Raw genomic sequence first — 52,305 nt, forward strand, 5'->3', positions numbered from 1 at the left:
ACATCGCCGACTACATCGTCAGCTTCTACAACAGCGTGCGTCTGCACTCCACACTGGGCAACTTGCCTCCCAATGCCTTCGAGCAGCAATCGGCAATCACACAACCTGTCGGGCTGTGCGAAATAACTTGACCAGGACACATCGAACGTGAGCGATGCTATCGCAGATGATGAGGCGGCTGTGCTCGCAAGGTTTGCGGATCTCAACACATGCCGCCATGGTCGGTCGCGAGTTGATAACACGTTCTAACCCGACTTTCTGTTCCACCAGACCTCGGACCCCAGAAACGACAGTACCATCTTCGCCACCGGTTTTTAGCAATGGGAGGCCAGCGATGGGATTGCAATGCTGCACGGGCGCCCAGATGAGCTGCTCGATGGGCACCTCGCCCGCCAGTTTCAACGCCACGCCCCGGCCCTTGACCACGTCCGGCGTGCCGGTGGGCAACATCATGGACCATGTGCCGATGATGAACATCGCGCCCTTCGGCCTCTGCCAGAGCCCCGCCAACCCGATGGTGGCGGCGGCCACCGCAGCGGCCGCAGGCACCTTGACGCCCCAGCCCTGCATCCCTGCCACCGCCTCGCCTTGGTCGCCCGGCTCGCCGATGGTGTTGATTGGGGGCATGCCCGCGCTGAATAACAGCTCGACGCTGAGCTGCATGTGGTCAGGAACTGTCAGTTTTGCGGATGCAGGGCAGGCAGCGTTGACGGTGCCTTGAGCCCGCTCATTGCGGCAGGTCGATGGCACACAGCTCACCGCCTGCACTGCCGGTGAATGCCTGCTTGCTGTCCGGCGTGAAGCAGGCGGCTGTGACATGGCCCCGGTGCAGGCGCTGGCCAAAGCACTCGTCGCCGGAATGGGTGTCGAACACCGAGACAAAGCCGCTTGAGTTGCCGACCAGCGCATAGCACTCATCCTTGCTGATGGCGAAGGCGGTGACGGTCAAGCTGGCGTCGTTGAAGGGCGGTGGCGCTTTGATTGCGCTGCCGCTGAGGCTGTGGACGAACAAGCCGGCGCCGAATTTGCCCACTGACCAGGCGTTTGTGCGCGTCTTCAAGCCCGTCTCGATGCTGGCGACAGGCAGCCAGTCTGTCGGCGCAGTCGCCACCGCTGCCAGGGTTTGTGCATCCAGTTCGACCACGGCGGCATGCTTGCCTCGTGCAATTCGCGTGACCTTCAGCCGTTTTCCGTCTGCCGAGCAAACAATGCTTTGAATCTGCGTCACGAGGGCGGCGGTGCGGGTTGTCATGGCGGGAAGTCCTGGCCCTTTATTTTCTTGGCAGCGCGCAAGCTCATGTTGTAGTTGCTGGTGAAGGCAGGTCCGACCCAGAACTTGTCGGCGTAGTGACTGCCATCGGCACCCGCTTGGCGGTTGTAGAACGACAGCATGATCTTGAGGTTGCCCGCGCCGCCCGCATGGCTGTGGCGGGCGCCGTCGGCACTGTTGTAGCCCGTAGCGACCCAGTGCTGGGCCAGCGGTTGCGTGTGATCGACGTCGTAGCTTTGCCGCCCCACCAGCGCGCGGATGGCGGCATCGGTCATCAGGCGGTATTCGGCTGCCGTGCGGCTTGGGCCGTCGCCACCAACGAAGATTTGTCCGTCGCGCACCAAACGGGTGTAGGCGGCGTTGGAGGTCGTGCTCTTCAAGCTGATCAGTGCTGCCGAAATGTTGGCTGTGGCGCTGGCGCGCAGCGCGGCCGAGGCGCTGCCGTAGCCGCTGCCATTGATGTAGAGGTCGTTGCGCACGTCAAAGCCACCAGGCAGTTTGCGCTGCGCAGGCACGGGGCTGAAGAAGTCGGTGCTGTCGCTCAATCCGCGCAACACACCCGCCAGCGCGTTCGAGGCGGTGCGAATCTGCGCGGTGCGGGCGGCATCGGTCAGGCTCGTGTCCCGCTTGAGCCGTGCAATCGTGCGGGTGTGGCCGCGTGCGACCTCAACCTGCGGGCGCTGCGTTGGGTTGGCTGCCGCCACGGCAGTCAAAAATTCCAGCACGGGCCGAGGCCGCGAGGCCACGGTCAGCTCGTTGTCGCCGCTGGGCGCGAAGTAGATCGAATGCGACGCACCTGCTGCGTCCTGGAAACCCACCCGCAGCCCCAGCCAGCCCCGCACGGCTGACACGGCATTGCCAGCACTGTCGGCAATGAACTGCCCCAGCCGCCTCGCCATATTGACGATCCACGCAATCACGCTGTCCAGCGCCCGATCAATCGGCGCGCGAATACGGGCGATCACGCCGCGTACCTGGTCGGCCACCCGGCCCAGGCCTGCGAAGCCGGCGAGGAAGTTGACGGCCAGGGTCAGCAGGCCGGCCAGGGTGGTCTCCACCCGCGTGGCGGCGGCCTCGATATTGCCGGCGGCGATGGCCATCATCGAGTCAAGGAAGCTGGTGATGACTTGTGCGATGCGGCTCAACTGGGCGATGAAGGTCGTCACCGTGCCGTAGATCGACATGATGGCGGTGATGAAGCCCGCACCGGGGATGAACATGGCGATCAGACGCGGCACGGCGCGCGTCAGCACCAGGTTGACCACCATGTCGATGATGCCGTCGATGGCCATCTGCTTGAGGTTGGCCAACTGCTCCTGCATCTGTGCCCAGGCGGCGGCGGGGCCGTCGCGCACCAGGGTGACGACGAGGTCGAAGCCGCTCTCCATCGCCCGCACGGCAGGCTCGCCCACGGCCGTCGCCAGCTTCTGGCGGATGTTGGCCCAGCTCAGGCCCAGCACCGACAGCACGAACTTCAGGATCTCCGGCAGGCTTAAGGCCTGCGGGATGTAGATGCCCGGCAGCGAGCCGGTCAGCCAACTGACGATGCTGGTCTGCATATGGCGCAGGATGTTGCGGCCGAAGCGCTGGAAACCCGCCTTGGCCGCATTCACCAGATTCATCACGAAGCCGATGGGGTTGCGGAAGATGCCCTGGATCGCCCCGCCCGCCCGCCGCAGATAGCCCATCGCGCCGGGGGCCACGACCGAGAAGATGATCTCCAGCAGCTTGATGACGGTGCCCAGGCCCCAACTGAGGAACTGGCCGGCGATGCTGCCGAACACGCCGATGATCCTGGCGAAAGCGCGCGGCACGATGATGATGTCCACCAGTTGCAGCGACTGGAAGGCAGCCAGGAAGGTGCCTGGGATGGCGGTGACGATGCCCATCAGCCCGGACAGCGCGCCCTCGAACCACGCATAAGCTTGGCCGATGGCATTGCCGCGCTGGATGTTCTGCCAGATCTCGTCCTGGCCAATCAGGGTCATGAAGCCGCCGAGCAAGCTGGCTGGGGTGCGCGGCACGGCCGCCCCGGTGACGGGATCAAAACCGAGGATGGCTTTGAGCAACGGGTAGCCGCGCGTGGGCTCGATCAGGGCCGCGATGGGCCTCAGGATCGCGTCCTTGATGAAGGTGATGATGCCGCTGATCAGGCCAGTGCCGAAGGCGATGATGCGGTCGATGGGGCCGGTGACGATGCGCTTGGCGCGGTTCCAGACGCCGTCCAGATCGAAGATGTCCGTCCAGCTCAGGCTGTCGAGAAAGTCGTCGATGGATTGGCGGATGGCGCTGCCGATATCGCCCAGCGCACTGAGCTGGCCTTCGGCCCAGTTGGCCACCTTGTCCACGATGCCGTGGTTGTCCAGCGCCTGGGTGATCAGCGGCCCGCCGGGGATCAGTTGGATCATCGCCCGCAGCAGATTGGCCGCGGTGCGCGGCACGGCGCGCAAGCTCACCGGGTTGAAACCCAGCAGCAGGGCCAGCATGCTGAAGCCGGGGATCCAGGCCGCCTTGTCTGCGAAAAAATCGAGCGCGTCCTGGATGCCCAGGCGGTGGACGGTTTGCGGCTGCGCGCGTTCACGCACTGAGGTGTCCACGCTGCGGTGCACCGTCTGCGTGGCTGCACCCTGCTGGATCGTGTGCGTCAGCTCGTGGGCGATCAGTTCGCGGCCAGCCGGGGCGTCGGGCTGGAAGCGGCCTCGGCCAAAAAACACATCGCGCCCGCTGGTGAAGGCCGCTGCGTTGAGCCGTCGGCTGGCGCGCGCCGCTTCGTCACCGGTGTGAACACGGACATTGGAAAAATCGGCTTGAAAGCGCGGCTCCATGTCGCGCCGCAGGCGGCGTGGCAGGGGCTGGCCGGCGGAGCTGCCAACGCCGAGGGCTGCGGGGATATGGGTCGTGGCGGGCACCGCGCTGGCGAAGCGCCGCGATTGCGGTGCCACGGCTGCCGATGGCATGGCGATGATGCGGCGCGAGACCCGTTCGGCCTCGCGCTCGGCCGGGTCGCTGGTGCGCGAGACAGGCACGGCGGCAGCGGCTTGGGCGGCGCGCACGGCGGGAGCGGGCACGCGGATCGAGACGGGGCTTTTGGCCTCCGGCGCGCGCAAGACCATCCGGGCTGTTTGTGCAGCGGCGCTCACACGGTCCGCCCTTCCTTCAATAACTCACGGCGCACGCCTTCTTGCGTGTCCTCAGCCCGCAGCACCGCATCACCCCGCGCCATCGCCCGCAGGCAGGCATAACGCAGGACATTGAGGATGGTGCCGCCGCTCAGCTCAACCTGCTGCGCCAGCCGCTCCAAGTCCAGCGACGGTTCAAGCGTGACCTCGGCCGGGATCGCCTCGCGCCACAACCGCAGGCGCTCGGCCGCCTTGGGCAGGGGAAAGTGGATGACCGACTGAAAGCGGCGCAGAAACGCATCGTCGATGTTCTGCTTCATGTTCGAGGCCAGCACCACCACGCCGCTGAAGGCTTCGATGCGTTGCAGCAGGTAGCTGACCTCTTGGTTGGCATAGCGGTCGTGCGAATCGCCAACGCCGGTGCGCTTGCCGAACAGGGCATCGGCCTCGTCGAAGAACAGGATGTGACCTTCCCGCTCGGCCGCGTCGAACAGGCGCGACAAATTCTTCTCGGTCTCGCCGATGTATTTGGACGCCACCAGGGACAGATCGACCCGGTGCACCTCGCGCCCGCAGCGCTCGCCCAGCAGGCAGGCGCTGAGCGTCTTGCCTGTGCCCGGCGGGCCGTGGAACAGGCTCACATGGCCCGCGCTGATGCGGCGGCCCAGGCCCCAATCGTTCAGCAGCCGGTGGCCGTGGGTGAGCCACAGGCCGATGTCGTCCAACTGGGCCAAGGTCGTGGCGGGCAGCACCAGGTCATCCCAACGGAGGCCGGTCGTCACGCGGGTGGCCAGGGCGCTGCGGTCGACAAACTGCGGCAGCGCCGGGCCGGGCAGGGCCAGTGCCAGGAAGGCGGGGGACGGTTGCAGCAGGCCGTGGAGCAAAGAGCCGCTGGCTGCCGCCTCACCTGGCGGTGGTGTGACCTGGATCAGGTCATGCTGTGCCAGCCGCTGCAGGGTGCGCAGGCGGGCGGCAAGGTTGTCGCCCGCGAGCACAAAGCAGGCGGTTTCGACGGTTGGCAACAGTGCGCCGCCGGGGCCGATCAGCGCGCCGAATTCGGTGAATGGCCGCTGCGTGCCGGGGTTGGGCGTGGCCAGCACGTCGAGCAGTTGCGGGCGCAGATGCGGGGCCAGGGCCAGGGCCATCAGCAGGCGCTCGGTGGGGTCGAGCCGGTGGTGCTGAATTGCCGCCGCGTAGCTGCCGGTGCTGGTCAGGGCGGGTGGCGGGGCAAGTGCACCGGGCAGCTCGGGCGAGCTGGGGGTGGTGGCATGGAAGTAGTGCGCCAGCCGTTGCTCGATCACCTGGGCCAGCCACTCCAGTTCAGCCTCCAGGGTGGCGGCATCGATGGGTGACGGCTCGGTGCGCTTCATGGCGCGCGCCACTCGACCATCAGCGGCAGCGGCATCCAGGGCAGCTTGACCAGGCTGATCGACCACGGCAGCAGATCGAGCAGCAGATCGAATCCCTCGGTCTGCATATGCATCTGCCAGGTGCCCTCGGCCTTGCGCAACAGACCGCGCCGCTGCAGGAAGGACAGGCGCAGACCCTCGACGCTGGTGTTGCCAAGTGCCTTCCAGTGGCTGCGCACGGCGACGAGCAGGCTGTCGATTTCCTCCCCATCAGCAGCCGTGGGGCGGGGCAGCGCTGCGGTCAACGCGTCGTCGGGTGCGCGGCCCAGTAGCAGCTTGATGAGGGGCAGTTGATGCTCGGCCGCCTCCCCGTCGCCGCAGGCCAGGGCGTGCAGCAAGGCGCAGGCGCGGGGCAGGGCAGCATCGGCAATCGCACGGCCCGTGTCATCGACAAGCCCGCAGCCTTTGAGCAAGCGGGGCAGGTAGGGGTGGAGCAGCACCAAGCCGGCCAAGGGGACGAGTTGGGTGTCGGGGGCGGCTGCAATGGGTCTGACCTGGGCGAGGCCTTGGCGGGCAGGCGGTGCTGAGGCGGGCAAGCCCTTGGCCGGTGCGTCGCCCAGGGCATGGCGCAGGGCGGCGGCCAAGTGGATATCGGGCACGGTGGGTGACGGTATTCGGAGGGGGGCGATGTCGGCGGGCAAGTCGGCAATCCACCGCACCACGGCGAGGGCATCCAGCGAGCCGGTGACCGTGTCGCCCGTCGAGAATGAGGCACGCAGACCTTGGAACGTCGGCCACACCAGCCACAGAGCCACCCATTCGAGGGCGGTGCTGGAGCTGGCCAGCAGGGTGAACCAGGCATCGGCCAGGGCCGGGGCGATGCCTGCCGGGCGCGGGCTGTTTGCCAGCCAGCACTGCCGCTGCGCGGGGCTCAGCAGGGGTAGCCAGCGCAGCAAGGCACCGATGCGGGCGGGCAGGGGCGTGGCCGTTCCCGTGCCCAAGAGGTCATCCAGCACAGCCGCGGTGTGGTCCTGCTGCGCCAGCAATGCCTCCAAAGCCCCCTGCGCCGCGCCTTGCAGCACTTGTCGTTGCGCCTCGGCACCCAGGCCCGCCAGTGCCCAGGGCAGGCTGGCGGTGGTGAGGTAGTGGCGCAAGGCGGCGTGGGCGGACTCGGCGGTCGTGGAGATGGTGGGTTGCGTGAGGTCGGCGGCCTGCTCCGCCGAGTGTGTGGTGACATCGACGCGGCGCACGGCATCGGCAGGCCACGCACGCTCCAGCGCCACTTGCAAAGCGTCGGCCACCAGGGTGGGCAAATCGGCGTCCATCTGCGCCAAGCTGCTGGCATCCAGGTGCAGGGTCAGCAAGGGCAGATGCCAGACCTCGTCGCCCAAGGCGATGCTGGCAAAGGCCTGTTCCAAGGCCGCGCCGACGTCCTCGCTGCTGCGGTGCAACAGGCGTTGCAAGGCAAATGCGTCCGCCGCGTTCGGCGCACGCGCCTGCCAGCGCAGGCGGCGCACGCGGTGGATGCCTGAATCAGCCATGACCGTCAACCACGGCCGATGCCGCCAATCACCCGCAGCTTGCCGATCAACACCGACTGGCCCACGCCCGCGCCGGACGAGATACCGGTCAGCCGGGTGTCGAGCACGGCCTTGGCCGCAGAGTCCTGGATCATCGAGACGCTGCGGCCCAGTTGGGCCGTCAACTCCACCCCGGCGTCGCTGGCCACGTCGATATTGCCGGTCACCACGCGCTCGGTCACGGTGGCAACGGCGGTGGCCAAGTCGGTTTGCGCGGTGGCCAGATCACGCTCGAACAACACGCGGCTGTCGTCAGGCAGGGCGGGCTGGGTCAGCATGTCTTTCAACTCCTGGACCCGGGTGAGCTTGCCGGTCATGTCGCGGGCGTTGAATTCCAGATAGCTGTCGCCCTTGAGCCCATCGAGTCCGGCCAGGCCCGCCACCAAGGTGCGCTTGGGCACGACCGCGTTATTGGGAACAAACACGCCCTGCACCAGGCCTTGGATGTTGGCGGTCTGCTTTTCGAGATCGCTCTTGAAGCTCTGCCGCTCGACCAAGACCCGGTCGCTGACCTTCAGATCAATCGGCCGCAGCACACGCAGGCCGCCGGTGACGACAAAAGGCGGGCGGTACGGCGGCAAGGTCAGCGGCGGCTCCACCGGCTCGGGCGTCACCACCTCGGCCGCCGGGTAGGGCAGGGTGAAGTCGCCCACCACCCGTCCGCCGTCGTCATACACCAGCACCAGGGTGCCGCCGCGCCAGGCGCCGCCCAGGTGGTCGAGGCCGGGGTGGTCTTGCACGAACTGGGCGAACATGAGCTTGTCGTCGGCGCGGTCGTCATGGGCCTGGATCAGGTTGTCGAGCCAGTCGATCCAATGCGGCTGGTTGGTGTGGAACAGCGAGTCATAGGGCGAGACAAAATCGGTGCGCGAGACATGGCCCAGGCTGGCGCGGGAGTTGCCCACCGTCTCCAGGCCGGTGGCGTAGCTGGCGCGCCAGCCCGCGCCATTGCCCGCAATCTGGGCCTTGTAGCCGCTGTGGCTGGTTTGCGAGAGCACCGGCCGGGCGGCGGCCTGCACATTGCTGATGGCCGCCATCGCGCTGCTCGCCACGGTGATGACGGAAGCCCCGCTGTCGGTGATGGCAGGCACCTGGGCGCTGGCCACGGCCGTCGTCATGTCGGCCAGATGGCGGCTGCCAAAGCTGAGGCTTTCGTCCAGCCGCAGGCTCACGTCCTGGCGCACCAGATAGTGCAGGCTGTGCAGCGGCGTGTAGCGGATCAGCGGCCGGCGCTTGATGAGTTTGCGGTCGTTGTGCAGCAGCACTTCCTGCACATGGATAGGCAGGTTGCGGTCGGCAATCACCCGGCGCAGCTCGTCGCCCACGGCCTCCACCTGGTGGCCCAAATGCCCTTCGACGCGGAAGAAATCAAAGCCGCCGATGGCAAAGCCCAGTGGATCGCGGGCCTGGGCGCTGCTGGCCCAGTTGGTGCTGCGGTAGCCGAGGTTCTGGCCCTCGCGGTGGCTGGCCGAGAGGCGGAAGTTCCAGGCGACGTGGATGGGAGGGCCTTCGGTGGTGTCGTTGTTGCCACGGTAGTGCCAGGGGATGGCGCGCTCTTCCAGCGTGCGGGCATCGCTGTGGCTGGGGGTGATGACGGTCGCCACATCGGTGGGCAGGGCAAAGGCGCGGATCAGCGCATCAAGCTTCCAGGCCAGGAAGCGGCCGTGGGCGGCGCTCTGGCGGGCCGAGGCATCGAGCGGCGACGGGTAGAGCCCCGTGCGCTGTGCGCGCGGGTCGGCCAGCGCGCCGAGCAAGAGGTGCTTGGGGAAGGCGGCCACGTCGGGCAGCATCACGCCGTCGTCGTTCAGCAGCGCCTCGCGCAGCTCGCTCCACTGCGTGATCAGGTCTTTGATGAAGCTGTACCAGACCTGGCATTCGCCGCTGGCGGTCGAGTTGACGAGGCGGTTGACGCTGCCTTCCAGGGCCGCTTGCCAGCGCCCGGTCGGGTCGCCACCAAACATGTCGCTGAGCACCTCGGGGCATTGCCGCGCCAGCACCGGCAGGGCACGCAGCAGGTCGCGCAGGCTGAGGTTGGCGGTGTCGCGGTAGCGGGCGGCCAGCACGCCGACGCTGGTGATGTCGCGCGCCAGGGCCGGGCGGCGCATGGCCAGTGCGGGCAGGGCCTGGGCGCGGGTGCTGACGGGCAGCAGCGGCCGGGCATCGAGCAGGGCTTGCGCATCGGCGCGTGAAATCAGCAAGAAGCGCAGCCGGTGCAGGGCGTCGCGGCCCAGGTTGTCGCAACCGGTGCCGCTGCACAGGTCGGGGTCGTTGACCACCGTTTCCATCAGCATAAAGACCGCTTTGTCCGACAGGCCGCCGGTCAGGCTCGCCAGGGGCATGGCCAGCACGTCGCTTTCGCCGACCGGCACCAGCTCTTGCAGATCGAGCATCGTCTCGCCCGCATGCAGCGGCGGATAGACAGCGGCGGTGGCGTCATAGGGGCGGAAGCGGTCGTACACGGTGTCCGCGCCCAGCCGCATCAAATCGCCGTCGGTGCTGACGCCAAAGCCCGCGCTGATTACCACGGTGGGCTGCACGCTGCCACTGCCCTGCAGCGACACATGCAGGCCGGCGACCAGACCCACGCCGTCGAGCAGCACGCGGCCCAGGCGCAACTGGTCGTCGAGGTAGTCGGACACGCTGTTGAGCTGGCCGTGCGTGAGCACCTGGTCGGGCTCGAAGATGGCGTAGTGGTCGGCCAGTGTGTCGAGGCTGCGGATGACTTGAAGCGGATCGGCCATGGTGCTTGCTCCTGATTTGTTTAAGCGGCGGTTGGCGGCTCACTGCCCAGCGAAGCCTTGCCCAGGATGAAGGGAGGCTTGGTGTCATCGCCCGTGCAGTCAAACAGCGCGCGTACCGGGTAGACGTTTTTTACCGCCATCAGCGCCTGCAGCAGGGCCTTCAATTTTCCCGCCCGGGCGGTCGTGCTGAAGCCACCCGCCAGCATCAGCCAGTCGCGCCACGCCGCCTGGAACTGCGACATGTGGTCGGGGCTGACCCAGCAGACGGTGGGCAGGATGTGGGCCGGCACCTCGCGGCGGACCGTGTGTTCGACGAACTGGCGGAAGCCGTGGTCCTGGAAGCGCCCGGCGTAGGCCGGCAGGATGATTTGCAGGCGGTAGCTGTAGGGGTCGACGTCCAGGCAGTCGTCGCAGCTGGGGTCGGCGCAGATCGTGAACAGCGGGTCACTGTCCTGAAGCGGGCGCAGCAGCAGGTGCTCGACGACGTACAGCCCTTCGCCGCCGTAGTGGCCGCGCAGATAGGTCATCAGCTTGGCAATCGCGGCCTCCATCTCCGCGCTGTTGGCGAAGTAGCGGATGCGGCGGGCCAGCACCTCGCCCTCGGCGTTGATGATGTTGAAGTAGGGACGGCCCTTGCTGTCGATCAGGCGCTGGTAGCCCTCGGGCTGTTGGCCACGCTCGATCGCCAGGATCATCTCGGCGCGTGCGGCCTCGGGCGTTGGGTAGCGGGTGCTGGACGACAGCAGGATGTTGTGCGTGACGTTGTGGCGCACGCGGAAGCGGTACTCGGTGACCGAGTCCGGCACATGGTCGATCTCGTTGTAGGTGTCGTAGCTCACCAGCCCCAGGTCGCGGCGGCTGAAATCGGCGATGCCCAGCAGGGCGGCCAGACGGCGCTCCAGGCCGCTGACGTTGTCGGTGTTCCAGATCTCGTCTGCCGTGGCGGGGCGTTGGCGCATCGCCCCGGCGCGGTTCATCGTGACCTCGGCTGCGTCGGCCAAGAAGCGGGCCTTGTCGCCGATCAAGCGGCCGGTCAGCGTGTGGAAGGCCGAGGCCATCGCGCCCGAGTAGTCCGAAAAATCCTCCGCGATGCGGGCCAGCAGGTGATCGAGCAGGCGGTGCTGGCGGGTGGCCGCGTCGGCAGGCGATTCCATCGCGTCCAGCAGCGTTTGTTGCAGCGTTTGCGGTGTTGCGCCAGCGGGGTAGAGCTTGGCGACATCGACGACGCTGTCAACGATTTGCGAGGCCAGTACATGCGGCGCAACCGGGGCCCCGAGGCCGAAGCGCAGGGCCACTTCCTGCAGCGCCGTATCGGCGACCGACAGACGCAACCGCGCCTGCGACAACAGCGCCAGTTGGTCGGCCATCAACTGGTCGAACAGCAGCAAGAATCCCTTGAATTGCAGCACCTGGGCCAGCCGCTGCGGCGTCGCCCGTTGGCTCAGGCCCGCCTCGCCAATGCCGTACAGCGCCGGGAAGTCGCGCTGCACCGAGTCCCAGGCCGCCAGCGGGCGGCTGTGGCCCAGGTGCGGTACCGGTGTGGTCGTGCCCATCGGGGTCTCGACCGCCAGCCTCGCCGCTTCGCGCAGCGCCGCCAGCCGCGTGGCCACGGGGCCGGGCATGTCGGCGATGTTCCACCCCTGCACCGCCAGGCCGTGCTTGCTGAACACCAGACGGCCCTGGTTCAGCGACAAGCGCGGCAACCGCCCACGCAGCACCTCGATCCGCCAGGCATTGGACACTGGCACAGGGTCGGCCACCACCTCGGTGGGGTCGGCGTCGGCGGCGTTCTCATCGCCCTCATCGGTGCGCTTGAGCGGGTTGATCGTCAGGCTGCGCACCGAGCGCAGGCCGGGCACGTCCATCGCCACGCCGATCACATCGGACAGGTGAATTTCAGCCGGCAGGGCGCTGGCCATCAGGTCGGCATCGTCCATGAAGCCGTTCTCCAGCAGCGGGCCATCGAAGGCTTCGGCCAGGGTCAGGCCGCGCGCCATCAAGGTCGCCAAATCGTGATTCGGCACCGGCGGGGCAAGCACTTGGCCGATGTCGAACAGCAGTTGGGCGGCGACCTCGGTCACGTCGGCATCGGGGGTCAATTCCAGCTCGGCGCAGACGGAGAAATACTCGGCGCGCACGGCCCGCACTTCAATGAAGTCTTCGCACAGATTGCGGGCGGATTCGAGCGCGCGGCGCACGGCGGCCAGCACGCTGTTGCGCTCGACCTGCGTGTTGACTGAATCCATGAACTCGACCCGCACGCGGTAGAGGCCCGCCAGCGGCACTTCCTGATATTGCGGGTGGTTCGGCTTTGTTTGGCGCAGCGCCTTGCGGCGCAGATCGGCATACAGCAGCACGTCGGTGACGTTTTCGATCCAGGCATTCTTCACGCCCGGCAGGTCGATCAGCCACTTGCGCCAATCCAGCTCGGTCAGTGCCCGGTTGGGCAGGACGGCGCGCGGGGCAAAGAATTGCGCGCTGCCGTCGGTGTCCCCTGCCAGCCGGTCTTCGATCGGCAGGCTGTGGCGGTAGGCCAGCTCGGTCAGCGCGTAGCAGAGCAGTTCGAGCGTGGTGATGCCGGGGTCGTGCGTGTTGTGGTCGGTCCACAGGCCGCTGGACAAGCGCCGCACCTCGGCCAGGCTCTCGTCGAACAACGCCCGGGCGTCGAAGGCCGGGTTGGTGTCGGGCAGCGCGGAGATGGGCGGGAGGCGTTCGAGGGTTGTCATCTCAAAGCTCCTCAATGCGGTGCCGCGCGGCTGAGACGAGAATCACATCAGGCGCATCCGGCACGATCTCGGCCACGTCCTCGCGCGAACCTTCCAGGCTCAGGCGGAAGTCGGTGACGAAGTCGACATCGGGCAGGTCTTCAACGAAATCGAGCAAGGCGGAGCGCAAGACTCGGCCACCGAAGCCCAAGGTCGTCGTTCCATCAAACGCCCACGGCGACAGTGCCTGCCGCAAGGCCAAGTCAATCTGCGGCTGCAAGAAGTTGAAGCCCAGGCCGTTCTCTGCCCGCAACCGCACCTTGAAATCGACCTGCACCGCCCGGTAGCCGGGGTTGCGCACATGGACCTGCGTCTGCGGGCCGACGCGGGCCAGGAGGTGCTCGCGGATGCGGGTCAGGGTGTCCAGATCCACACGGGGCCGCAGTGGATCGATGGCATTCATATGGCGCAGATCGGGCACGACCACCACCATGAAATGCCCGGCCGCCAGCCACGAGGTTCCGCTTGCCGTGCTGTTGGCGTGCGGGATGCACTTGGCGCGGTAGACGGCCGGAAAGGCTTGCAGCACCAGGCGCTCGATGTCCCAGGGCGTGATGGCCCGGTCGCGGTGGCGCAGGCGCTCCGACGCGCGACGGGCCAGGGCGGCATCGCTTTCGATCAGCGCGCCACCGAAGGACGCAAAGGGCTGGGCGATGGACTTGATGGCGGGCAGCGGAGTCTTGAGCCTGGTGATGCGGGCGGCGGGTAGCGGAGATTTCAGGCGTTGCGGGTCGTTGCTCTGATCGATGAACTGCACCTCCAGCGCGTTGGCAAAAACGCCGATCACATCGCAGGCCGCTTTTGCGTTGCCTTTGGGCTCGGCCGGGGTGCTGGCGCGCAGCCAGACCAGGCCGGTCGGCGCGCGGCTGTTGGTGGTGGTCGTCTCCTTGGGCAGGACGCAGGCGACGAGGCCGCTGCGGCGCAGATCGCTGGTGGTGTCCAACGCCAGCTCGCCGGGCACGAGGGCGCGCCAGGCGTTGTCGGCCAGCACGGCCCATTGCAGCTTTTGCGTGACGGCCAGCGGGTCGGCACTGCCCTCGGCCAGTTGCAGCAACAGGCTGACCGAGTCGCCCGCGTTGACGCTGCTGAGGCCGATCATCAGCTCGGCCGCCGCCGGGTGCGCGGGCAGAAGGTTGACGGCGGCCTGCGGTGCCCAGGGGCGGCTGAGCGTCAGCCAGGCCTGCTCGCGTGCCAAGCCCAGGGCATCGATCTGAAAGAACTGTACATCGGTGTCGGTCAGCGCCGAAAGCGCCGGGTCGGCGATGCGGCTGGCGTCGCTTTGCGCCGCGTAGTCGAGCGTGATCTCCTGGATCTTGGGCGTGTAGGGCTCGTTGAGCAGGGTCGGCACAAAGGTCTTGCGGGCCTCAATGTCGGCCGGAGGCAGGGCGGCTTCCAGCGCCTCGCGGCGGAAGTCGCTGTGCAGCAGGCTTTCGACCAGGCTCAGGGTGACGAAACCAGCGCGTGCGGTGGCCGCAGCCGTGTCCGAAAAAGCGGGGGTGCCGCCGAAGCGGCTGTGCTCGCCCAAAGCGCTGGCTTTGGAGCGGCGGTGCACCGGCTGCGCCCGTTCGCGGAACTCGGCGCGCTGATGCGCTTTGGCACTGCCGCTGGCGTGCAGCGCCAGGTTTTGCGTGGCGGGCGTGGGTGTGCTGTTGATCGCCCCGCTGGCGTTGATCGTGATCTGCGTCAGGGGCACGGCCAGGCGCGGCAGCAGGGTGACGGTGCTGGACGTGTGCGAGGCACCGGCCACATCGCGCCAGGTGGCCGTGGCCCCGATGCCGTTGCGCATCTGCGCGACCTTGCTGTAGTGGGCGTAGTGGGCGGACAGGTCGGCAGGCGCGCCCTGCCAATTGATGTTGAGCGTCATCGACGTCAGCGGTTTGCCCAGCGCCTCGGCGCAGCCGACATAAAATCGCGAACCCACCACCGGCTGCGGGCCGAAGGGCAAAAACGCCTTCTTGGGGCTGAGCGTGGCCTCGTCGCTCTCCAGCAGCAGGCCGCGCAGGCCGGTGACGGCAACGGCAACTTGCGCGTTGGCCAGGGTGATGGAGGCCAGCGCGCCATAGCCCAGCGCGGCATCGGGTTTGAGCAGGCACTGGATGACCGGCAGGCTGGCCGGGAAGTCGTGCAGGTGGACGGCAGGGTCGTGATCGACGATGGCCGCCACGCCGGAGGTGATCGGGATGGTCAAGGTCAGCAGATCGGCCGCCAGGCTGGCCGTCATCGACAGCGGCCCGAGCCAGCCTGCGGGGCCACTCAGATGCGCCTCGAAGCTGGTAGCGAAGGCGGCGGCGGTGAGTCCGGTGGGCCAGCCGCCGACGCGCAATTTCAAGCTGATGCTGCGCTCGCCCTCGGCCAGCCGCAGGACCGATGACGCGAGGGCAAAGCCGATCGGCGCCGGCGGCAGGCTGCTGCGGCCGAAGGGCGGCCAGCGCGGCGCGGTCTTGTCCAGCGGTGCGCCCAGGCCATCGGCGGAATTGGCGACCGGCGCGAACAACAAGCGCGGGCCATCGCGTACCACGCTCGCCAACCGCACGACCTGTGCATGGCCCACCACCGTGCTGCGCCGTGGCGCGAACAACTGCTCGACCTTCAGCGCGTCCTTGCCCGCCGTGAAGCGTTCGGCCGGGGTGATGGCCAGCGGAGCGGCGCCCTTCTTCAGCTCCAAAATCACGTGCGCGCGATCCGGCCGCGGCGGCAGCGGCTTGAAGCCCAGCACCTGCTGCATCTGGAACTGCAAATGCTCGGCCGTGAACTGGTTCAGCAGGGCCTGCGGGCGGGCGAGCTGACGCAAAAAGGCCAGGATCAGCGCGTGGTGCGGGGCGACGCCACCGGCAGCGTTGTTGGCCGTCCCTTGGGCCAGGGCATCCAGCGCAGCGATGCTACCGGCCGGCAGATAGGGCAGCCAGTTTCCGGTCGCCGTGGCGGGGTTGCTGGCGTAGAAACGGATCAGCGGAGCCAAGGCGCGCAGGCTGTTCAGCAGGCCGTCGGCATCGCGGTCGTCCAGCGGCGCGCTGGCGGGGTCGCGGGCGGCGGCGTCGCGCTCGGGCTGGGCGCAGCCCAGCTCGGCGATCAGGGCCGTGGTGATGGGGTCAGGGCTTGCCATCATCAGGCTCCCGGCAGCACGCGGTCGCGCAGCTCGTTGGCGTCGCCCAGGTAGTAGGGGTAGACGAGGTTGAAGCGGCTGTTGGTGCTGCGCACGCTGTAGTCGAGCCGGATTTGCAGCAGGCCTTGCAGGGCCTCGCTGTCGTCCACCACCAGCTCGATCACGCGGATGCGCGGCTCGTGGACCAGCAGGGTGGTGGTGATGCGGTCGATCAGCAGGGTGCGCAAGGTGGTGGTCAGCGGCTCGAACAGCAGGGGCGTCATGTCGAGCCCGAACTGCGGCTGCAAGACGCGCTCGCCGGGCAGGGTGCCGAAGAGGATTTGCAGGCTTTGATGGATGTCCACCTCGTCTTCGACCATCGCCACCTGCCCGCCCGCAAAGCTGGGCGGAAAGGCAAAGCCGCGGCCGAGAAAATTGGGGTGGTCGTCGAACGTGGCCATGGTGTTGTTTGCTCCGTGGTCTACCCGAGCTGGATGGCCGAGCCGGCCACCTTGACCACGCCGCCGCTCTTGATGTCGTTGCTGGCCGTGCCCTCGCAAGTCAGCGCCGTGCCGGCCTTCACGTCCATCAAGGTGCCAGCCTCGAACTTGCCCTCGGTGCCCGACTTCAGGCTCAGCGCCTTGCTGCTCTCGATGACGATGCCGTCGCTGCCCAGCACGATCTTGTTGCCGTTCTGGTCCTTGATGGTGATGCCCTTGGCGGCGTCGTCGAGCACCAGGCTGTTGCCACCGGGCGTGAGCAGGGTGACGATTTTTTTCTCGTCGTCGAACAGCAACTGGATGCCGCTGCGGCTCTTGTAGCCTTTTTGCGGGTTGTCATTGCTGGGCGACAGCGGCGCGGCCATGGCGCTGCTGTGCAGCATGCCCAGGATCACCGGCTGACGCGGGTCGTCATCCAGAAAACCGACCAGCACCTCGTCGCCAACCTCGGGGCGGAAGAAAAAGCCGCGATCCGATCCCGCATCGACGGCCGCCACGCGCGCCCATACGCCGTCATCGCCGTCCACCACCAGGGGCAGCATCACGCGCACGCGGAACTCGCCCTCGGGGTCTTCGTTGTCGGTCACCACACCCGCTTGCAGGCCCGCCACAGGTGCCAGCAGGGCGGCGGTGCGGTGGCTTTGCAGGCGCTCGCGCAGGGCGGGGTCGGGCGCAGTACCGCCGAATTGCAGATGCGTTTTCCAGCCGCCGGTGGTGTCGAACTCGTGGCGCACGCCGCTGATGAGCACGTCGCCCGAAAAGCGCTCGCCGACGCCGCTGAGCTTGACGGTGTCGCCGGGCAGGAGGGTGGCGATGCCCGCGCACTTCACGCGCCCGCTGACCAGATCAAGCCGCGTGGTCTGCCAGGCGGCGGCGGCCAGCGCCGTGGCTTCGGCATCGTCGAGCGCGGCGTGGCGCAGCAAGAGTGCGTCGGCACCTGCGCCGTTGGCGACGGTGTCGGGGTCGAAGTTGCCGGGGGGCTTGAAGGCGAGGGGCTCGCCATCGGTCGTGGTCACCGCCTGGTCGGCCGCGTGCCAGGTCAGCACCTTCACGGCGGTGGCTTGCGCGCGGCCATCGACCTCGGCGTCGATCTCCAGCAAGGTCGCACCGAAGCGCAACTCGGCGGCGGCACCGGCGATCTCGGGTTTCTTGATGGCTAGATCGGCCCCGCGGGTCAGCACCAGGAGCCCGTTGGCCGCCGCGCGGGCGTTGATGAAATCCCAGTCGCTGCAATCGTGCTGCACCAACTGCTTGTGCGTGACGCTGGTGCTGTCCACGTCGCCGCTGACACCGGCCGCGCCGAGCAGGGACTCCATCGCATCGCCATCGGTCTTGTCGAAGAAGTTGGCGCTGCGGCGCACCAGGGTCAAGCGGCTCGCGGCGTGGCGGCATTCGACGACCAGGGTGCTTGGCGAGGCCTCGCGCACTTTCAGCCGGATGCCGGTGACGATGCCTTTGAACACGATGGCTTGGTTCGACCCGGCCCCGGCCGAAATCTCCACCGCCGCGCCGGGCGCGAACAGCGGTTTGTTGCTCAAGGGAAAGTCACCCTGGCCCGCCGCGCCGTCCACGTACGTCAACCGTGCCGAGCCGATGCGGTTGGCGGCGGCCGTGACGCTGAGCGCCTGCAGGGCATGCTCGCGCGGCACGGCCTCGCCGTCCACCTTGACGGTGAACTCGCGGTGCTCGGCGGCGATGGGTAGGGTGCGTTCGGCGGGCATGGCGGCTTACTTTTGCAAGGGCGGGAAGCGCACGCGCGTGCCTGCCGGCAGATGGCGAAGTCCGTTCAACTTGTTGGCGCGCGCCACCTTCAGATACAGGCCCGGGTCGCCATAGATTTGCTCGCACAGCCCGGCCAAGGTTTCGCCGGCGCGCAGCACGCGCACATGGGTCAGATCGGGCGACTGATCCTGTGCCAGCGCCACCCGGGTCTGGTCGGCCACGGCGTCCACAAAGACGGCACTGATGGTGGCGCGCAGCGGCGTGCCATCGGGCTTGAACAGCTTGTAGGCGATGGACGCGCTCTTGAGCACGCAACGCTTGATCTGGACCGTGCCCCAGGCGATCTTGAGGTAGTTGGGGCGGTGGATGTCGCCGTTGTAGCCGGTGATGGTCTGGAACTTTTCGACCTGCTCCTGCACATTGATCTTGACGCCATTGGCCCCCGTCCCGTCGAGGAAGAAGGCCAGCGACATGTCGCCCGGCTTGACCTTCTTGAAATCCATCCGGCTGCCAGTCGTGCCCGAGCCCTGGGCCGCGTCGTACTCCATCTCGTAGGCGATGGTGATCTCGTTCGGGTTCACATAGGCCGTGAAGGTGCCGACCAGATTGGCCTCGGCATAGTCGGGCGTCGAGTACGCCCGCACCAGCAGTTTGTTGAGCTGACCGGTGGCCACGACTCAGGCCTCTTTCTGCTGGCGCAGGATGTCCAGCACGCGCTCGACACATTCGGCCACCAGCGCCTGCTTGTCGGTGCCAGGCGCAGGCGGGGTGGACGTGCCGCCACCGGCCACATTGCTGACCTCGACCTGGATCACGATTTCGTCAATCAGGATGGGCATGGCGGTCAACTTTCATTGCGACGGAAGTAGCGGTACGAAAGGGTCAGCGTCTCGACCACAAAGGCGTTGGCCGTGGCGTTCAAATCCGAGATCGACCACTTGACTGGGAAGGCCCCGACCAGATGCCAGGTCATCAGCGGCTCGTGCTTCTCGTTCAGCAGGGTGACGTTGACATCGTGCGGGTCGATGTCGAGATCCTCAATGCTTTTTTGCGCCCACTTCCACACCTCGCTGCCCTTGAGCAGCCCGCGCTTGAGCACCAGATCGCCGTACTTGGCGCGGCCGGGGTAGCGCTGGACAAAGCGGTTCTCGCCGCCCTCGGCCAACTCCTCGGTCGTGACCTCGATGGCGAGACCCCCGACCTCGACAAAGCGCAGGTCGTCGGCGACAGGCGTGAGTCCCAGCACTTCCACCTTGAAGTGGAAGCCAACGGGTGGCGTGAACATGGTGGCGAGGCGCTAGCGCAGCGTCATTCGTTTTGCAGTTCCAAGCCCTCGTGCGCGATCTCGATCGACTCGATCGCCACCTCGTTGCCGCTGGCCTTCAGCCCTGGCCCTTCCACCTTGACCGGGAAGGCGTTGTGGATCTTCCAGGTCATCACCGGCGTGTGTTCTTCGTTGAGCAGGCTGATCACCACATCGCGCCGCTCGACCTGGTTGAGCTTGATGGTGGACAGCCATTTGAAGAAGTCGTTGTCGGCCTTGACGATGCCGCGTTTCATGGTGACGTTGCTGAACTTGCGCAGGCCGGGCATCTTGATCGACGAGTATTCCGGGAAGGAGCCGTCGCGGTACTCGATGGCCTGGTTTTCCTGCGTCAGGCCACTCACTTCCGAAAAGCCGATGCGGTTGCCACCCCACTGCACGGTGAAGTGGAAGACGGGGACGGGATATTGCTGGGGCATGGTCGTTTCTCCGTTGAATCAACAGGGCGGCAGTTCGTTTTCAGCTGGTTTGCAGCTTGTGCGAGAACTTCAGGATGATGAATTCAGCGGGGCGGACGACCGCCATGCCGATCTCGACATGCATGCGGCCTTCCAGGATGTCTTGCGCGTTCATCGTCGTGCCCAGGCCGCAGCGGACGAAGAAGGCGTCCTTGGTGGTGGCTCCGGCCAGCGCGCCTTCGCGCCACTTCTGCGTCAGGTAGTTTTCGATCATGCCGCGCACCTTGACCCAGGTGTTCGCGTCATTGGGCTCGAAGACGGCCCAGTAGCTGCTCTTCTTGACCGACTCCTCGACCATATTGAAGAAGCGCCGCACCGGCACATAACGCCATTCGTTGTCGTTGCCCGCCAGCGTGCGCGCACCCCAGACCAAGGTGCCCTTGCCCGCGAAGGCACGCAGGGCGTTGATCGATTTGCCGGTGGTGGGATCGACGTTCAGCTCGTCCTGGTGGGCGTTGTCCAGCCTCACCATCGGCTCCACCACATCCGCCACGCCGACATTGGCAGGGGCTTTCCAGACGCCGCGCGAGGAATCGACGGCGGCATAGACCCCGGCCACCGCGCCGCTGGGCGGCACGACGATGAAGTGGTCGAGCAGCAGGGTCTTGATGAGGTTGTAGAGGCTGGTGTCCCAGGCCACGCTGGTGGGGTCACCGATGGCTTGCAGGGGCACGGCGGCACCAGCGTCCAGGGTGACCAGCACATTGCTTTCGTCGGGTTTGAGGTAGTGGTTGAAGCTGGTTTTCAGGTCGGGGTAGTAGAGCGCGCCGTACTTGAGGTTGTTGTTGCCGACGCGGGCGCGGTTGACCAGCAAGGCCGCGTTGTCTTGGGCGACGCTGCCGGCGAACAGGTCGAGGATGGCGAAGCGATCCTTCAGCGAGCCGCATTGGACGAGCATGTTCTGCGCCATCGTGTTGTAGCCGGTGCCGCCCAGCTTGAGGGCATCGGGGCAGACCAGCATCGTCGGTTCGTCTTCGAGCGCCACCGCCCCCAGCCCGGCCGTCAGTTCGGCAATGTCCATCGCGCCGACATAGTCGCCGACCGAGGTGATGTAGCACTTGCCCCCGCCGTTGTCGAAGAACATCTTGACGGCGTAGTACAGCAGGTGATCGACCGCAGGCGGCACGACCGTCGTGGTGATAACGCCGGGCGACACCGTCGTGCGGGTGATGGCAATGGCGGGCGCGTCGGGCGCACCGAAATACTGCTGGTATTCGGCAAAGCTGTAGATTTTGGTCGGCTTGCCTTGCAAGTCAGTCGCCAAGATCTTCTGCGCTTTTTCGGTGTACCCGATGAAGGCGGGGATGGCGGTCTCGACCTCGGCCACCGAGGGCGGGAAGGTCGAAATCTCTTCGACATAAACGTCAGGCGTGCGGTAGGTCGGCATGAGCGGTGCTCCTGAGGGATTAGCTGAGGCTGAGGTGAACGACGAATTGCGCGTCGTGGCGCTCGGCACCCGGTTGCGGCAGATTGCCGATCAGCACGTCACCGTTGCGTTGCAATTCCAAGCCCGCCGGGCCACGCGCACGGCGGGCCACGGTGGCCTGGGCTTCAAACAGGGCGATGCGGGCGCTGCCACTGGGGTCGAGCAGGGCGGGGGCCAGATGGCTGGCGTCGAAGGCGGCGGGCGCGATGCGGTTGAACACCAGCGCAGGCCGTGCCTCGGCGGCAAAGCCCGCGTCTTGCACGCTGAGGCTGTCGAACTCGACTTGGCCGAAGCGCTGGGCGACGACGTAATAGCGCAGGGTGTCGCTGCGTGCGGTGAAGCTCAAGGTGAAGGCCTGTCCAGCGGGGAGATGGCTCGCATCGAAGCCCAGTGCCAGCACGCCCCAAGCGTTGACCAACCCAGGCTCGACCCACAGCGCCCAACTGGCGGCTGGACCTGCGCCCTGTTCTTCAACCCGCCATTCGCCGTGGGTGTAGCGGCCCGGCAAGGTCCAGGCTTCGTCGCCAACGTTCAAGACGGTTTGCGCCTGCAGGGTGTTCGCGGCGTCGAACAGGCGCAGGGTCAGAGGGCGCTCGCTGGTGCGTGGCTCAATCCGCAGTTGTTCGCCGCTGATGCGCACTGCACGCGGGCCGCCCAGGGCGTTGACGTTGGCCGTGTTGTCCCATACCGCCACATCGCCACGCGGTAAACCCAGCGGTGTGGTGATGAGGTCGAACGAGGCTTCGTGCGGCTTCAGGGCGATCAGCAGGCGCAGACCGCTCAAGTCGGACAGCGGGTCGTTGGCGTCGTCCACTTCGACCAGCACATGCAGCGCACCGTCCAACACCCGCAGCAGGGCGTGTGCCCCGGCCAAGGCCCGCTCGGTGGCAGGTGGAAGGGCAAAGCCCAGGGCGTCGCAGGCGCCGCCAAAAAAGCCGTGCTGCACCGTGACGGTCCAGAGCGGGCGGAAGGTGATGCGGGCCATTTCACTTGCCTGCAAGCGTTGTTTCGATCACCGTGATCGGCGCGCCGGTGCCGGTCGGCTCCAGGTCTTGCAGCACGACCATGCGCAGCCGGTAGACGACCGAGGGCAGGTGCTTGGCGCCGAGGCAGGCCCACATCTGGTTCATCTGTTCCGGCCCATAGCTGAGCAGATCCATCGCGACGCGCTCTACGCCCTCGGGCAGGGCCGGGCTGCTGGCGGGCGTGAACAGCGGCCGCGCTTGGAAGAAGGCGAGGATCAGGGACAGCGTGCGCAGCGCCTGGTCGTACTGCTGGAACCGCCCCGCGAACAGCAGCACGAGGTTGAGCTTGAGCGGTGGCGGCAGCACGACTTCACGCCCACCGATGAGGGTGCGCTCTGGCAGTTGCTCGCGGGTGCTGCGTTCCTCGTCGATCTGGAAGAGGGTCAGCCGGGTCGTGTCCACCGCTTGCGTCCACAGCCCGCGGTCGTCGCACAGCGCACCCACGCTGACGGCACCCAAGTCCGTGCCTGCGCGCTTGCGCAGATGGGCGTTGACCTCGTCGGCCAGGAAGGAGAGGGTGGTGTCGATCACAATTTCGGCTTGTAGGCAGGTATGCGGAACAACACAAACCCTAGTTTCTAGGGGGCTCAGTCGCAGCAAGGATGTTCGGTCGCAGCAAAGACCCCCTCGCCTGCCTATTCGGTAGCGAAACTGTCGAAGTAAGCGGCTTCAGTGAAGTTCTTTACTGGATCCGCTTATAGAATTCGGCACTTCCGTAGCAGGTCTGCGCCAGAAGAAAGTGCGCGATGCGAAGACGCGAATCGATCCAGTAGATTTGTAGCGTGGCAGTGAGAACCTTACCAACCACGTTGGTGATGGCACTTTGTCGCTCGGCCAGATGGTCGATGAACCGTGGAGTTACTTTGCGCATGGTATTCGCATCGATTTTGATCATGAAGGCCCCCCTGAGAAAGTGACTGGAGACGTGACGCATCGGGGCGCGGAACACTTGCAGCGTAGCTTGGATCCCTTGCATCGCAAAGAGCCCAGAAAGCAGTGGCATCCACAATTTTAGGGACGCTTTTGCCGATGCAGACCTCGGCTCAATCCTGGCTCATCGCGGCCACGGCCGAGTAGTCTGCGCAATCCACCGTCTCGCCAAAATACAGGTCAAAAGGGCACTTCTCGAAACCACCCTGACCGCCCTACGAGCATGGCGCTGAGGGTACTGCCAACTTGTTGATGCACGGCCGAGAGAAGGCCGCCCTGTCCTCGCTCCAGATCCAGACACGAAAGTGCAGGCAAGGTCACTGCGCCCTGGCACCGGACTCGGTCAGGGCGACGGCGAGACCGAACTTGCCCACGCAGCAGGAGCCCTCGCCCCGCCCTTCGGAACGGGCCTGCAGTCCGATGGGCAGCTTGCGGCGGGGCAGTGCGACGGCGGCGGCGGTGCTCATGGCCAGCAGTGTAGTTGCGGGTCTGGGCAGCGGGCCACCGCCGACATGGCTTGGCTGTTCAACATTCATCCTCGACAGTGGCCAGGCTGGTTGTGCGCAGCCATTCTTGAATTCCGAATTCTGGGCCGCCCCCTTACCCCCTCCATTCCCGGGGCGGTTCAGTCGTGAGCCTGGTTGGCGGGCGGGCGCGCCGCAGGGCCGCACCACGGATCAGATCACCTTGCACGCCGCCAGCGCCGCTCCCTCCTCGAAGATGAACTGCCGGAAGGCCGCGTTCACGCCTGTGAGCACCGTGTCCCGGCGCTGCAGGAAACACCAGTCGATGTGCTTGGGCATGTCCTTCACGTCGAGCACGACCATCAGCCCGGCGTTCAGCTCGACCTGAAAGGCGTGCGCCGACAGGAAGCTGATGCCCATGCCGCACATCACCGCCTGCTTGATCGTCTCGTTGCCGGCCAGCTCCATCCCCAGCTTCACCTGGATGGACTGCGACTGCAGCAGGTGCTCCAGGAACTGTCGCGTGGCCGAGCCGCTCTCGCGGAAGATGAAGTGCTCGTCGCGCAGGTCGGCCCAGTCCAGCCCGCGGCGGAGGGCCAGCGGGTGGTCCGGGTGCGCCACGATGCAGTGCGGGTGGCGGGCGAAGCTGGCGGCTTCCAGGTCGGCCTCGGACGGCGGGTAGCCGGTGATGGCGATGTCCAGCCGGTGCTCCTGCAGCATCGCCAGCACCTCGCTGCGCTTGGCCACCGTGAGCTTGAGCCGGACCTCGGGGTGGCGGCGGTGGAACTCGTTGAGCAGGCGCGGCGCGAAATAGTGCGCCGTGGACACGACCCCCAGGTGCAGCAGCCCGCGCGCGCCACGCTGGTCGGGCTGGCCGGTCGCCGTCTCGTAAGCGCCCATCGCCTCTTCGGCGGCCCGCGCCTGCGCCAGCAGCACGCGGGCGTGTTGCAACAACTCCTGCCCGGCGTCGGTCAGCCGCTGGCGTTGCGGGCGCTCGAACAGCACGGTGCCGAGGTCGGTTTCGAGCTGACGCAACTGCATCGACACCGCCGGCTGGCTCATGTCGAGCTGCTCGGCGGCCCGCGAGAAGCTGCCGCAACTGGCAATGGTCTCGAAGATGCGGAGGTGGCGCAGATTCAGGTGCTTCATGGTGGTCCGGCGTCGTTCGGCGTATCGGGGACTTTCCCGCAGACAGGACGGCGCTGCCCGCCTCCCCGCGGGGCAGCAGCACTGCGGTGGCGGGGTGTTCATCAGAACATACAGTTTTCCTGATGGCCTGCATCAGACTTCATCAATTGCCCCTGAAGGTGATGCTGCCTACGCTTGCGCTCCATGAACACCACCACTCCCTTCCCGCGCTGGGACGACAGCCGTGCCGCCACACTCGATGCGTCGGGCCTGCTGCTCTACCGCTCGAACCTGCTCGGCTCCGACCTGCGCATCACCAACTACGGCGGCGGCAACACCTCGGCCAAGCTCTGGCAGACCGATCCGCTCACCGGCGAGTCCGTCGAAGTGCTGTGGGTCAAGGGCTCGGGCGGCGACGTCGGCTCGATGAAGCTCGACGGCTTCTCCACCCTCTACATGGACAAGCTGCGGGCGCTGAAGGGCCTGTACCGGGGCCTGGAACACGAGGACGAGATGGTCGGCTACCTGCCGCACTGCACCTTCAACCTCAACAGCCGCGCCGCCTCGATCGACACGCCGTTGCACTCGTCGCTGCCGTATTCGCATGTCGATCACATGCACCCGGACGCCGTGATCGCCATCGCCGCGATGGCGAATTCCGACGCCATCACGCGCCAGGTCTTCGAGGGCACGGTCAGCTGGATGCCCTGGCTGCGGCCGGGCTACGAGCTGGGCCAGCAACTCGCCGCCTGCGACGCGGCGCATCCAGGCCTGCGCGGCATCGTGCTCGGCGGCCACGGCCTGTTCAGTTGGGGTGACACGGCCCAGTCCTGCTACGAGAACACGGTGGACCTGATCGAGCGTGCGCAAAGCTGGCTGGCGCAGGAGCGTGTGGCCCGCAACGTGCAAGTCTTCGGCGGCACCCGCTTCGAGACACTGGCCGCAGACGACCAGCAGGCGACGCTGGCCCGCGTGCTGCCGGTGCTGCGCGGCCTGTCCGGTGAAGGCGCGCCGAAGCTGCTGCACCTGAACACCTCGCCCGAGGTGCTGGAGTTCGTCAACTCGGCCGATCTGGAGCCGCTGGCCGCGCTCGGGACTTCGTGCCCGGACCACTTCCTGCGCACCAAGATCCGCCCGCTGATCGTGCCGGAGGCCGTCTACCGACTCGGCGGCGTGGCGCTCAAGACGGCGCTGCAAAACCTGCTCGCCGGCTACCGCAGCGACTACAGTGCGTATTACGAGCGTTGCAAGCGCCCGACCAGCCCGGCGCTGCGCGACCCGAACCCGGTGGTGATCCTGCTGCCGCGCATCGGCATGGTGACGATCGCCAAGGACAAGGCCACGGCACGCATCGCGGGCGAGTTCTATGTCAACGCGATCAACGTGATGCGCGAGGCCAACGCGGTCGATCAGTACGTTGGCCTGCCCGAGCAGGAAGCCTTCTACATCGAATACTGGCTGCTCGAAGAGGCCAAGCTGCAGCGAAGCCCCAAGCCGAAGCCGCTGGTCGGCAAGGTCGCACTCGTCACGGGTGGCGCGGGCGGCATCGGTCAGGCCATCGCCAAGCGGCTGCTCGGTGAAGGCGCCTGCGTCGTGCTGGCCGACATCGACCAGGAAGCGCTCGACTCGGTCGGCGCCGGGCTGGCCAAGGCGCATGGCAAGGACCATGTGCGCGGCGTGCGCTGCGACGTGACGAGCGAGGCCAGCGTGATCGCCGCGTTCGACCGGGCAGCGGTCGAGTTCGGCGGCGTGGACATCCTTGTCAGCAATGCCGGCATCGCCTCGGCGGCGCCGATCGAGGAAACGACGCTCGAACTCTGGAACCGCAACCAGGCGATCCTGGCCACCGGCTACTTCCTCGTCGCCCGCGAAGCCTTCAAGCAGATGAAGGCCCAGGGCACGGGCGGCAGCATCGTCATGATCGCCAGCAAGAACGGCATGGTCGCCAGCAACCAGGCCACCGCCTACTGCGCCGCCAAGGCCGCCGAGATTCAGTTGAGCCGCAGCTTCGCCCTCGAAGGCGCGCCGCTGGGCATCCGCTCGAACGTCGTCAACCCGGACGCGGTGATCCGGGGCTCGAAGATCTGGACCGGCAAGTGGAGCGAAGAACGCGCTGCCGCCAACAAGATCGACGAGGGCGACCTCGAAGCCTTCTACCGCGACCGCTCGATGCTCAAGCGCAGCGTGTTTCCCGAAGACATCGCCGAGGCGACCTACTTCTTCGCCGCCGAACATTTGAGCGCCAAGAGCACCGGCAACATCCTGAACGTGGACGCTGGCAACCTCGCCGCGTTCACGCGCTGAACCCGGCAGCCTCCGGACAAGGAACCGCCATGAGTACCCTGATCGACCCCGGCGTGATCGCCGCGCACAACGCCCCGCTGCTGCGCCACCTGCACAACGACTACGCGCACCTGGGCGAACAACTCGCCCGGCGCGGCGTGGACATCGAGACCGTGCGCGCCCAGGTCGCCGCCTTCGGCGTGGCGATCCCGAGCTGGGGCGTGGGCACCGGCGGCACGCGCTTCGCCCGCTTCCCCGGCCAGGGCGAGCCGCGCCACGTCTTCGACAAGCTGCAGGACTGCGGCGTGATCCAGCAGCTCGCCCGCGCCACGCCGACCGTCTCGCTGCACATCCCCTGGGACAAGTGCAGCGACTGGTCGGAGCTACGCCAGGCGGCGGCCAGCCACGGCCTGGCGTTCGACGCGATGAACTCCAACACCTTCTCCGACCAGAAGGGCCAGGCGCACAGCTACAAGTTCGGCAGCCTCACGCACACCGACGCCGCCACCCGCGCGCAGGCCGTGGCGCACAACATCGAGTGCATCGCCATCGGCCAGCAGCTCGGCTCGAAGGCGCTGACGGTGTGGGTCGGCGACGGCAGCAACTTCCCCGGCCAGCAGCACTTCCGCCGTGCCTTCGACCGCTACCTGGAGAGCACGCGCCAGATCTACGCCGCGCTGCCCGACGACTGGCGGATGATGCTGGAGCACAAGATCTGCGAGCCGGCGTTCTACAGCACCGTGATCCAGGACTGGGGCAGCAGCTACCTCGCGGCCAGCAGCCTCGGCCCGAAGGCGCAGTGCCTCGTGGACCTCGGCCACCACGCGCCGAACGTCAACATCGAGCTGATCGTCGCCCGCCTGATCGCGGCGGGCAAGCTCGCCGGCTTCCACTTCAACGACAGCAAGTACGGCGATGACGACCTCGACGCCGGCTCGGTGTCGCCGTACCGGTTGTTCCTCGTGTTCAACGAGCTGGTGGCCGCCGCACACGAGGGCGTGGCGTTCGATCCGGCCTACATGCTCGACCAGAGCCACAACGTCACTGACCCGATCGAGAGCCTGATGACCAGCGCGGTGCAGGTGCAGCGCAGTCTGGCGCAGGCGCTGCTGGTGGACCGCGCCGCGCTTGACGCCGCACAGGAATGCAGCGACGCGCTGACCGCGACCCACCTGCTCAAGGCCGGCTTCCAGACCGACGTGACGCCGATCCTGCAGCGTGTGCGGCTGGACGCGGGCGGCGCGATCGACCCGGTCGGCGCCTACCGGGCCAGCGGCTACCGCCAGCGCATGGCCGAGGCCCGCCCGGCCGTGGTCGGCGGCTCCGGCGGCATCGTCTGAACAGCCGAATTCCTTCCCGAAGCTTCACCCCCGCGCCGCGTCCTGCGGCGCTCAATGCGAAAGAGGAGACACCATGACCATTCGATCCACCCCCTTCATGCTCGTTGCCGCCGCCGCACTGTCGGTCTGCCTGATCACGCCGGCGATGGCCGCCGACAAGATCGCCCTGGTCGTCAAGAGCCTGGGCAACGGCTTCTTCGATGCCGCCCACCAGGGGGCGCTCGAAGCCGCGAAAGAACTCAAGGACGTCGAGATCATCTACACCGGCCCCGCCAAGGCGACCGCCGAAGGCCAGATCGAGATCATCAACTCGCTGATCGCGCAGAACGTCAAGGCCATCGTCATCTCGGCGAATGACCCGGACGCGCTGGTGCCGGCGCTGAAGAAGGCGATGTCGCGGGGCATCAAGGTCATCTCCTTCGACTCGGGCGTGAAGAAGGAAGGCCGCCTGATGCAGTTGAACCCGTCGAACAGCGCGCTGATCGGCGAGAAGCTGGTCAAGATGAGCGAGCAGGTGGCGGGCAAGACGGGCGAAATCGCCGTGCTGTCGGCCACCGCGCAGGCGACCAACCAGAACATCTGGATCGCCGAGATGAAGAAGGTGCTGGCCCAGCCCGCCTACTCTGGGCTAAAGCTGGTCAGCGTCGTCTACGGCGACGACCAGACCGACAAGAGCTACCGCGAAGCGCAGGGCCTGTTCAAGAGCCACCCGAACCTGAAGGCCATCGTGGCGCCGACGACGGTGGGCATCGCGGCGGCGGCCAAGGCGGTGCAGGACGAGAAGAAGGTCGGCCAGATCTTCGTGACCGGGCTGGGCCTGCCGTCGGAAATGGCGGGGCATGTGAAGAGCGGCGCGGTCAAGTCGTTCGCGATCTGGAACCCGATCGACCTCGGCTATTCGTCGATCCACGCCGTCCACGCCTTCATGACGGGCAAGGCCAAGGGCGTCGCTGGTGAAAAGATCTCGCTGGGCCGTGTCGGCAGCGCCACGCTCGACGCCAACCTCGAAGGCGCGATGGCCGAGCCGTTCACCTACGACGCCAGCAACGTCGAGCAGTTCGCCAAGATCTTCTGATGTCCATGCCGACGCCGATGCCCATGCTCACGCTGCGCGGAATCCACAAGCACTTCGGCCCGACCCACGCGCTCAAGGGCGTGGACCTCGACCTGGTGCCCGGCGAGGTGCTCGCGGTCATCGGCGAGAACGGCGCGGGCAAGTCCACGCTGGTCAAGACGCTGACCGGCGTGTACCAGCCCGACGCGGGCGAGATCCGCATCGGGGGCCAGACCCGGCGGTTTGCCCGCGCACAGGAGGCACAGGCGGCGGGCATCGTCGCCGTGCACCAGGAAACCGTGATGTTCGAGGAGCTGAGCGCGGCCGAGAACATCTTCATCGGCCGCCAGCCGATGCGCCTGCTCGGCGGCATTCCGAGCCTGTGCGTGATCGACTGGGCGGCGATGAACCGCGAGGCGCAGGTGGTGCTGGACCAGGTCGGCGCCGGCTTCGCGGCCACCACGCCGGTGCGCGCGTTGAGCCTGGCGCAGCGGCACCTGATCGAGATCGCCCGCGCCCTGTCGCAGCAGGCCAAGGTCGTCATCCTCGACGAGCCGACCGCCGCGCTGTCGCAGGCCGAGATCCGCGATTTCTACGGCCTCGTGCGCGGCCTGAAGGCGCAGGGCGTGGCGGTGCTGTTCATCACGCACAAGTTCGACGAGATCTTCGCCGTGGCCGACCGCTATGTCGTGCTGCGCGACGGCGCCTCGGTCGGCAGCGGGCGCATCGCCGACGCGGACGAGCCGGCGCTGGTGAAGCTCATGGCCGGCCGCGCCATCGACCAGATCTATCCCGCCATCCCGCACCGGCCCGGCGAGGTCGTGCTGCAGGTGCGTGGGCTGACGCACCCGACCGAGTTCGCCGACCTGTCGTTCGCGCTGCGCCGGGGCGAGATCCTGGGCTTCTACGGGCTGGTGGGCGCGGGGCGCAGCGAGGCGATGCTGGCCCTGATGGGACTCAATCCGGCGGCCCGCGGCGAGGTGCGCATCGGCGGCAACGCCATCGACATCCGCCAGCCGGGGGACGCCATCGCGGCCGGGCTGGCCTACGTGCCCGAGGAACGCCAGCGCCAGGGCGGCATCCTGCCGTTCTCGGTGCGGCACAACATCAGCCTGGCGGGACTGGCCGGGCCGCGCACCGGGCTGAGCGGCACGCTGTCGCTTGGCCCGTGGCTGTCGCCGCTGCGCGAGCAGTCGCTGGCGGCAGGGCTGATCGAGCAGCTGCGCATCAAGACCGCCTCGCAGGACACGCCGTTGTCGGGCCTGTCGGGCGGCAACCAGCAGAAGGTGGTCATCGCCAAGTGGCTCGGGCTGAACCCGCGCATCGTCATCCTCGACGAGCCGACCAAGGGCATCGACGTCGGCGCCAAGCAGGCCGTCTACCAGCTCATCGCCGAGATGGTGGCCGAGGGGCTGGCGGTGGTCCTGGTGTCGTCGGAGCTGCCGGAGGTGATGCACCTGGCGCACCGGGTCGTCGTGATGCGGCGCGGGCGGCAGGTCGGCGAATTCGCCCAGGGGCAGGCCGATGCCGAGACGATCGTGGCCGCCGCTTCGGGCCTGAACCACGCGGTGACCGCATGACGAAACCTTCTCCGTTCTCCCTGCGCCGCGAATGGGTGCTGCTGGCGATCATCGCGGCCATCGCGCTGGCGGTCGGCGCCCGTGCCCCGGTGTTCCTGACCTGGCGCAACGCGCTCGACATCGGCAACGACTCGGCCATCCTCGCCATCCTGGTGATGGGGCAGATGCTGGTGCTGCTGACCCGCGGGGTCGATCTGTCGGTGGCGTCGAACCTGGCGCTGACGGGGATGCTGTGCGCGCTGGTCGGGCGGGCGTGGCCGGGGGTACCGCTGGTGGGGCTGCTGGTGCTGGCCTGCGGGATCGGTGCGGCGCTGGGGGCGGTGAACGGCTGGCTGATCGTGCGCTTCCATCTGCCGTCGATCGTGGTCACGCTGGGCACGATGTCGGTCTACCGCGGCGCGATCTTCGTGGCCAGCGGCGGGGCGTGGGTGTCGGACCACCAGATCCACCCGCTCATCAAGGGCCTGCCACGCGAGACGCTGCTGGGGCTGCCGGTGCTGCTGTGGTTCGCGGCGGCAGCGGTGGCGTTCACGCTCTGGCTGCTGCGCTGGCGCCGTGAAGGGCGCGAGCTGTACGCCTACGGCGGCAACCCGTCGGCGGCGGTCTACGCCGGCATCCCGGTGCCGGGCAGGCTGATGATGGCCTACACGCTCTCGGGCCTGCTCGCCGGGCTGGCGGGGCTGCTGTGGGTCGGGCGCTACTCGATCGCGTTCACCGAGCTGGCCTCGGGGTATGAACTGACGGTGATCGCCGCCTGCGTGATCGGCGGCGTGAGCATCGGCGGCGGGGTGGGCACGGTCAGCGGCGCGGTGCTGGGCGTGCTGTTCATCGGCGTCATCAACGGGGCACTGCCGGTGATCCAGGTCTCGCCGTTCTGGCAGCAGGCCATCGCCGGTTTCGTGATCCTGGTGTCGGTGGTGCTGAACGCCCGTGGCCACCAGCAGGCGGGGCGCCAGATCCTCGAACCCACCGCCGAGCATGCACCTCAACACACACCCGAACACACCGCCACACCCGCCGCAACCTCGACACAAGGAGCCACGGCATGAAGGCCCTCGACACCTGGGAGCGTGTGCTGCTCGCCCTGATCGCGCTCGTCTACCTCGTCTTCGGGCTGACCATCGACGGTTTCCTGTCGCCGTTCGCGCTGGCGGACAGCACCTACAACTTCTCCGAGAAGGCGCTGATCGCGCTGGCGATGGCGCTGCTGGTGGTGGCCGGCGAGATCGACCTGTCGATTGCGGCCACGATGGCGCTGTGTTCGCTGGCGATGGGCTTCGCGATGCAGGCGGGGGCCGGGCTGCCGCTGATGCTGCTGGCGGCGCTGGTGACCGGGCTGCTGTGCGGGGCGCTGAACGGCTGGCTGGTGACGCGCTGGAAGCTGCCGGCGATCGTCGTCACCATCGGCACGCTGTCGCTGTACCGGGGACTCGCGCAGGTGGTCCTCGGCGACCAGGCCATCACCGGCTACCCGGAGAGGCTCAGCACCTGGGGCAACGGCAGCGTGGGCGACCTGATCGGGGTGCCGGCGCTGATCGTGCCGATCGAGTTCGCGGTGCTGGTGGTGGCCGGGCTGGCGGTGGGGCTGTTCCTGCACCGCACGCTGCACGGCCGGCGCCTCTACGCCATCGGCGCCAACCCGATCGCCTCGCGTTTCTCCGGCATCGCGGTGGACCGCTACCGGATGGGCCTGTTCCTGTTCGCCGGGGGGATGGCGGCGCTGGCAGCCGTGCTGCTGACCGGGCGCATCGGCAGCACGCGGCCGAACCTGGCGATGGGCTGGGAGCTGGATGCGGTGACGATCGTCATCCTCGGCGGTGTGGCGATCGAGGGCGGGCGCGGCAGCATCCTGGGCACCGTGCTGGCGGCCGTGCTGCTGGGCAGCTTCACGTTCGCGCTGGGGATGCTCAACGTCTCGGGCATCGTGATGTCGATGATCGTCGGGGTGCTGCTGATCGTGGCGATGGTGCTGCCGAGGTTCACGCTGTTCACGCGATCCAGGACGCAACGGGTGACCGCATGACCACCGACAAGATCGCCTTCCGCATGTTCCTGAACCCCGGCTGCGAGGCCGAGTACCAGCGCCGCCACGACGCGATCTGGCCCGAGCTGGCCGAGCTGCTGCGTGGCAGCGGGGTGAGCGACTACAGCATCTTCCTGGACGCGCCACGGGGTGTGCTGTTCGCCGTGCTGCGCCGCCGGGCGGGCCACACGGTGGACACGCTGCCGCAGCACCCCGTGATGCAACGCTGGTGGCAGCACATGCAGGACATCATGCAGTCGAACCCGGATGGCTCGCCCGTGGCCGAACCGATGCCGTGCCTGTTCCACCTCGACTGACCTTGGGTTCTTGCGCATGACCTTGTCGCATACGCTGGTGCTCGACATCGGCAAGAGCAACGCCAAGCTGGTGCTGATCGATGCGGCCGGCGAGGTGCTGGCGCGCCGCGTGCAGGCCAATGCACCGATGCCGGGGCCGGGTTACACCGCGCTGGGCGTGCCGCAGCTGCAGCAGTGGCTGCTGGACAGCCTCGCAGACCTGCCCGAGCGCGAGCGCATTGCCCGCATCAGCATCAGCACCCACGGCGCCGCTTTCTGCGCCATCGACGACACCGGGCTGGTGCTGCCGCCGATCGACTACGAGTGGGACGGCTACGGCGACCACCGCGCCGCCTTCGCGCAGGCGATCGACCCGTTCGCGCACACCGGCTCGCCGACGCTGCCCGCCGGATTGAACGCCGGGCTGCAACTGTTCTGGCTGCAGCGCACGCAGCCCGCCGCCTGGGCGCGCATCCGCCACTGGCTGCCGTACCCGCAGTTCTGGGCCTGGTGGCTCAGCGGCGTGGCGGCGAGCGAGGTGTCGTCGCTGGGCTGCCACACGCAGCTCTGGGCGCCGTGGGCCGGGCGGTTCTCTGACTGGGCCGAACGCAGCGGGATCGCCGCGCTGTTCCCGCCGCTGCGCCGGGCCGGTGACGTGCTGGGGACGCTGCGGCCCGCACTGGCGGCGCGCTGGGGACTCTCGCCGGACTGCGCCGTGCTGTGCGGGGTCCACGACAGCAACGCCTGCCTGGTGCGCTACCTGTCGTTGCCGGACACGACGCTGCTGACGACGGGCACCTGGACCGTCGCCATGTCCACCGCCACCACCGCCAGCCCGGAGGAGGCACCCGTGCCGGCCGAGCTGTTCAACGTGTCGGTCAATGGCCGGCCTGTGCCCACCGCCCGCTTCATGGGCGGGCGGGATTTCGACCACCTGTGCGCGGGCGCCGATCCAGCCTGGGCGACGGAAGACGCACTGGCCGACTTGCGGGACGCCGGCTGGCAGGCCCGGCCGCTGCCCGGTGACCAGCCCGAAGCCGCGTTCGAATTCTGGTGCCGCGGCCAGCGGGTGTCGGACGACGTGCTGGCGGTGCCGGCGCGGTTGCGTCCGGCGCTGGCCGCCGTCTATTGCGCCGAGCGCAGCGCCGCGCTGATCGGGCGCCTGTCGCCGCGCGGCTCCGTGGTGCTGGAGGGACCGCTGGCCGGCAATGTCGCCTATGGTCTCGCGCTGGCGGCGCTGCTGGGGCCGGATCGGCCGCTGTGCCGGTCGATCGACGACCTGGAAGGCACGGTTCGCGGTGCGTGGCAACTCGGCTGCGAGGCGCCAGCCCTGGCCGACACCCGCAGCAGTGCCCGGGTCCAGCTCATCCGAAGTCCGCCGTCCGCCGCTGCTGCTCGGCTCACCCCGTGATCGTCTCGACCTCGAAGCCGACGACATTGCGCGCCGTCCGGCTGAACTCGACGCCGATCAGATGCACGGCGGATCCCTGGCCCAGGTACTTCTCGGCATAGCCCTTCTCGCGGATCTGCCGCAGCGCATGGCCCTCGGGCGCATCCGCCACCACCTTGAACTCGAACAGGAAGACCTGCCCCGGCAGGACCACGGTCAGGTCGATGCGCCCGTGGTTGGTCGCATCCTCGACCCGCAGGTCCAGCCCCAGCCCGGCCAGGTGGCTGTAGAACACGCTCGCGTAGTGCCCCTCGAACCCTGCCAGCGGGTTTTTCCTGTACCAGTCGCTCGGGATGCTGGCGAACAGCGCCCGCAGCGAGGTCTCGATGGACAGCAGGTCCGCCTGGAACAGCGCGTCCATCAGCGACAGCCGCGCCGGCAGCACGACCCGCTCGGGAATGCCATAGCTCGGCAGCAGTACCCGGTTCAGGCTCACCTCCACCTCGCGGTTCGGATAACCCAGCGTGTAGAGCACGTCCCGGTTCTGCAACTGCCGGGTTTCGCGCAGCGTCAGGTAACCGCTCTGGAACAGCAGCGCAGCCGGTTCGATGTGCTCGACCTCGAAGCTCGTCAACAGCGACTCGTCCGCCTGCTGCCGAGCCAGATCCGGGGTGAACCACTGCTGTTCGGTCAGCATCCGCACCAGGAAGGTGGGCGTGCCGGTCTCGAACCAGTACGACTTGAACTGGCGGCTGTCGAACAGCAGCAGCGCATCGAAGGGGTTGTAGACGCTGGTGCCGCCCCAGTTGTAGCCGTTGTACCAGTGGCGGATCTCGTCGCGGTCCAGCCCCGGCAGCTCGGGCGCGAAGACGGTGTCGATGTCGTGGTCGGTGTAGCCGCACAGCGCGCTCCAGCGGGCGTCCAGCGTGATGTCGCGCAGGTTGTTCAGGCCCGAGAACAGGCTGACCTTGCTGAACTTGGTCACGCCCGTCAGGAACACGAACTTCAGGTGCTCGTCGCTGTCCTTGAGGGTGGCGTAGAGATCCCGCAGGCCATCGCGCATGGCGCGGGCCACGTCCGGGTCGTCGATGTTGTCGAGGATGGGCTTGTCGTACTCGTCGATCAGCACCACGACCGGCTCGCCCCGGCTGAGATGCGCCTGGCGGATCAGGTCGGCGAAGTTGCCCGCCAGATCGTCCTCGGGCAGACCCTCCGGCAGTGGCAGCCCGAGCGCCACGCGGTTGACCCGCAGGTTCTCCCGGATGCGCTGCCCGAGGCGGGTTCCCTTGGGGGCGACGCCGGTGGAGAAACTCAGCCGGATGACCGGGTAGCGGCGCGACCAGTCCCAGCGGGTCTCGGCGGCCAGGCCGGTGAACAGCGCCTGGGTGCCCTCGAAGAGTTCCTTGAAGGTGTCCACCAGCAGGCTCTTGCCGAAGCGCCGGGGGCGGCTGAGGAAGAAGTACGTGCCTGATTCGATCAGGTCGATCGCCATGCCCGATTTGTCCACGTAGTAGCACCCCTCGCTCCGCAGCTTGGCGAGGGTCTGCAGCCCGATGGGCAGCTTGCGGCGTGGCAGTGCGGGGGCGGCGGTGCTCATGGCCCGCAGTGTAGTGTCGGCTCGGTGAAGCGTTGCCGCCCCGAGCCGTTGGTCCAGCAAGGGCACCAGCGGCAGCAGATCGACCGCCAGTGCGCCGTGCCCGTGGTCGGCCAGCACGTCTTCGAGCAACACCTGGCGCGCCACGGCCTGCTGCCCATCGTCGAGGCGTCGGTGCCATGCCCGGAAATCCCGGTGCGCCAGTTCTGGCACCGCCGCGCCCACCGCGACGCCGGCAACCTGTGTGGCTGCGCGGGCTGATCCAGGGGTTGTTCGCTCGGGCGTGAGCGGGGGAATCTGGGGAAACACGGCGGGGCGCCATGTCCGATCGATCTTCGCTAAAGTCCCCACTCCCCTGCGCTCTCGACCCGCCTTGACCCGCGACCGGCCCATGCCCCTGACCCTGCCCCAACTCGAACGACACCTTTTCAAGGCCGCGGACATCCTGCGCGGCAAGATGGACGCCTCCGAGTTCAAGGAATACATCTTCGGGATGCTGTTTCTCAAACGCTGCTCGGATGTGTTCGACCAGCGCCATGCCGAGGTCATCGCCCGCGAGCAGGCCGCCGGAAAAACCAAGATCGATGCACTCATGAGCGCCGAACTGCGGCGTTGGTACGGGCAGTCGTTTTATGTACCCCACGCCTCGCGCTGGGCGCATCTGGTGCAGGAGGCGCACCAGGACGTGGGCGGTTTTCTGAACCGCGCCCTCGGTGGTCTGGAACGCGACAACGCCAGCCTCGCCGGGGTGCTGGAGCACATCGATTTCTCGCGCAAGGTCGGCCAGAGCAAGATTCCCGATCTGAAGCTGCGCCAGCTCATCAGCCATTTCAACGAGGTGCGGCTGCGGGACGAGGATTTCGAATTCCCTGACCTGCTGGGCGCGGCGTATGAATACCTGATCAGCCAGTTTGCCGATTCGGCTGGCAAGAAAGGCGGCGAGTTCTATACCCCGCGTTCCGTGGTGCGGATGATGGTTCGCCTGGTCAAGCCGCAGGAGGACCACAGCATTTACGACCCGACCTGCGGCTCGGGTGGCATGTTGATTCTCGCCAAGGATTACATCGACGAGCACGGGGGCAATGGCCGGCGGGCGGATCTGTGCGGGCAAGAGGCCAATGGCACGGTCTGGTCGATTGCCAAGATGAACATGCTGCTGCACGGCATCACCACCGCCGATTTACGCAACGACGACACGCTGGCCGAGCCGGCGCACGTCGAGGGCGGCGAGTTGATGCGGTTTGACCGGGTGCTGGCAAATCCGCCGTTTTCCATCAACTGGGGCACGGCCGATACCGACCGCCAGGGCCAGCCGGTCTGGTCGCCCAAATATCCCGAGCGTTTTCGGTATGGCCAGGTGCCGCTGGGCAGCAAGAAGGCGGACCTGATGTTCCTGCAGCACATGGTGGCGGTGCTGCGCGAAGGCGGGATGCTGGCGACCGTGATGCCGCACGGGGTGCTGTTCCGGGGTGGCGAGGAGCGGGCGATCCGCGCGGCGATGATCGAGGCCGATTTGCTCGAAGCCGTCATCGGGCTGCCGGCGAATCTGTTTTATGGCACCGGCATTCCGGCCTGCGTGCTGGTGTTGCGCCAGCGCAAGGGCAATGCCAGCGGCAAGCCGGCCGAGCGTCAGGGGCGGGTGCTGTTCATCAACGCCGACCGCGAGTTTTCCGAGGGCCGCGCCCAGAACCATTTGCTGCCCGAGCACATCGAGAAAATCGCCCACACCTTCGAGACGTTCGCGGTGGAGCCGGGGTTTTCGGCGGTGGTCAGCAACGCGGCGTTGGCGGAAAACGATTTCAATCTCAATATCCGCCGCTACGCCGACAACGCGCCGCCGCCGGAGCCGCACGACGTGCGGGCGCACCTGCTGGGCGGTGTGCCGCGGGCGGAGGTGCAGGCGCGGGCGGCGCTGTTCACGGCGCACGGGCTGGACCCGATGGCCTTGCTGGTCGCGCGGGATGAGAAGTATCTCGACTTTGCGCCGGCGCTGGCGACGCGGCAGGCGCTCAAAGTGGCGGTGGAGTCGAATGCCGGGTTGCTGGCGCGGGAACAGGCGGTGCGCGAGGCGTTTGATGGCTGGTGGCGTGCGCACAGTCCGCGCATTGCGGCGCTGGCGGGGGCGGCCAACACGGTCGGCCTGCGCCATGAGCTGCTGCACAGTTTCAGCGCGGCGCTGGAGCCGCTGGGCGTGCTGGGGCGGTTTCAGGTGCGCGGGATCGTGGCGGGGTTCTGGGATGACGCCAAATACGAGTTTCTGACGCTGATGGCGCGCGGGCCGCGGGGGGTGGTCGATGCCTGGCGGACGAGCATCCTGACGGCGCTGGAGGATGACCAGGCGCGGGACAATCCGCTGGACCACAAACTGGTGCGGTTCCTGATGGCCGAGTTTGTCGAAGCGCAGGCGGCGCTGGAGGCGCGCAAGGCGGAACTCGACGGGCAGATCAAGGCGGCGGTGCCGGACAAGGGCGAGGATGGTGATGAGGCTGACGGAGCGGGCGATGACGAGGCGCCGGCGGTGGACGAGGCGCAACTCAAGGTGTGGAAGCAGCAGCTCACCGCGCTGAAAAAGCAGATCAAGGCCCAAAACCAGGGTTTCGCCCGGCAGCTTGGCGAGGCGGTGGATGCGCTGGACGATGCGGGGGCGGCCGAGTTGCTGCTGACCATACTGCGCAATGACATGCAGGCGATATTGGCGCGGTACCTTGGGGCGCAGCGGCAGCAGGTGGTGGTGGCGTTCGAGAATTGGTGGGACAAGTACCGGGTGACGCTGACGCAGACCGAGGCGGCGCGGGATGTGGCGGCGCGGGAGTTGTCGGGGTTTCTGAAGGGGCTGGGTTATGTCTGATTGGGTAGATGGAACACTTTCAGATGCAATCAATTCGTTGGACGCAGGCGTTAGCGTTAATGCAGAAGACCGCCCGCACGGTTCAGGTGAGATTGGTGTCCTGAAAACCAGCGCACTCAGTGGTGGCAATTTCCATCCAGAACAGAACAAAGCTGTCTTACCTACGGAACGAAATCTAGTTGCAGAGCCTGTGCTGGCTGACTCGATTCTGGTCAGTCGCATGAATACCCCTGCACTGGTTGGCGAGTCCTGTTATCTGGATGCAGCACATCCGACACTGTTTTTGCCGGACCGACTTTGGCAATTGAAGCCCAAGGACCGGGATGCAGTGAACATGCGCTGGCTCTCGTTTGTATTGCAGTCAAGTGGGTACAGAAATCACATCGAAATTCATGCGACGGGAACCAGCGGCAGCATGAAGAACCTGCCGAAAGCGCGCTTGCTGGATCTGCCGGTGTCATACCCACCGGCACATGAGCAGCGTTTCATCGCAAAGGTTCTCGACGCCCTCGACACCACCATCCGCCAAACCGAAGCGATCATCGAAAAGCTCAAGCAGGTCAAACAGGGGCTGCTGCACGATCTGCTGACCCGCGGCATCGACGCCAACGGCGAACTGCGCCCGCCGCAGAGCGAGGCGCCGGAGCTTTACAAGGCGTCGGCGTTGGGGTGGATTCCAAAAAAGTGGGCACCCCGCGCGCTCGGCACTCTTGCCGAAGTCTCTGGAGGCGTCACGCTGGGCCGGTCGATTTCTGGCCCTGGTGTTGTTGAGCTTCCATATCTGCGTGTTGCCAATGTTCAAGATGGCTACCTTGATCTGGATGAAATAAAAACCGTTCAGGTTTTATCCAGTGAAGTAGCTCGCTACAAGCTGGAACCCGGTGACGTACTCATGAACGAAGGCGGAGATTTCGACAAACTGGGGCGCGGTGTCATTTGGTCGGGCGAGTTGGAAACCTGCCTGCACCAGAATCACGTTTTCCGTGTCAGATGCAGTCGCGCCGATTTGGACCCACGTTATTTAGCGACATACAGCGCCTCTCGATTCGGCAAGTCGTATTTCGTTCAAGCGTCAAAGCAGACAACCAATCTCGCCTCAATCAATTCAACACAGTTGAAGGCGTTTCCGCTGATGTTGCCTCCACCCGAAGAGCAGCGCGCCATCGTCGAGAAGCTCGCCGGTCTTGATCTTCGAGTCGAATCTGAGGCGCGGACAAAGCAAAAGCTGCTCGCGCAAAAATCCGGTCTCATGGACGACCTCCTCACCGGCCGCGTGCGCGTCACCCCGCTGCTGGAAAGCGCCGCCGCATGACCCCGAAACCGCCCCCGCGCGAAACCCTCACCGTCGAGTTCAAGAGCGACCGCAAGCGCCTGCCCGACAGCGAACTGGTCGAGGCCGTCGTCGGTCTGGCCAACACCGAGGGCGGCACGCTGTGGCTGGGCGTGGAGGACGACGGCACCCCCACCGGACTGCACCCCGACCACCTCCTGCTCGACGGCCTGGGCGGTCTGGTCGCCGCCCGCACCTCGCCCTCGCTGACCGTCACCGTGCGCGCCGTGGACCTCGACGGCGTGCAGGTCGCCTGCATCGACGTGCCTAAGGCCCACAGCGAGATCGCCACCCGCAGCGGCATCTACCTGCGCCGCCGCCTCAAGCACGACGGCACCCCCGAAAACGCCCCGATGCTGCCGCACGAGCGCCTCAGCCGCGCCGCCAGCTTCGGCCTGACCGACGTCTCGGCCCAGCCCGTGGCCGGCGCGCAGTTGAGCGACCTCGACCCGCTGGAGCGCGAGCGGCTGCGCCAGGCCGTGCAGCAGTTCGGCGGCGACCGCGTGCTGCTCGAACTCGACGACGAGGCGATGGACGGCGCCCTCGGCCTCACCACCCGCACACCCGACGGCCAGCGCCTGCCCACCCTCACCGGCCTGCTGCTGATCGGCAAGGAAGCCGCGCTGCGCGACCTCGTGCCCACGCATGAGTTCGCCTTCCAGGTCATGGCCCAGCAGGCGGTGCGCTTCAACGAGTTCCGGCGCTTCCCCCTGCTCAAGGCGCTGGACTGGCTCGAAACCAACTTCCGCCCCTACAACCCGGAGGACGAGCTGCAGGTCGGCCTGTTCCGCGTACCGGTGCCCATGCTCGACCTCGGCGCCTTCCGCGAGGCCGTGGCCAACGCCCTCATCCACCGCGATTACCACCGCCTGGGCGCCGTGCATGTGCGACTGGAGGATGACGCACTGGTCGTCAGCAACCCCGGTGGGCTGGTCGAAGGCGTCACGCTGGCCAACCTGCTCACCACCGAACCCCGCCCGCGCAACCCGCGGCTGGCCGATGCGATGAAGCGCGTCGGCGTGGTGGAACGCTCGGGCCGCGGCGTGGACAAGATCTTCCGCGGCCTGCTCAAGTACGGCCGCCCGGCCCCGGACTACAGCCGCACCGGCCGCGAGAGCGTCGTCGTGCGCCTGCCCACCGACGCCGCCGACCTCGACTTCCGCCGCCTCGTCGTCGAGGAAGAGCGCCGCCGCAGTGCCGAGCTGCCCATCGACAGCCTGATCGCTCTGGCCGCTCTGCGTGAACTCAAGCGCATCACCGCCGATGAGCTGGCCAGCCGCATCGAGCGCGACGCCGCCAGCGCCAAGCGCACACTCGAAGCCCTGACCGAGGCCGGGCTGGTCGAAGCCCACGGCGCCACCCGGGCGCGCAGCTACACGCTGTCGGCCCAGCTCTACCAGCGGTCCGGCGACAAGGCGGCCTATACGCGCCAGGCGGGTTTCTCGGCGATCCAGCACGAGCAGATGGTGCTGAGCTATGCGCGCCAGCACGGGCAGATCAAGCGCGCCGAGGTGATGGAGCTGTGCCGTCTTTCTACGGACCAGGCGGCCAAGTTGCTGAAAAAGCTCAAGGCGCGCGGCCTGCTGGTTCAACATGGTGAACGCCGGGGCGCTTGCTACACGCCAGGCATCCATGGGGATGTGTGAGCCGTTTTGAGGTCTTGTGCGCCGTTATGAGCCGTTATGAGCCTGCAGGCTCAAACAAAACATCAGGGGAACGGGAATGGGCTGGGAACTGGACACCGTCGAGCGACCGCTCGTCGAACAACTCGTCAGCATGGGCTGGCACCACACCGAGGGCCACCTCGACGACCCGGCCCGCAGCGGCCGGCGCCACTTCACCGAGGTACTCCAGGAAGACACCCTGCGCCGCCAGCTCCACGCGTTGAACCTGCGCGAAGTGGCGGGCCAGTGGCAACCCTGGCTCGATGCCGAGCGCCTCGGCCAGGCCATCAGCGCACTGACCCGGCTGCCCGCACACAAGCTGATCGAGGCCAACCGCGCCGCCACCGAGCTGCTGCTGAACGGCCTGACCGTCGAGGGCCTGCCTGGCTGGGATGGTGGCCGAGGTCAGACGATCCACTTCATCGACTGGGCCCACCCGGAGCGCAACGTGTTCACCGTGGTCAGCCAGTACCGCGTGGACTGCCTGCCCGGTTTCAGGCGCGGCGCCGCCTTCATCGTGCCCGACCTCGTGCTGCTGGTGAACGGCATCCCGCTGGGCGTGGTCGAGTGCAAGAGCCCCTCGGTACCCGAGCCGCTGGTCGGCGCCGTGGACCAGTTGCGCCGCTACAGCAACCAGCGCCGGGCGAGCGGCGAGGTCGAGGACCACGAAGGCAGCGAGCCGCTGTTCCACACCAACCAGCTCCTGATCGCCACCAGCTTCGACGAGGCCCGCGTGGGCAGCATCGGCGCGGGCCTGCGCCACTACGCCGCCTGGAAGACCGTGGCCGGCCCGGACGGGCAGGGCAACGAAGCCGACGTGGCGGAATCGCTCGGCAAGGCCACGCTGTCCGAACAGGAACGGCTGGTCGCCGGCCTGCTGCGCCCGACCCACCTGCTCGACGTGGTGCGCCACTTCACGCTGTTCATGCACACCGACGGCCAGACGATCAAGACCGTCTGCCGCTACCAGCAACTGCGCGCCGTCAACCGCGCCCTGCACCGCCTGCGCACCGGCGCCACCCGCACGCAAGACGGGGAACACGACCGCCGCGGCGGCATCGTCTGGCACACACAAGGTTCCGGCAAGAGCCTGACGATGGTGTTCCTGATGCGCAAGCTGCGCACGGACCCGGCGCTGCGGCGCTTCAAGGTCGTCGTCGTCACCGACCGCACCGACCTCGAAAAGCAGCTCGCGGACACCGCCACGCTCACCGGCCAGCAGGTGCTGCGCGCCACCTCGGCCGACGACCTCAAGCGCCATCTGCGCCGCCAGACGCCCGACATCGTCTTCGGCATGATCCAGAAGCAGCGCGGCAGCGACGACGCCGCGGGCGAAGCCGGATTGCAGGCGAGCGATCTGCCCAAGCAACTCGGCGCCCGCGAGCCGGCCCCGGCCTACCGCATCGGCACCGCCCTCGCCCAGCCGCCCGAGATCCTCAACGCCGACGCCCACATCCTCGTGCTGGTGGACGAGGCCCACCGCAGCCAGGCCGGCGACCTCCAGGCCGCGCTGCAGGCGGGCCTGCCGAACTGCGCCCGCATCGGCTTCACCGGCACGCCCATCCTGATGGGCGACAAGAAGCGCACGCACCAGATCTTCGGCGCGTTCATCGACCGCTACACCCTGCGCGAAGCCGAGGCCGACGGCGCCATCGTCCCGATCCTCTACGAAGGCCGCACCGCCCACGGCGCGGTCAAGGACGGCGCCAACCTCGACGAGCTGTTCGAAGACTTGTTCCGCGACCACAGCCCCGAGGAGCTGGAGGCGATCCGGCAGAAGTACGCCACCAAGGGCCAGATCTTCGAAGCGCCTGACCTGATCCGGGACAAGGCGCGCGACATGCTGCGCCACTACGTGACGCACATCCTGCCCAACGGTTTCAAGGCCCAGGTCGTCGCCTACAGCCGCCTGGCGGTGGTGCGCTACCTCGACGCCTTCGTCCTCGCCCGCGATGAACTGCTCGCAGAAGCGAATGCGCTGGACCCCGACCTCAAGGCGCTCGACGACGAGGCGCTGTGCCAGCGTCCGCCGCGTGTGCAGGCGCAAGTCCAGGCCTGGCGCTACCGGGAGACGCTGCGCCGGCTCGACTTCGCGCCCATCATCTCGGGCAGCCACAACGACGACCCCGCCTGGAAGGTCTGGACCGACGCCCCTGCGCAGACCCAGCGCATCGATCGTTTCAAGAAGCCCCTGCTGCACGCGGACCCGACCAAGGCCGACCCGCTCGCGTTCCTGATCGTCAAGTCGATGCTGCTGACCGGCTTCGACGCGCAGATCGAGGGCGTGATGTACCTCGACCGGCCGATCCGCGAGGCCGAGCTGCTGCAGACCATCGCCCGCGTCAACCGCACCGGCCACGGCAAGAAGGTCGGCATCGTCGTCGACTACTTCGGACTGGCCCACCACCTGAAGGACGCCCTGAAGGTCTACGCCGACGAGGACATCGAGGGCGCGCTGCAGAGCCTCAAGGACGAAGTACCCGTGCTGCGCGACCAGCACTTGCGCGTCACCGACCTGCTGCGCCGGCGTGGCATCGACGATCTGGACGACCACGAAGCGTGCGTGGCGGTGCTGGCCGACGAGCGCCTGCGCGCCGAGTTCACGGTCAAGCTCAAGGCCTTCCTCGACACGCTGGACGTGGTGCTGCCGCGCCCGGAAGGACTGCCCTACGCAGCCGACGCCAAGCGCCTCGCCTTCATCCACGCCCGCGCCCGCAACCGCTACCGCGACACCCCGGTGCTGGGCAAGGACGTGGGCGCCAAGGTCCGCCGGCTGATCGACGACCATGTGGTGTCGATGGGAGTCGATCCGACCATCCCTCCGATCAGCCTGACCGATGCCGACTTTGGCAAGACGCTGGCCCGCGAGCCCAACGACCGCGCCAAGGCCTCCGAGATGGAACACGCCATCCGCGCCCACATCCGCGAGAACATCGACGCCGACCCGGTCGCCTACCGCAAGCTGAGCGAGCGCCTGCGGGCCTTGCTGGACCAGCTCGGCGAACAATGGGCCGACCTCGCCCAGGCCCTGCAGGGCCTGATCGCCGACATCCGCAGCGGGCAGGTGGCCCAGGACGACACGCCCGCGGAGGTGCCCGAACACTGCGGGCCGTTCCTGCGGCTGCTGGTCGATGCAGTGGCGGCAGAACACACGGTCAGCGCCGCCGAGCAGCAAGCCCTGACCGATCTCGCCGTGGACATCGTGGACACCATCGTCGCCGAGCTGACCCCGACCTTCTGGCGCCCGAACCGGCAGCCGGCCCAGGACGCACTGGCGTCGCAGGTCTTCGAGCGGCTCATGGGCCTGCGTCATCCGCCACTGCCGAACGTCGATGCGCTGGTGGATCAGGTGATGGCGCTGGCCCGGGCCAACCACGAGCGGCTGCTGAAGGCTTGACATGGACACGCTCCAGATCGACGACCTGCAGTTCGAGGTGCGGCGCAGCGCCCGGCGGCGTTCGCTGGAGATCACTGTGGACCGGGGTGGGGAGCTGATCCTGTCCGTACCGACCGACTGCCCGGATGAGCGTCTGCAGGACTTCGTGCGCCGCAAGCGGATGTGGATCTACCAGCAACTGGCCCGCAAGGCAGCCACGTCGGCAGCGGTGCGGCCGAAGGAGTTCGTGGACGGAGAGGGCTTCGCCTACCTGGGGCGGAGCTACCGGCTGAGGCTGGTCCCGCCGGGAGAGTCCACCGCAGCGGTGAAGCTGGTCGGTGGACGCTTTGTCATGCCGAGCACCTTCGCCCCGGAAGGCCGCATGCACCTGATCCGCTGGTACACCGACCGGGCGCGACCCTGGTTGGCGCACAAGGTCAAGGCGTACTCAGCGCGGATGGAAGTCGATCCGACCGGCGTGCGGGTGCAGGACCTGGGCTACCACTGGGGTTCGTGCGGCAAGGGCGACTGGCTGTACTTCCACTGGAAGACGATCCTGCTGCCGGCGCCCATCGTCGAATACATCGTGGTGCATGAAATGGCCCACCTCCACGAACCCCACCACACGCCGGCGTTCTGGCGCCGGGTGGAGCGGGCGATGCCAGACCACGAGCGGCGGCGGGTCTGGCTGGAGGGGCATGGGCTGGAGGTCGAGGGACTAAAAGAGGATTAAGGTTTTGATCCTCATAAATAGCTAAGCCATTGATTTATATAGGAATAAAAGTTTGAACTCTGCCCGTTCAAGCTTTTACGTGCGCTTGGCCAACGCCTGAAGCGCCTCCAAAATCACAGCCTCAGCCTCGATGCGTTGCTCTTCGCTGCGGAATTCGATGCGAAGCGACGTGCCTCGCGCCTGGTACTGACAGAACTCCAATCGACCGACCCGAACGCGAACGGGTGCCTGAGGAGCTGCGCGGGCAACGGAAATGGCCACTTTTCTGGCCGCATGGCGAATCGCCTCTTTCTGCGTGAGGCGCCCTTCGACAAGCTGCTCCACGGCGTCGATCACCTCAGCCTTTCGCCCCGATCGGCACAGCTTCGCCATTTCGGCGGCGCAGCTCATGCCGATCACTTCAGGTCGACGTTCAACCAGGAGCAACGCCTCTTCGGGCAGATGGTCAAATGAGAACAGCATCGAGATGATTGACTCGGACACACCAGCATCCTTGGCCATCTGCTTCTGACTGTGGCCGGTCCGGTCACGCTCGGCCTTGAAGCCCAGGTACTTCTCGAAGTCAGACAGCGACGGCTGGAGCAAATTGGCATAGAAGGCCGATCGATCCACGTGATCAGCGTCCAGCTCCATCACGACCACGGGAATCAACGCTCGACCCAAGGATCGATACACCTCGGCCCGGTTGTGCCCGGAGATGATCTCGAACCGCCCGTCGGCCACCCGCTGCACCGTGATCGGATGAATCAGCGGGTTGTTCGCCAAGTTGCCCTTGAGTTCATCGAACTGTTCTGGCGTCAGGCGACGCCGGCGATGGGGCACCTCGATCAACACGTCCAACGGCAGTTCGATCGGCGCCTGGTCCAGCTTCGCCCGGTAATCGGCGGCAAGCGCCTCCGCCTTCTTCGCCCGGTCGTTGAGCGCATCGATGGTCGGCTGCATGAACGCTGTGGCACCTGGTGCCGTGGTGGCGCGCAAAGGCCGGGTATCGACGACGGTCTTTTGAGCGGCGATTTGAGCCAGTGCATCGTCGCTACGCGATTTCAGATCCTTGAGTCCCATGATCAGTTGCCCTTCCACACCGTGGCGACCACAGACTGGTCGATCATCTCGACGAAGGTGTCGTAGGCGTCGCGTATCTTCTGGTAGGTCGCGGCAGCACCGTCGTACTTCGCGATGTCATAGATGGTGCCGAACTGGACTGCCCCGACACTGGCGGCCTGGCTCTTGGGAATTTCCACGGTCAGCACGTATTGCCCATACGTCCGAATGATCCAGTCCTTGACCACGGACGACGCAATCGACTTGGTCTCGACACGCGACAGCAGCACCCGCATGAACGCAAAATCTTTCTCGAATCCTCGGCTGTTCTTGAGCGCGCCCAGGGTCTCCGACAGCAGGTTCCAGAACGCCACGGACGAAGCGTAGTCAAGGTTGTCCGGCGGCAGCGGCATCAGCAGACCATCCGACGCGATCACGGCATTGACGGCCAGGTAGGACAGCGCCGGTGCGGTGTCGAAGATGATCACGTCATAGTCATCGCGCAGCGGATCGATTGCCTGGTTGAGGATGTTCCACCACGCGATGTCCGGATCACGGGAATGGATCGGGAGGAAGATCTCGGCGTTGAACAGATGCGGCGCGGCAGGAATGATGTCCAACCCATCCCAATACGTCTCCTGGACGGCATAACGAACGTCTTTCGGAGCTTCCGACAGCGGGGGATAGGTGATCGGCGCCACCGTGTGCTCTTCCATGATCTCAGCAGCCGGCAGCAAGCCTGTCAGCGTGGTGGCCGACCCCTGCGGGTCAAGGTCCACGATCAGGACGCGTCGCCCTCTCAGCGTCAGGCCCTGCGCGAGGTTGAATGCGGTCGTGGTCTTGGTGGAACCGCCCTTGAAGTTGACCACCGCGATCGTCGCTGCGCGTGCGTGCTCGGGCCTGGGCGGGATTTTTGCCAATCGGCGAACCCAGATCCTGGTGTCCACCAGCGAGAACTCGCGGCGCTTGCCATTGCCACCGTGAGAGCCGGACGGCAGGTCTCCGCGCTTGGCCAGGTAGGTGATCTGTTTGGGGTCAATGCCGCACAGGGCAGCGACCTGTGCGCCGGTGTAGACGGGTGGGCGCTTGCGTGGATGCGGCTCCAGCATCTTCTCGCGCAGACCATCCAGCGTCGCGTTGGCCCGGTCGGCCAGTTCGACAAGGTCCGCCAAAGAAAAGCGCTGAGGCTGAGGCTGCGATTGCAAGAACGGGATGGACATTGATTACCCATGAATTTCGAGGTGTTATGCAATTTTCTTGTAAACCTCGAAATTTGGCAACCAATTTCAACTGGCTAGACCGGCAGGGCTGCGGACAGCACCTCCTGCTCATGCTGAAGCACCTGTTCGATCGAAGGCTCCCCCCATAAGTCGTTGGCCAGCCATCGCTCAAAAAACCCGACTGCGATCCGGCTTGCACGGGATGTGACTTGGAGCATTGAGACGGTCTGCTGCGCGTTATAGCGGTTGACCAATGTTTGGCGCTCGGGCTCGGTGAGCTGCTGCAGATGCGCGGCCGCCTGAGCGACGCGCTGACGATTCAGCATGCCGCGACTGTCCTGCAGAGTCGCCGCAGCCGGAGGTGCGGTTCTCTTGCGAATGACTTCAACCTCGGGCAGCAGCTCAGCAGCCGGTTGCGTCAGTTCCATTGACGGGACAGCCTCATTGTTGGCGTAGCCCAGCGTCAGTGCCTTTCGGAAGTAGGCAGCAGGTTGCACCAACGGCGCGGACGTTGCATCCGCCATCCGATTGCGCGTGAACGCGAGTGCTTGTGCAAGTGCTTCAGCGCTGTGCTGGTCCAGCAACTTGCGTCCATCCAGCCGAGAAAATCCGATCCGTTCCAGATCCGACAACAGATCAAGCTCGGAAGCACTCTCCACGGATGCCCCTGCGTCAACCGCTTTCGCCTTGCGCACGACCGTGAATCGGACCTTGTCGATGCGCCGCCCAACCTTGGTCTCCACCAAGGCAATCTGGTGCCCTGACTCCGTGTTGATCTCCCGCACAGAGGGCAGAAGGACTTTGGATTTGAAGTACTTGTACTCCTGGTAGGTCTTGCCGTCCGCCGACTCTCCCAGGATCATGTCTCGGAACTGGGTCCACGATACCTCGGCTGTCTGCCCCAGCTTCTCGAAGCGTATGCAGAACTCCCAGATCGCCAGTGCCGGTGCCCGCTTGAACCGACGCACCACGCTCATGTCGATCATCGCGTACATGTCCGGGTTGAGTACCCGTTCGCGCATCTGACTGCTGATCTGGTACCGGATCACGTCACTGCGTATCTCCAGCTCAGGGAACATCACGGAGGCTTTCCAGTGGATGCGCTTGGCTGGCAGCGCCATGACATCCCATTCGAAGACGATCGACATGAGTGCCTCGGCGGCATCCTTCAGGTATTGCCGATTGTTCGAGTCGAACCCGATCGTCTGTGACAAGTCGCGAATGTTGAATTCCCACCAGCCTGATGCATCGGGTTGTGCTTCGATCGCATGTTTCAGCCAAGCATTCCCCAGCTTGCGCTGAAGCAAGGTCAACGGAGTCCGAGGTTTGCTATGCACTGCCTGGACCGCTTTGCGAAATGCGTCTGGGGTGTCGCCCTGCGAGACAGACACAGTCTGAGTGGGTGGGATCTTGTTGCGTGCCATCTTAAGGTCACCGTGAGGTTTTTAGATGGTAACCAATTTCGGCATTTGCCCTTATTTTTTCTCACCGCTTTGAACAAGCAGCCCTGTTGTTCTTTAAGAAGAACTTTAATCCTTTAATACATTTACGGTCGATTTTTCTTTTATGAATCAATGACTTAGATCGACTCAGGTGACTGTTCATGGGACGATAGGTCGCCATCTGTGGGTGTTCAGGTCGCCATTCATGGGTGGAAAGGTCGCCGAATATGGGACGTGAGGTTGCCGCCTATGGGAATGGTCGCCATTCATGGGATCGATCAAGGTGGAATGCAGGCTGCCTTCGTGGCGATGCTTCTTGATTCTGTCGATGAATGAATGTGGGCAGTCGCCTGCACCAAGCGAAGGCATTGACGTCTAACGCGGCGCAAGTTGCGCAAATCGGATGGCATCTCGATGTCGTCACACAGATGCAATCGATGCGCACCAAGCACACACTTTGGATGAAGTTGTCTGTCAAGGCGGACCGATTCCGAACGACATGCCTGCATCGGTCGGAAAATTCATCCCATGCTTGGCAACCCTTACCAAGGCTGGGTGCTGGTCATGCCGTTCGAATGCATGGACCTTGACTCGGTGCGAGTCGATGCACCGTCGAAGACTTGGTTTTGGTAGTTCAGATTTTTAAGTCATTGATTTTAAAGGGATTTAAAAAATGTCTCAGTGAGAATGAGATGAGCAGATGCTATCTGCGCAGGACAAACCATCCCACAAATGGAGACCTGTTTGTATAAAAGATACTAACGCACATTGTTGTGGGACAGATTCTCCTAAGTTCAATGTCCTATCGAGAACGCTTCTCTTAAGAGTTTTGGCGTTAGTATTTAAATTAATCGCAGCTCTCCCAGGGTCAGAGCCAGTACTCCCACGCCGCGAGATCGATGGCATCCGACGCCACCAGGTCGCGCTCGAACATGGTCTGCACCTGCTGTCCGAAGTCGGTGCCCAGCATGACAGCGTTGAGTTCGTGGTTGTGCAGGAAGCTGCGCCAGTCCAGGTTGGTCGATCCCACCGTGGCCCACACGCCGTCCACCAGCGCCGTCTTCGAATGCAGCACGACGCCGCGCCGTTCGTGGATCCTCACGCCAGCGCGCAGCAGGCGGGCGTAGTGGCTGCGCCCGGCGTGGAAGACCAGCCACGAATCGGTGCGGGCGGGCAGGATCAGCGTCACCTCGACCCCTCGCGCCGCTGCGCCCACCAAGGCTGCCAGCAGTTGCGGGTCGGGCGCGAAGTAGGCGTTGGTGATGCGCACGCTGGTCTCGGCACTGCCGATGGCCGACAGCAGCGTGGCGTAGATCAGGCTGTAGGCCTCCTCGGGTGAGCTGCCGATGGCGCGCACGACCTGCGTTCCCATGGCCGGCAACGGCGGAAAGTAGGCACGCGACTGCAGTGGCGGTCCCTGCTGGCTTTTCCACGCGGCGAGGAAGAGCTTCTGCAGTTCGGCCACCACGGGCCCCTGCACCTGCAGGTCGGTGTCGCGCCAGGCCAGCGCGGCGTCAGGGTCGACTCGCCTGGCCTTGCCAAAGGAGCCGCCCGAATACACGCTGCTGATGTTGATGCCCCCCAGGAACGCCGTGTGGCCGTCGACAATGAGCAGCTTGCGGTGGTCGCGCTGGTTCCATTGCCAGCCTTCGCGCGCCGTCAGCGGGTTGACGGGGTTGAACTCCAGCACCTGCACGCCGGCATCGCTGAGGCGCTGGAAGAAGGCGGCCGGGGTACCGAAGGTGCCGACGCTGTCGCGCAGCAGGTTGACCTGCACGCCCTGCGCCTGCTTGTCCAACAGCGCCTGTGCGAACTGGCGGCCGATGGCATCGTCGTCCAGGATGTAGGTCTCCATGTTGATGTGGTCTTGCGCCGCGGCGATGGCACTCAGCATGGCGCGGTAGGTGGCCGGGCCGTCCTGGAGCAGGCGCACCGCGTTGCCCGTGGTCAGCGGGCTGCCGACGATGGCTTCTTCCAGCGCCAAATGGCGGCTGAAGATGTCGGTCGGCTGCCCGCCGCGCTCCAGGCGCTGCAGGATGGCACGGCTCTGTGCGGCCGACAGCGGGCCGTGCTCACCCTCCAGCGGCACTGGCCGCGCCGGTTGGCGCGCCAGGTCGGGCACAAAGGTGGGCAGGCTGCTGCAACTCAGGCACAGCATCACGGCTGTGATGACGGCCACGTACAGCCCGAGGGCTCGGCGGCGGGTGT

Annotated in this window: 39 protein-coding genes; 15 read left to right on the forward strand and 24 right to left on the reverse strand. The window is 66.5% G+C overall.

Annotated features, from left to right (window positions below):
* The first annotated feature begins 376 nt into the window (after window positions 1–376).
* Window positions 377–721, forward strand: a complete 345-nt coding sequence (locus tag RMP06_RS08775; protein ID WP_310461432.1) for a DUF4280 domain-containing protein — start codon at window positions 377–379, stop codon at window positions 719–721.
* Window positions 722–727: 6 nt separating this feature from the next.
* On the opposite strand, the gene RMP06_RS08780 is transcribed toward RMP06_RS08775, so the two are convergent.
* From RMP06_RS08780 to RMP06_RS08870, 19 genes are all read right to left on the reverse strand, one after another.
* The gene (locus RMP06_RS08780) at window positions 728–1,252 is read right to left on the reverse strand and encodes a WD40 repeat domain-containing protein (protein ID WP_310461395.1); all 525 of its coding nucleotides are present in this window, start codon (window positions 1,250–1,252) and stop codon (window positions 728–730) included.
* A complete protein-coding gene (locus RMP06_RS08785; RefSeq protein WP_310461396.1) occupies window positions 1,249–4,383 on the reverse strand; it encodes an eCIS core domain-containing protein in 3,135 nt (1,044 codons plus the stop codon). Before RMP06_RS08785 ends, RMP06_RS08780 begins: the two co-directional genes overlap by 4 nt.
* A 23-nt stretch (window positions 4,384–4,406) precedes the next feature.
* Window positions 4,407–5,759: an ATP-binding protein gene (locus tag RMP06_RS08790; RefSeq protein ID WP_310461397.1), complete on the reverse strand. Its 1,353-nt coding sequence runs from the start codon at window positions 5,757–5,759 to the stop codon at window positions 4,407–4,409.
* The gene (locus tag RMP06_RS08795; RefSeq protein ID WP_310461398.1) at window positions 5,756–7,279 is read right to left on the reverse strand and encodes a contractile injection system tape measure protein; all 1,524 of its coding nucleotides are present in this window, start codon (window positions 7,277–7,279) and stop codon (window positions 5,756–5,758) included. The genes RMP06_RS08790 and RMP06_RS08795 overlap by 4 nt, the downstream gene beginning before the upstream one ends.
* Before the next feature lie 5 nt (window positions 7,280–7,284).
* Complete coding sequence (locus RMP06_RS08800) at window positions 7,285–10,059, reverse strand: hypothetical protein (RefSeq protein WP_310461399.1); 2,775 nt, start codon at window positions 10,057–10,059, stop codon at window positions 7,285–7,287.
* A 20-nt stretch (window positions 10,060–10,079) separates the two neighbouring features.
* Complete coding sequence (locus tag RMP06_RS08805; RefSeq protein ID WP_310461400.1) at window positions 10,080–12,785, reverse strand: hypothetical protein; 2,706 nt, start codon at window positions 12,783–12,785, stop codon at window positions 10,080–10,082.
* A 1-nt stretch (window position 12,786) separates the two neighbouring features.
* Window positions 12,787–15,927, reverse strand: a complete 3,141-nt coding sequence (locus RMP06_RS08810; protein WP_310461401.1) for a baseplate J/gp47 family protein — start codon at window positions 15,925–15,927, stop codon at window positions 12,787–12,789.
* A 2-nt stretch (window positions 15,928–15,929) separates the two neighbouring features.
* Complete coding sequence (locus tag RMP06_RS08815) at window positions 15,930–16,367, reverse strand: GPW/gp25 family protein (protein WP_310461402.1); 438 nt, start codon at window positions 16,365–16,367, stop codon at window positions 15,930–15,932.
* Between the two features lie 20 nt (window positions 16,368–16,387).
* Entirely contained in the window at window positions 16,388–18,127 is a 1,740-nt protein-coding gene (vgrG, locus tag RMP06_RS08820) for a type VI secretion system tip protein VgrG (protein ID WP_310461403.1), read from the reverse strand.
* 6 nt (window positions 18,128–18,133) lie between these two features.
* Window positions 18,134–18,802 carry a CIS tube protein gene (locus tag RMP06_RS08825; RefSeq protein WP_310461404.1) on the reverse strand — a complete coding sequence of 223 codons (669 nt, stop codon included), beginning with the start codon at window positions 18,800–18,802 and terminating at the stop codon, window positions 18,134–18,136.
* A gap of 3 nt (window positions 18,803–18,805) precedes the next feature.
* Window positions 18,806–18,967, reverse strand: a complete 162-nt coding sequence (locus RMP06_RS08830) for a DUF5908 family protein (protein ID WP_310461405.1) — start codon at window positions 18,965–18,967, stop codon at window positions 18,806–18,808.
* Window positions 18,968–18,972: 5 nt separating this feature from the next.
* Window positions 18,973–19,413 (reverse strand): phage tail protein, encoded by a 441-nt coding sequence (locus RMP06_RS08835; protein WP_310461406.1) that lies wholly within the window; start codon window positions 19,411–19,413, stop codon window positions 18,973–18,975.
* Window positions 19,414–19,436: 23 nt separating this feature from the next.
* Window positions 19,437–19,871 carry a phage tail protein gene (locus tag RMP06_RS08840; RefSeq protein WP_310461407.1) on the reverse strand — a complete coding sequence of 145 codons (435 nt, stop codon included), beginning with the start codon at window positions 19,869–19,871 and terminating at the stop codon, window positions 19,437–19,439.
* 40 nt (window positions 19,872–19,911) lie between these two features.
* Complete coding sequence (locus RMP06_RS08845) at window positions 19,912–21,297, reverse strand: phage tail sheath family protein (RefSeq protein WP_310461408.1); 1,386 nt, start codon at window positions 21,295–21,297, stop codon at window positions 19,912–19,914.
* A 19-nt stretch (window positions 21,298–21,316) separates the two neighbouring features.
* Window positions 21,317–22,321: a hypothetical protein gene (locus tag RMP06_RS08850; protein WP_310461409.1), complete on the reverse strand. Its 1,005-nt coding sequence runs from the start codon at window positions 22,319–22,321 to the stop codon at window positions 21,317–21,319.
* A gap of 1 nt (window position 22,322) precedes the next feature.
* Window positions 22,323–22,892, reverse strand: a complete 570-nt coding sequence (locus RMP06_RS08855) for a Pvc16 family protein (RefSeq protein ID WP_310461410.1) — start codon at window positions 22,890–22,892, stop codon at window positions 22,323–22,325.
* 151 nt (window positions 22,893–23,043) lie between these two features.
* Window positions 23,044–23,256, reverse strand: a complete 213-nt coding sequence (locus RMP06_RS08860) for a hypothetical protein (protein ID WP_310461411.1) — start codon at window positions 23,254–23,256, stop codon at window positions 23,044–23,046.
* Window positions 23,257–23,608: 352 nt separating this feature from the next.
* The gene (locus RMP06_RS08865) at window positions 23,609–23,758 is read right to left on the reverse strand and encodes a hypothetical protein (RefSeq protein ID WP_310461412.1); all 150 of its coding nucleotides are present in this window, start codon (window positions 23,756–23,758) and stop codon (window positions 23,609–23,611) included.
* A gap of 210 nt (window positions 23,759–23,968) precedes the next feature.
* Complete coding sequence (locus RMP06_RS08870; RefSeq protein WP_310461413.1) at window positions 23,969–24,904, reverse strand: LysR family transcriptional regulator; 936 nt, start codon at window positions 24,902–24,904, stop codon at window positions 23,969–23,971.
* Between the two features lie 183 nt (window positions 24,905–25,087).
* On the opposite strand from RMP06_RS08870, the gene RMP06_RS08875 reads away from it, so the two are divergent.
* The 8 genes from RMP06_RS08875 (at window position 25,088) to RMP06_RS08910 (ending at window position 34,870) form a co-directional block, all read left to right on the forward strand.
* Window positions 25,088–27,187 carry a bifunctional rhamnulose-1-phosphate aldolase/short-chain dehydrogenase gene (locus RMP06_RS08875; protein WP_409050134.1) on the forward strand — a complete coding sequence of 700 codons (2,100 nt, stop codon included), beginning with the start codon at window positions 25,088–25,090 and terminating at the stop codon, window positions 27,185–27,187.
* A 29-nt stretch (window positions 27,188–27,216) separates the two neighbouring features.
* Complete coding sequence (gene rhaI / locus RMP06_RS08880; RefSeq protein WP_310461414.1) at window positions 27,217–28,506, forward strand: L-rhamnose catabolism isomerase; 1,290 nt, start codon at window positions 27,217–27,219, stop codon at window positions 28,504–28,506.
* Window positions 28,507–28,579: 73 nt separating this feature from the next.
* On the forward strand, window positions 28,580–29,581 hold the full coding sequence (rhaS, locus tag RMP06_RS08885) for a rhamnose ABC transporter substrate-binding protein (protein WP_310461415.1): 1,002 nt from the start codon (window positions 28,580–28,582) through the stop codon (window positions 29,579–29,581).
* Window positions 29,581–31,140, forward strand: a complete 1,560-nt coding sequence (locus RMP06_RS08890) for a sugar ABC transporter ATP-binding protein (RefSeq protein WP_310461416.1) — start codon at window positions 29,581–29,583, stop codon at window positions 31,138–31,140. The genes rhaS and RMP06_RS08890 overlap by 1 nt, the downstream gene beginning before the upstream one ends.
* On the forward strand, window positions 31,137–32,189 hold the full coding sequence (locus tag RMP06_RS08895; protein ID WP_310461417.1) for an ABC transporter permease: 1,053 nt from the start codon (window positions 31,137–31,139) through the stop codon (window positions 32,187–32,189). Before RMP06_RS08890 ends, RMP06_RS08895 begins: the two co-directional genes overlap by 4 nt.
* Window positions 32,186–33,163: an ABC transporter permease gene (locus RMP06_RS08900; protein ID WP_310461418.1), complete on the forward strand. Its 978-nt coding sequence runs from the start codon at window positions 32,186–32,188 to the stop codon at window positions 33,161–33,163. Before RMP06_RS08895 ends, RMP06_RS08900 begins: the two co-directional genes overlap by 4 nt.
* On the forward strand, window positions 33,160–33,480 hold the full coding sequence (gene rhaM, locus RMP06_RS08905; RefSeq protein WP_310461419.1) for an L-rhamnose mutarotase: 321 nt from the start codon (window positions 33,160–33,162) through the stop codon (window positions 33,478–33,480). The genes RMP06_RS08900 and rhaM overlap by 4 nt, the downstream gene beginning before the upstream one ends.
* 16 nt (window positions 33,481–33,496) lie before the next feature.
* Window positions 33,497–34,870 (forward strand): FGGY family carbohydrate kinase, encoded by a 1,374-nt coding sequence (locus tag RMP06_RS08910; RefSeq protein ID WP_310461420.1) that lies wholly within the window; start codon window positions 33,497–33,499, stop codon window positions 34,868–34,870.
* On the opposite strand, the gene RMP06_RS08915 is transcribed toward RMP06_RS08910, so the two are convergent.
* Complete coding sequence (locus RMP06_RS08915; protein ID WP_310461421.1) at window positions 34,860–36,446, reverse strand: ATP-binding protein; 1,587 nt, start codon at window positions 36,444–36,446, stop codon at window positions 34,860–34,862. The genes RMP06_RS08910 and RMP06_RS08915 overlap by 11 nt on opposite strands.
* Before the next feature lie 24 nt (window positions 36,447–36,470).
* Between RMP06_RS08915 and RMP06_RS08920 the strand changes: the two genes are divergently transcribed.
* From RMP06_RS08920 to RMP06_RS08945, 6 genes are all read left to right on the forward strand, one after another.
* On the forward strand, window positions 36,471–36,704 hold the full coding sequence (locus RMP06_RS08920; protein ID WP_310461422.1) for a hypothetical protein: 234 nt from the start codon (window positions 36,471–36,473) through the stop codon (window positions 36,702–36,704).
* A 130-nt stretch (window positions 36,705–36,834) separates the two neighbouring features.
* The gene (locus tag RMP06_RS08925; RefSeq protein WP_310461423.1) at window positions 36,835–39,291 is read left to right on the forward strand and encodes an N-6 DNA methylase; all 2,457 of its coding nucleotides are present in this window, start codon (window positions 36,835–36,837) and stop codon (window positions 39,289–39,291) included.
* Window positions 39,284–40,603 carry a restriction endonuclease subunit S gene (locus tag RMP06_RS08930; RefSeq protein ID WP_310461424.1) on the forward strand — a complete coding sequence of 440 codons (1,320 nt, stop codon included), beginning with the start codon at window positions 39,284–39,286 and terminating at the stop codon, window positions 40,601–40,603. The genes RMP06_RS08925 and RMP06_RS08930 overlap by 8 nt, the downstream gene beginning before the upstream one ends.
* Window positions 40,600–42,267: an ATP-binding protein gene (locus RMP06_RS08935; protein ID WP_310461425.1), complete on the forward strand. Its 1,668-nt coding sequence runs from the start codon at window positions 40,600–40,602 to the stop codon at window positions 42,265–42,267. Before RMP06_RS08930 ends, RMP06_RS08935 begins: the two co-directional genes overlap by 4 nt.
* 76 nt (window positions 42,268–42,343) lie before the next feature.
* Complete coding sequence (locus tag RMP06_RS08940) at window positions 42,344–45,682, forward strand: type I restriction endonuclease subunit R (protein WP_310461426.1); 3,339 nt, start codon at window positions 42,344–42,346, stop codon at window positions 45,680–45,682.
* Window position 45,683: 1 nt separating this feature from the next.
* Window positions 45,684–46,394, forward strand: a complete 711-nt coding sequence (locus RMP06_RS08945) for a M48 family metallopeptidase (protein ID WP_310461427.1) — start codon at window positions 45,684–45,686, stop codon at window positions 46,392–46,394.
* A 75-nt stretch (window positions 46,395–46,469) separates the two neighbouring features.
* Here the strand turns inward: RMP06_RS08945 and RMP06_RS08950 are convergent, their stop codons facing one another.
* The 4 genes from RMP06_RS08950 to RMP06_RS08965 all read right to left on the reverse strand — a co-directional run.
* The gene (locus RMP06_RS08950) at window positions 46,470–47,456 is read right to left on the reverse strand and encodes a ParB/RepB/Spo0J family partition protein (RefSeq protein ID WP_310461428.1); all 987 of its coding nucleotides are present in this window, start codon (window positions 47,454–47,456) and stop codon (window positions 46,470–46,472) included.
* 2 nt (window positions 47,457–47,458) lie between these two features.
* Entirely contained in the window at window positions 47,459–48,655 is a 1,197-nt protein-coding gene (locus RMP06_RS08955) for a ParA family protein (RefSeq protein WP_310461429.1), read from the reverse strand.
* 74 nt (window positions 48,656–48,729) lie between these two features.
* Window positions 48,730–50,079, reverse strand: coding sequence for a replication initiation protein (locus tag RMP06_RS08960; RefSeq protein ID WP_310461430.1), 1,350 nt, complete (start codon window positions 50,077–50,079; stop codon window positions 48,730–48,732).
* An 886-nt stretch (window positions 50,080–50,965) separates the two neighbouring features.
* On the reverse strand, window positions 50,966–52,305 hold a 1,340-nt coding region (locus RMP06_RS08965), incomplete at its 5' end, for a phospholipase D-like domain-containing protein (RefSeq protein WP_310461431.1).

Source organism: Sphaerotilus sp., from assembly GCF_031429695.1.
Classification (GTDB): Bacteria; Pseudomonadota; Gammaproteobacteria; order Burkholderiales; family Burkholderiaceae_C; genus Sphaerotilus.

Coding starts and splice junctions, on each gene's coding strand:
- RMP06_RS08775 (WP_310461432.1), top strand. CDS start 377: ATGGGCACCTCGCCCGCCAGTTTCAACGCCACGCCCCGGCCCTTGACC.
- RMP06_RS08780 (WP_310461395.1), bottom strand. CDS start 1,252: ATGACAACCCGCACCGCCGCCCTCGTGACGCAGATTCAAAGCATTGTT.
- RMP06_RS08785 (WP_310461396.1), bottom strand. CDS start 4,383: ATGGTCTTGCGCGCGCCGGAGGCCAAAAGCCCCGTCTCGATCCGCGTG.
- RMP06_RS08790 (WP_310461397.1), bottom strand. CDS start 5,759: ATGAAGCGCACCGAGCCGTCACCCATCGATGCCGCCACCCTGGAGGCT.
- RMP06_RS08795 (WP_310461398.1), bottom strand. CDS start 7,279: ATGGCTGATTCAGGCATCCACCGCGTGCGCCGCCTGCGCTGGCAGGCG.
- RMP06_RS08800 (WP_310461399.1), bottom strand. CDS start 10,059: ATGGCCGATCCGCTTCAAGTCATCCGCAGCCTCGACACACTGGCCGAC.
- RMP06_RS08805 (WP_310461400.1), bottom strand. CDS start 12,785: ATGACAACCCTCGAACGCCTCCCGCCCATCTCCGCGCTGCCCGACACC.
- RMP06_RS08810 (WP_310461401.1), bottom strand. CDS start 15,927: ATGGCAAGCCCTGACCCCATCACCACGGCCCTGATCGCCGAGCTGGGC.
- RMP06_RS08815 (WP_310461402.1), bottom strand. CDS start 16,367: ATGGCCACGTTCGACGACCACCCCAATTTTCTCGGCCGCGGCTTTGCC.
- vgrG (WP_310461403.1), bottom strand. CDS start 18,127: ATGCCCGCCGAACGCACCCTACCCATCGCCGCCGAGCACCGCGAGTTC.
- RMP06_RS08830 (WP_310461405.1), bottom strand. CDS start 18,967: ATGCCCATCCTGATTGACGAAATCGTGATCCAGGTCGAGGTCAGCAAT.
- RMP06_RS08835 (WP_310461406.1), bottom strand. CDS start 19,413: ATGTTCACGCCACCCGTTGGCTTCCACTTCAAGGTGGAAGTGCTGGGA.
- RMP06_RS08840 (WP_310461407.1), bottom strand. CDS start 19,871: ATGCCCCAGCAATATCCCGTCCCCGTCTTCCACTTCACCGTGCAGTGG.
- RMP06_RS08845 (WP_310461408.1), bottom strand. CDS start 21,297: ATGCCGACCTACCGCACGCCTGACGTTTATGTCGAAGAGATTTCGACC.
- RMP06_RS08850 (WP_310461409.1), bottom strand. CDS start 22,321: ATGGCCCGCATCACCTTCCGCCCGCTCTGGACCGTCACGGTGCAGCAC.
- RMP06_RS08860 (WP_310461411.1), bottom strand. CDS start 23,256: ATGATCAAAATCGATGCGAATACCATGCGCAAAGTAACTCCACGGTTC.
- RMP06_RS08865 (WP_310461412.1), bottom strand. CDS start 23,758: ATGAGCACCGCCGCCGCCGTCGCACTGCCCCGCCGCAAGCTGCCCATC.
- RMP06_RS08870 (WP_310461413.1), bottom strand. CDS start 24,904: ATGAAGCACCTGAATCTGCGCCACCTCCGCATCTTCGAGACCATTGCC.
- RMP06_RS08875 (WP_409050134.1), top strand. CDS start 25,088: ATGAACACCACCACTCCCTTCCCGCGCTGGGACGACAGCCGTGCCGCC.
- rhaI (WP_310461414.1), top strand. CDS start 27,217: ATGAGTACCCTGATCGACCCCGGCGTGATCGCCGCGCACAACGCCCCG.
- rhaS (WP_310461415.1), top strand. CDS start 28,580: ATGACCATTCGATCCACCCCCTTCATGCTCGTTGCCGCCGCCGCACTG.
- RMP06_RS08890 (WP_310461416.1), top strand. CDS start 29,581: ATGTCCATGCCGACGCCGATGCCCATGCTCACGCTGCGCGGAATCCAC.
- RMP06_RS08895 (WP_310461417.1), top strand. CDS start 31,137: ATGACGAAACCTTCTCCGTTCTCCCTGCGCCGCGAATGGGTGCTGCTG.
- RMP06_RS08900 (WP_310461418.1), top strand. CDS start 32,186: ATGAAGGCCCTCGACACCTGGGAGCGTGTGCTGCTCGCCCTGATCGCG.
- rhaM (WP_310461419.1), top strand. CDS start 33,160: ATGACCACCGACAAGATCGCCTTCCGCATGTTCCTGAACCCCGGCTGC.
- RMP06_RS08910 (WP_310461420.1), top strand. CDS start 33,497: ATGACCTTGTCGCATACGCTGGTGCTCGACATCGGCAAGAGCAACGCC.
- RMP06_RS08915 (WP_310461421.1), bottom strand. CDS start 36,446: ATGAGCACCGCCGCCCCCGCACTGCCACGCCGCAAGCTGCCCATCGGG.
- RMP06_RS08925 (WP_310461423.1), top strand. CDS start 36,835: ATGCCCCTGACCCTGCCCCAACTCGAACGACACCTTTTCAAGGCCGCG.
- RMP06_RS08930 (WP_310461424.1), top strand. CDS start 39,284: ATGTCTGATTGGGTAGATGGAACACTTTCAGATGCAATCAATTCGTTG.
- RMP06_RS08935 (WP_310461425.1), top strand. CDS start 40,600: ATGACCCCGAAACCGCCCCCGCGCGAAACCCTCACCGTCGAGTTCAAG.
- RMP06_RS08940 (WP_310461426.1), top strand. CDS start 42,344: ATGGGCTGGGAACTGGACACCGTCGAGCGACCGCTCGTCGAACAACTC.
- RMP06_RS08945 (WP_310461427.1), top strand. CDS start 45,684: ATGGACACGCTCCAGATCGACGACCTGCAGTTCGAGGTGCGGCGCAGC.
- RMP06_RS08950 (WP_310461428.1), bottom strand. CDS start 47,456: ATGGGACTCAAGGATCTGAAATCGCGTAGCGACGATGCACTGGCTCAA.
- RMP06_RS08955 (WP_310461429.1), bottom strand. CDS start 48,655: ATGTCCATCCCGTTCTTGCAATCGCAGCCTCAGCCTCAGCGCTTTTCT.
- RMP06_RS08960 (WP_310461430.1), bottom strand. CDS start 50,079: ATGGCACGCAACAAGATCCCACCCACTCAGACTGTGTCTGTCTCGCAG.